Origin of the sequence: Nocardioides panacis (genome assembly GCF_019039255.1) — a bacterium.
Lineage (GTDB): Bacteria > Actinomycetota > Actinomycetes > Propionibacteriales > Nocardioidaceae > Nocardioides_B > Nocardioides_B panacis.
Window position 1 is genome coordinate 2878921 of the sequence record NZ_CP077062.1, and the last position, 54723, is coordinate 2933643.

Consider the following 54723-nt stretch of genomic DNA (forward strand, 5'->3'; position numbering starts at 1 on the left):
AGGTCGGCGACCACCTGGTGTTCATGGACGGCGGCGTCATCGTCGAGGAGGGCCGCCCCGCCGACGTGCTGTCCGACCCGCAGCACGAGCGCACCACGTCGTTCCTGTCGAAGGTGCTCTGAGGCCCGCTCAGCGGCGCACGACGCTGGTGCGCGCCGGCTTGTCGTGGAGCGCCTGCCGCCTCCCGTCCCACAGCGGCCAGAGCCCGTCGAGCAGGGCGTAGCAGAAGCCGAGGAGCGGCCCGACGAGCGGCACCAGCGACACGAACGAGCTGCCGTTCTGCCCGACCCACCGGACCAGGACGGTGCCCCAGGGCAGCGGGCCCGGCGCCTCGCGGAGCCGCACCTCGATCCCCACCAGCAGCTTGCCCGGGGTCGCCGAGAACGCCTTGAGGAACCCGACGCCGTAGACGAACCCGACCGCCAGCGCGACCAGCCCGAACAGCGCGATCGGCCCGGCCACCGCGTCGGTGAACGCGCGGGCGTCCGGGGGCGGGGTCCCGGTCCGGGCCGCCTCGAGCGTGAGAGTCATGAACGTGGAGTAGGCCTCCCCCACGCGTCGCACGAAGGGCCAGCCCAGGAGCACGGTGAGCGCGAGGAGCAGCACCCCGTCCAGCAGGTACGCCGCCAGCCGGCGGCCCCACCCGGCCAGCAGCTGACCGTCCGGGGTGACGTAGCGGGAGACGTCCGGCGCCTCCACCTGCAGCTGCCCGACGCCGCCGTGCTGCTGGTGGTGCAGGGCGACCTGCTCGGCGTACGCCTCGGCCCTGCGCATCTGCTCGGCGTGCAGGCGGGCCTGCGACTCCTCCCGCTCCGCGCGCTTCGCCGGACGGGTGCGGGCGGTCCACGCCCGGCCGTCCCACCACCGCATCGTCGTCGGGTAGGCGGGATTGGCGGGAGCGGGGTCGGTGTACCAGCCCTCCGGCATCTCGGTCATGGGGCGGGATCCTAGAGATCTCCGCCGGTCGTGTCCGGGGAACGGCTCAGAGGTTGCCGCGCTTGTCCTGCTCGCGCTCGATCGCCTCGAAGAGCGCCTTGAAGTTGCCCTTGCCGAAGCCGAGCGAGCCGTGCCGCTCGATCAGCTCGAAGAACACCGTCGGCCGGTCGCCGAGCGGCTTGGTGAAGATCTGCAGCAGGTAGCCGTCCTCGTCGCGGTCGACCAGGATCTTGCGCGACTGCAGCTCCTCGATCGGCACCCGCACGTTGCCGATCCGCTCGCGCAGCGCCGGGTCCTCGTAGTAGGAGTCCGGGGTGTCGAGGAACTCCACGCCGTTGGCGCGCAGGGCGTCGACGGTCGCGAGGATGTCGTTGCAGGCCAGCGCGAGGTGCTGGGCGCCCGGGCCGCGGTAGAACTCGAGGTACTCGTCGATCTGCGACTTGCGCGCGGCGATCGCCGGCTCGTTGAGGGGGAACTTCACCCGGTGGTTGCCGTTGGCGACGACCTTGCTCATCAGCGCCGAGTAGTCGGTGGCGATGTCGTCGCCGATGAACTCCGCCATGTTCACGAAGCCCATCACCTCGTTGTAGAACGAGACCCACTGCTCCATCCTGCCGAGCTCGACGTTGCCGACGATGTGGTCGAGGGCCTGGAACAGCCGCTTCGGCTCGCCCTCGCGCTTGACCCACCGGCTCTCGGCTGCGACGTAGCCCGGGAGGTAGGGCCCGTCGTACCGGCTGCGGTCGACCAGCGTGTGCCGGGTCTCGCCGTACGTCGCGATGGCGGCGATCCGGATCGTGCCGTGCTCGTCGGTGATGTCCTCGGGCTCGCGGACCACGCTCGCGCCGGCCTTCCGGGCCTGGGCGACGCAGCGGTCCACGTCGGGGACCTCCAGCGCGATGTCCACGACACCGTCGCCGTGCACGCGGTGGTGCTCGACGAGCGGGCTGTCCGGGTCGACGGCGCCGTTGATCACGAACCGGATCGAGCCGGAGCGCAGCACGAAGGACTTGTGGTCGCGGTTGCCGTTCTCCGGGCCGGAGTAGGCCTCGAGGTGCATGCCCCACGCGGACTGGTAGTAGTGCGCGGTCTGGGTCGCGTTGCCGACGACGAACACGATCGAGTCCCAGCCGGTGACCGGGAAGACGTCGCGCTCCTCGTCGTACTCCACCAGCCCGACCAGCTGCTGGAGCTGCTCCAGGGTCAGGTCGGCCTTGAGCTCGTCGGGGGTCAGCGCGTGCGTCAGGGAGTCGGTCATGCCCGCAGCCTGCCCGCGGCGAACGGTTTGTGCAACAGTGCAACGAAACACTGTGCAACCTGCCCACTCGGAGGAGTGATCGTGGACGATCTGGACGCCACCCTGCTGCATCTGCTGGCGGACGAGCCACGCATCGGGGTGCTCGAGGCGTCCCGGCGGCTCGGCGTCGCCCGGGGCACCGTGCAGGCCCGGCTCGACAAGCTCGCCGCCGCCGGGGTGATCGAGGGCTGGGGTCCCGAGCTGGACCCGGAGGCGCTGGGCTACCCGGTCACCGCCTTCCTGACCCTGGAGATCCGGCAGGGGGCCGGCCACGTGTCGGTGGCCCGGCACCTGGCCCGGATCCCCGAGGTGCTCGAGGCGGTCACGATCACCGGCGCCGGGGACATGTGGGCGCGGGTGGTGGCCCGCTCCAACACCGACCTCCAGCGGGTGATCGACGCGGTGCTCTCCGACGCCGGCATCGTCCGCTCGTCGACGGTGATCGCGCTGGCCACCCAGATCCCCTACCGAGTCCTGCCGTTGATGGACGCCAGTGTCGCGGGTCCCGGGGACGGGTAGTCTCGCCCGCGTGAGACTCGTGGCAGGCGTGGACTGCTCCACCCAGAACACCAAGGTCGTGGTGTGCGACGCCGACACCGGCGAGGTCGTGCGCGAGGGCAGAGCCCCGCACCCCGACGTCACCGAGGTCGACGCCCGCGTGTGGTGGCAGGCCTGGGAGGAGGCCTCGGCCGGCCTCCTGGACGGCGTCGAGGCGGTCTCCGTCGGCGGTCAGCAGCACGGCATGGTGCTGGTCGACGAGGCCGGCACCCCGGTGCGCGAGGCGCTGCTGTGGAACGACAACCGGTCGGCCCCGCAGGCGGCGACGCTGATCGAGGAGCTCGGCGGCCCGCAGGTCTGGGCCGACACCACCGGTGTCGTGCCGGTCGCCAGCTTCACCGTCACCAAGCTCCGCTGGGTGGCCGACCACGAGCCCGACGTCGCCGCCCGCGCGCAGGGCGTGCTGCTCCCCCACGACTGGATCACCCACCAGCTGCGCGGCGGTGCGGGCGAGCCGACCACCGACCGCGGCGACGCGTCCGGCACCGGCTACTGGTCCGCCGCCGAGGGGACCTACCGTCCCGACCTGCTCCGCACCGCCTTCGGCCGCGAGCTCGCGGTCCCCCCGGGTGGCCGGACCGCGCGAGGCGGTCGGCGAGACGCCCACCGGCCTCGTGCTGGCGCCCGGCACCGGCGACAACATGGGCGCCGCGCTCGGCCTCGAGCTCGAGCCCGGCGACGTGGTCGTCTCGCTCGGCACCAGCGGCACCGTGTTCGCGGTCGCCGAGCGGCCCGCCGCCGACCCGAGCGGCATCGTCGCCGGGTTCGCCGACGCGACCGGCCGGTTCCTGCCGCTGGTGTGCACCCTGAACGCCGCCCGGGTGATCGGGGCGGCGCTGACGATGGCCGGCGCCGAGCTGGCCGACCTCGACCGGCTCGCGCTCTCGGTCGACGACACCGCCGGCCTGGTGCTGCTGCCCTTCCTCGACGGCGAGCGCACCCCGGCGCTGCCGGACGCCACCGGGATGCTGCACGGACTGACCCGCGCCAACGCGACGCCGGCCCACCTGGTCCGCGCGTCGGTGGAGGGCATGCTCTGCGGGCTGGCCGACGCCGTCGCGCCCCTGGAGGCCTCCGGCGTCACCCCCCGGCGCATCGTGCTGATCGGCGGGGCGGCCCGCTCGGCCGCCGTGCAACGGATCGCCGCCGGGCTGTTCGCGCTCCCGGTCGCCGTACCGGTGCCCGCGGAGTACGTCGCCCTCGGTGCCGCCCGCCAGGCCGCGTGGACGCTCTCGCAGGACGAGACGGCGCCGCGCTGGAAGCGGGAGGAGACCGTCGTGCAGCCCGACCCGGCCTCCGCGGGCTACTACCGCCGGGTGCGGGAGTCCTACTCCGCCGTGCTCGCCGGCGCGCAGCCCCTGCTCACCCGCTGAGCCGGGTCAGGACAGCCGGGCGGAGACCTGCGCCGCGGCCGCGACCACCAGGGGTCCGACCACCGGGCCGTCGAGCTCGCCCAGTGACACGATGCCGACCGACGCCTCGAGCCCCTCGACGCCGAGCACCGGGGCTGCGACGCCGCGCGCGCCGGGCTGGATCTCCCCCACCGTCTCCACGTACGTCGCTGCGCCACCCTCCCCGCGGCCGAGCAGGATCGCCCGACCGGCGGCCCCCTGGTCCAGGGCGTGACGCGCGCCGACCCGGTAGGCCACGTGGTAGTCGGTCCAGCTGGGCTCGACGACCGCGATCGCCAGCGCCTCGCCCCCGTCCGCGACCGTGAGGTGCGCGGTGCAGCCGACCTCCTCGGCCAGCGACCGGAGCACCGGGCCGGCCAGCTCGCGCAGCACCGGCTGCAGCCCCCGGGCCAGCGCCAGGACGCCGAGCCCGACGTGCAGCCGCCCGCTCGCGTCGCGCCGGGCCAGGCCGTGCTGCTCGAGGGTGGCGACCAGCCGGTAGACCACGGTGCGGTTCACGCCGATCTCGGCGGCCAGCGCGGTGATGCTCATGCCACCGGGCGTGGCCGCCAGCGTCCGCAGGGCGCGCAGTCCGCGGTCCAGGGTCTGGGAGGTCTCCGCCGCCATGCGCCCGAACCTATCGGACGCGGTCAGCTGCTCTTGCGCTTGGCGGCCCAGTCCCGGATCCGGTCGATCCGGCCCTGCAGCTGGGCGGCGGTCGCCACGGCGGCGGCCGGCCCGCCGCAGTCCTTGCGCAGCGCCGCGTGCGTGACCCCGTGCGGCTGGCCGGTGCGGTGGTTCCACGCCGCGACCAGGCCGTTCAGCTCGCGCCGCAGGGTGGCGAGCTGCTCGTGGGTCGAGACGTCGCGGACCACGTCCTCGGGCGTGGAGCGGGTCCGGCGCTGCAGCTTGGCGCGCTCGCTCTGCCGGGAGTGCAGCAGGTCGCGGACCTGGTCGGCCTCGAGCAGGCCCGGGATGCCGAGGAAGTCCATCTCCTCGTCGGAGCCGACGTGCACCTCGCCCTCGTGCCCGAACTCGCCGCCGTCGTAGAGCACCCGGTCGAACCGTGCCTCGGAGCCCATCGCCTCGAACGTGCCGAGCTCGTCGTCGCTGGCGCCCTCGGCGGCGTTGGCCTGGGCGAGCAGCTCGTCCTCGGCGGCGAAGATGTCGCCCTCGTCGTTGACCTTGCGCTTGAGCACGTGGTCGCGCTGGACCTCCATCTCGGAGGCGAAGCCGAGCAGGTTCGGGACCGAGGGCAGGAACACCGACGCGGTCTCGCCGCGCCGCCGGGCCCGCACGAACCGGCCGACGGCCTGGGCGAAGAACAGCGGGGTGGACGTCCGGGTGGCGTAGACCCCCACGGCCAGCCGGGGTACGTCGACGCCCTCGGACACCATCCGCACCGCAACCATCCACCGGTCGTCGCCCTCGGCGTAGGCGGCGATCCGCTTCGAGGCGGCCTTCTCGTCCGACAGCACGACGGTCGGCCGTTCGCCGGTGATCGTCTTGAGCAGCGCGGCGTAGGCCCGGGCGGAGTCCTGGTCGGAGGCGATCACCATCGCCCCGGCGTCGGGCACGTGGCGCCGTACCTCGGTGAGCCGCTTGTCCGCGGCGGCGAGCACCGAGGGCATCCACGCCCCGGTCGGGTCGAGCGCGGTGCGCAGCGCCTGCGAGGTGAGGTCCTTGGTGAGCGGTTCGCCGAGCCGCGCCGAGATCTCGTCGCCGGCGCGGGTGCGCCACTGCATCTCGCCGCTGTAGGCCATGAACAGCACCGGGCGGACCACGTGGTCGGCGAGCGCCTGGGCGTAGCCGTAGGTGTAGTCCGCGACACTGCGCCCGACGCCGTCGGGGTCCGGGGTGTAGGACACGAACGGGATCGGGTTGATGTCGGAGCGGAACGGCGTGCCGGTCAGCGCGAGGCGGCGCTGGGCCGGCTCGAAGGCCTCGCGCACCGCGTCGCCCCACGACATCGCGTCGCCGGCGTGGTGCACCTCGTCGAGGATCACCAGCGTCTTGAACCGCTCCGTGCGGATCCGGTGCGCGAGCGGGTTGACCGCGACGCCCGCGTAGGTCACCGCGACCCCGACGTAGTCCTGGCTGGTCCGGCCCTTCTTGCCGGAGTACGTCGGGTCGATCGGGATGCCGGCGCGCGCGGCGGCCTCGGCCCACTGGGTCTTGAGGTGCTCGGTCGGGGCCACGACGGTCACCCGGTCGACGACCCGGCGCGAGAGCAGCTCGGCGGCCACGGTGAGCGCGAAGGTGGTCTTGCCGGCGCCCGGGGTGGCGACCGCCAGGAAGTCCTTGGGGTTCGCGGTGAAGTACGACTCGAGCGCGGCGGTCTGCCAGGCCCGCAGCTTGGTGGCCGTGCCCCAGGCGGCGCGGTCGGGGTAGGCCGGGGGGAGCTCCTTGGGCGGAGCGGGAACGAGGCCGGGGAGTTCGGAGTCAGTCACGTCTCTCGCGGAGGGGGTGCGTGGGTCAGCAGGGCGGAGGCGGAGCGGTTACTCCTCGTCGTCCTTCCGGAGGTTCTCCCACGCGTCCTTGCACTCCGGGCAGACCGGGTACTTCTCCGGGTCCCGGCTCGGCACCCACGTCTTGCCGCACAGCGCGACGACGGGCGTGCCCATCACCATCGCCTCGGTGAGCTTGTCCTTCTCGACGTAGTGCGAGAAGCGCTCGTGGTCACCGTCGTCGGTCGGCAGGGTCCGACGATCCTCGATCGTCTCGGCTCCGGGGCTCATCTGGGTGCTCACGGTGACCGAGTCTAACGTCAGTTCAAGGTCGGGTCGGCGGGTTGGGTGGACACCCAGGCCAGCTCGCCCGGCTGCCGGCGCAGCACCCGCATCCACAGACCGGCCGGGTCGGTGCCGAACAGGTCCTCGGCCAGGGACGGCACGACGTACCAGGACCCCTCGGCGATCTCCTCCCGGAGCTGCTCGTCCCCCCCCACCCGGCGTACCCGGCGAACACCCGCATCCCGGTCAGGGCCGGCGCGACGATCTCGGTGGGCGTGTCGAGGTCCACGATCCCCACGTCGTCGTACAGCCGGCGGAAGCCCACCGGCTCGACGTTCGGGTCGACGCCGTAGGTCATCGAGGCGCCGACCGCGAGCGCCGAGTCGGTGCTGACCGGGCCGCCCTGGAACAGCACGTCGGGGGTGCGCACCACGTCGTCCCAGCCGGGCAGCACGTCGCTGACCAGCACCGTCGAGGGCCGGTTCAGGACCACCCCGAGCGCGCCGTTGTCGTCGAGGTCGAGGACCAGGACGACCGTGTGCTCGAAGTTGGGGTCCAGCAGGGCCGGGGTGGCGACCAGCAGGTCGCCGACGCGCAGGCGCGCAGCCCTGTGGTCAGGCATGCGCCGAGGCGGCGCTCTTGTGCGCCTCCGCGGCCGTGCGTACGGCGGTCGCGACCGCCGTGTGCACGTCGGCGTGGAACACGCTCGGGATGATGTAGTTCGCGTTCAGCTCGTCGGCCGTCACGGCCCCGGCGATCGCCTCCGCCGCGGCGACCAGCAGGGTGTCGTCGATCTGGTTCGCCGAGGCGTCCAGCAGCCCGCGGAACACGCCCGGGAAGGCCAGCACGTTGTTGATCTGGTTCGGGTAGTCGGAGCGGCCGGTGGCCACCACCGCTGCGTGCCGGCGGGCCACCCCCGGGTCGATCTCGGGCACCGGGTTGGCGAGCGCGAAGACGATCGACCCCTCGGCCATCCGGGCCACGTCGTCGCCGTCGATGACGTTCGGCGCGGACACCCCGATGAACACGTCGGCGTCCACGATGGCGTCGTGCATCGTGCCGGTGAGGCCCTTCTTGTTGGTCGCCTCCGCCAGGGCGAACAGCGACTCGTGCAGACCGGGACGCTCGCGGTAGACCACGCCCTCCACGTCGGCGACCACCACGTCCTGGGCGCCGGCCTCGAGGAGCAGGCGCAGGATCGCCGTGCCGGCGGCACCCGCCCCCGACATCACGATGCGCACCGCGGACAGCTGCTTGCCGACCACCCGCAGGGCGTTGGTCAGCGCGGCCAGCACCACGATCGCGGTGCCGTGCTGGTCGTCGTGGAACACCGGGATGTCGAGGATCTCGCGCAGCCGCGCCTCGATCTCGAAACAGCGCGGCGCGGAGATGTCCTCGAGGTTGATGCCGGCGAAGCCCGGGGACACCGCGCGGACGATCTCCACGATCAGGTCGGGGTCCTGGGTGTCCAGGCACAGCGGCCAGGCGTCGATGCCGGCGAACCGCTTGAACAGGGCGGCCTTGCCCTCCATGACCGGCAGCGCCGCGGCGGGCCCGATGTTGCCCAGGCCGAGCACCGCGGAGCCGTCGGTGACGACCGCGACCGAGTTGCGCTTGACGGTCAGCCGGCGGGCGTCCTCGGGGTTGGCGACGATCGCCTCGCAGACGCGCGCCACCCCGGGCGTGTAGACCATCGAGAGGTCGTCCCGGTTGCGGATGGGGTGCTTGGAGGCCATCTCGATGGTGCCGCCGAGGTGCATCAGGAAGGTCCGGTCGGAGACCTTGTGCACCGCGACGCCCTCGATCGAGCGCAGCGCGTCGACGATCCGGTCCGCGTGGGCGGTGTCGGACGCGGCGCAGGTGACGTCGATGCGGAGCTTGTCGTGGCCCGAGGCGGTGACGTCGAGGGCGGTGACGATCCCCCCGGCCTCCTCGACGCAGCTGGTCAGCATGCTGATCGCCGAGCCGCCGGCAGGCAGCTCGAGGCGGACGGTGATCGAGTAGGAGATGCTCGGTTGACCGGAGCGCGATTCGGTAGCCACGCACGACATCGTGCCACGTCCGGTCAGGCTGCCTGGTGCACCGTCGTCCGTGCCCGCTCCTCGAGCCGCTCCCCGACGCGTACGGCGGCCACGTCGGCGCCGTACGCCAGGCCGGCCAGCACCGCGAGCATCGCGGCCTCCTTGCGGTGCGCCCGCTCGAGCGTCTCGCCGACCTCGGGGCTCGCCGGTGCGGCCCGCTGCTCGTCGAGGACCCGGCGGACTCCCGCGAGCCCGGTGGCGGCGTCGCGCCAGCCGGAGACCACCGCGGACTCCAGGTCGTCGGGCTGGTCCTGGAGGGCGCGCTCGATGCTGCCGGCCAGGCGGGTGTGCCAGCGCAGCTGGAGGGCGGCGACCAGGTGGTGGGCGTCGCCGAAGGCCTCGGTGACGCCGGGCAGCTCCGTCGGGAGCACCCCGTCGCGGCGGGCCTCGGCCTCGGCCACGACGTCGCGGAGAACGTCTCCGCGGTGGTGGAAAGCATCCCAGGTCATGGACTGCTCCTTTCTCACATACCGTTGGTACGTACTCAGAGTACGTTTACATACTCTCGGTATGCAAGCGGGCGTCGGACCGGGCAGGCCCCCCTATGCTCGGGGGATGACCGCGAAGGCCGCGCTGCGCAAGGTGTCCGGCACCTCCCGCCGCCAGGAGTACTCCGCCTCCACCCGCCGCGCCCTGGTGGAGGTGGCCACCGACCTGTTCACCGACCGCGGCTACGCCGGGACCAGCCTCGACGAGATCGTCGCGGGCGCGCGGGTCACCAAGGGTGCGCTCTACCACCACTTCAGCGGCAAGCAGGCGCTGTTCGAGTCCGTGTTCGAGAAGGTCGAGGAGCGGGCCGCCAAGGACATCCAGCACGCCGTCCGCGGGCACCGCGACCCGTGGGAGAAGGCGCTGGGCGGGCTGCGGGCGTTCCTCGAGGTGCTCCAGGAGCCCCGCTACCGGCGCATCGTGATCGCCGACGGCCCCGCGGTCCTGGGCTACGAGAAGTACCGCGAGCAGGAGGAGCGCACGACCTTCGGGATCGTCCAGGAGATCGTCTCCGCGGTCCTCGCGACCTACGAGCTCGAGGCGAGCATGGTCGAGACGTTCAGCCGGGTGTTCTTCGGCGCGATGTCGGCGGCCGGTGCGGCGGTGTCGACCGCCGAGGACCCGCGCCGGGCGAGCGAGGAGGTGGAGGCCGCGATCGCCTACATCCTGGCCGGCCTGCGGGCGATGGCCGAGTCCGGCGCCCCGATCCCCCGGCCCGCCGACCTCGCCCCCGTCGCGCCGCGGCACGACGACGGGGACGAGCCGGGCGAGGTGTCCTGAGGCCGGCTACCCGGCTACCCGGCTACCCGGCTGCCCGGCTACTTGGTGATGGTGACGTTGCCGCCGCTCTGCGGCACGAGCTCCACCCAGGTGTGCCCGGCCGGGACCGGCAGCTTGCCGGCCCTGGTGCTCAACGAGACCGTCGAGTCCAGCGACTTCTTCCAGGTGCCGCGCACGACCCGGCCGCCGTGGAAGAGCATCGCGCTCCCGCTGCCGGTGAACTTCGTCTCCGGCACCGGGTTGCCCGCCGGGTCCTTGTAGCCCGCGTCGCCCACCCGCACCCGCAGCACCAGGACGTTGTCGGGCCGGAACTGGTCGCCGGAGGCGGCGAAGCTGTTCTGGTTGGTGTACTTCCCGCCGGCGAACGTCCAGTTCGTGGTGTGGCCGCCGGAGAACGTCGCGGCCAGGCCCTTGGCGGGCTGCCCCTTGGGCAGGTCCTTCGCCGAGCCGAACGGCAGGTAGCTGTCGACCCGGTCCTTGGCCTTCACCTGGTGGCTGAGCTTCTTGAGGTCCATGAACAGGTTGTACGGCGCCGAGCGGCTCGTGTCGCGGCTGTAGCCGGTCGCGCCCTCGGTGAACGACGTGATCCCGGCGTCCTTGATGCGACGCACCGTCGGGGGCGCCCCGCCGCTGGCGACCAGGACCGCCTTGGCGGGCTTCACGATGCCGATGTCGGTGGCGCGCATCGAGCGGACCGGGCCCACCCGGTTCGGGACGTGCTTGTAGAAGAACACCGCCAGGCGCGTGCTGCCGCCCTCGACGAGCTCCTCGGTGATCAGGTCCGCCCGGCCCAGGCCCTGCTGCGGGCTGCTGCTCGCGGTGTTGTCGATCTTCACGATCATCACCGGGTGGCGCGGGGTCTTCCCCTTCGCCGGCTCGCCGGTCAGCGGCCACTCGCCGGCCACGGTCAGGCCCTGCGCGGTCTCCTGCGCGTCGGGCGTGCCGTTGCCGTTCGCGTCCGCGGTGGAGTCCTTGTTGCAGCCGGACAGCGCCAGCGCGGCGGTCAGCCCGAGGGCCACCAGGACGGGTCCGCGACGCCGGCGGGCGCGCGAATCATGAGTGAATGCATCGATGCGGGGGGAATTGCCAACCATGCGAACCAGTGTGGCGCAGGGAGAGGCCGTCCCGGTCGACCACCCCTCCCCGCGCGCGTGTCGCGACCGGTCAGATCTTGGCGCCGCCGTCGACGTACAGCGTCTGGCCGGTGATGAACGACGCCTCGTCGCTGCACAGGAACGCGGCGGTGGCCGCGATGTCGGCCGGCTGCCCGACCCGGCGCACGGGGGTGGCCGCGGCGGCCGCCTCGCGGTAGGCCTCCGGCTCCATGCCGACCCGGCGCGCGGTGGCGTCGGTCATGTCGGTGACGATGAAGCCGGGGGCGATCGCGTTGACGTTCACGCCGAACGGGCCGAGCTCGATGGCCAGCGTACGGGTGAAGCCCTGCAGGCCCATCTTGGCGGCCGAGTAGTTCGCCTGGCCGCGGTTGCCGAGGGCGGAGACCGAGGAGAGGTTCAGGATCTTCCCGTACTTCGCCTTCACCATGTGCTTCTGCACCTCGCGGCTCATCAGGAAGCTGCCCTTGAGGTGCACGCCCATGACGGCGTCCCAGTCCTCCTCGGTCATCTTGAAGAGCAGGTTGTCGCGGGTGACGCCGGCGTTGTTGACCAGCACGTCGACCTGGCCGAGCTGCTCGACGACCGAGGCGACGGCCGCCTCGACCGACGCGGCGTCGGAGACGTTGCAGGCCACGCCGATCGCCTGCGCGGCGCCCAGGCCGGCGGCGGTCGCGGCGGCGGACTCCTGGTCCAGGTCGAGGACGGCGACGGCCGCCCCCTCGTCGGCGAACCGCCGGGCGGTGGCGGCCCCGATCCCGCGGGCGGCTCCGGTGACGACTGCGACACGGCCTTCGTAGCGGCTCATCGGGCTTGTCTCCTCCTGGGTTCGATGCGGCACACGGACGGTTTGTGCCGGTGCCGCGCCCACTCTAAAGTGCGGTGCAGGGGGTCGAACGGGCGGATGCCGGGATGGCGGCTCCCGGAAAGTAGGATCCTCGAGTGAGAACAGGTGGCTTCCGTTTCGCCGTCGTCCTGTCCCTGGCCCTGGCGGCCGCGGCGGTCGCGGTGGCCCTGACGTACCACCTCCCGCTGCGGGACCCCGACGGCGTGGCCGTGCCCACCTACGTCCGGCTCCCGATCATCCTGCTGCTGGCCTTCCTCACCGACGTGGTGCCGCGCGCCCTGTGGCGCGGCCGCTCGCTGGCGCGGCTGCCCCGCACCCTGGTCGCCGTGGTGCGCGAGCGCTGGCCCTGGGAGCACGTGCGGTTCGCGCTGGTCGGCCTCGGGGCGTGGTACCTCACCTACGCCGCGTTCCGGAACCTCAAGAGCTTCGTGCCGTTCGTGAACCGCAACCTGTGGGACAGCACGCTGGCCCACCTGGACCGGATCCTGTTCCTCGGCCACGACCCCGCGACGCTGCTGCACAGCCTGTTCGGGGTCGGCGCCGCCGCCGAGGTGTTCTCCTTCGTGTACGTCGCGTGGATCGTGTTCGTGCCGTTCTCGCTGGTCGTCGCGCTCGTCTGGTCGCGCGACCGGACCGGCGGGTCGTGGTACGTCACGGCGGTGGCGGTCGACTGGGTGCTCGGCGTGGCGACGTACTTCCTGGTGCCGACGCTCGGCCCGGTCTACGCCCAGTCCCAGGACTTCGTCGCGCTGCCGCACACCTACGTCAGCACGCTCCAGGACGCGATGATCCAGGACCGCTACACCGTGCTCTACGACCCGTTCGCGACCCACGCCGTGCAGACGATCGCGGCGTTCGCCTCCCTGCACGTCGGGATCATGGTCACCGTCTGCCTGATGGCCGAGCTGCTGCACATGAAGCGCTGGGTCCGGGTGGCGATGTGGGTGTTCCTCGCGGTGACGGTCCTCGCCACGGTCTACCTCGGCTGGCACTACTTCGTGGACACCGTCGGGGGCGCGGTGCTCGGCGCGGCCGGCGTCTGGATCGCCGCGCTCGGCACCGGCAACCACGAGCGCGGACGTCCGCGGCTCAAGGTCCGCGAGCCCGAGCCGGCCCACGAGCGTCAGCCGGTCTCCGCCCAGCCCAGGTAGGCGTACCCCCACGCCCGGGGGCGGGTGGCGTAGAACGTGCTCAGCTCCCCGACCCGGAAGCCGGCGCCGGCCACCAGCGCGGCGATCGGCCGGTCGAGGTGGCAGCCGGCGAAGACCCGGCCCTGCCACGGGTCCAGACGGTGCTGCCAGCGGGCGACGTCCGGCTCCGGGGACAGGCCGTGCTCGAGGAAGGCCAGCCGGCCCCCGGGACGCAGCACCCGGCGGATCTCGGCGAGCGCCGCCTGCACGTCGGGGATGGTGCAGAGCGTGAACGTGCTCAGCGCGCTGTCGTGGGACCCGTCGGCCAGGGTCAGCCGCTGGCCGTCCAGCCCCGCCCGTCGTACGTCGACCGGGCTCGCGTCCAGCCGGGCGGACGCCGCCCGCCACGCCACGTCGGAGGGCTCGACGGCGGACGCCGACGTCACCGCGGCCGGGTAGTGGGCGAGGTTGAGCCCGGAGCCGAAGCCCACCTCGAGCACCCGGCCGTGCAGCCCGGCGCAGACCCGGGCCCGGAGCTCGTCCACCTCGGCGTTCTGCAGCATCCGGTCGACGAGCCGGGGCACGACGTGCTCGCCCCACCAGCGCACGGGTCAGTCCTCCCCGTCGAGCGCGGCCCGCAGCCGGGCGGCGTACCCGGCCTGCTCGTCGGCGTCGGCGTACTTCGTGCGGGGCCAGAAGAAGCCGCGCAGCCCGTCGCCCTTGGTGCGCGGCACCACGTGCAGGTGCAGGTGCGCGACGCTCTGGCTGACGGTGTTGTTCATCGCCACGAACGAGCCCTGTGCGCCGAGGCCGGTCAGCATCGCGGCGGCGAGACGCTGGCCCCCCTCGAGGAACGGGTCGCGCAGCGCGGCGGGCAGGTCGGGCAGCGTGACGACGTGCGCGCGCGGCACCAGCAGCGTGTGGCCCTTGAACACGGGTCGGAGATCGAGAAAGCCGACCACGTGCTCGGTCTCGAGCACGAGGTCGGCCTCGATGTCCCCTGCGACGATGCCGCAGAACAGGCAGTCCGCCATGGCGGACAGGTCAGGCGTGCGAGCGGTTCTTGCCGGACATGCCCTCGGCGACGCCGATCAGCAGGACGGCGGCCACGATCGCGATGATCGCGCCGAGGACGTTGAGCTCGGTGATGCTGCCGGTGCCGAGCGCGCTGGCGATGATGCCGCCGATCAGGGAGCCGACGACGCCGAGGACGAGGGTCATGAGGAGGCTGAGGTTCTGCTTGCCGGGCTTGATGAGCCGCGCGACCGCGCCGACGACGAGCCCGAACACGAGGAAGCCGATGAGGGCCATGGTTACCGCCTTGGGTGGAGAGGATGGGCCACCTCGAGACTACCCAGAGCCAAGGGTGGCAATCCCCCCGAAACGGTCAGGCGACCAGCTCGAAGTCCGCCGCACGCAGCGGGAACCGCCCCGAGACCGGCTCGGCGATCCGCGCCACCCGGCCCCCGAGCCGTCCGGCGGCGAGGCTGTGCAGCGTGCGGCGCGGCGGCAGCCGGAACGCCATGATCGTGGACTGCATCAGCAGGCAGGTCAGGCTGCACGCGGCGAGCGCGTGGTCGCCGACGAGGACGCCGTACGAGAGCCACAGGAGCAGGCCCGTCCAGGCCAGCACGGTGGACCACGGGTCGAGGCCGCCGAGCGGCGCGCGGGACAGCGCGAGCCGGGTCTGCGGCCACATCCGCAGCGAGCTGACCAGGGTGCCGACCAGGGCGAGCGCGAGGGAGCTGAACACGTCCACCACGACGACCGCGAGCAGGCCGGCCGCGACGACCGCGCCGGCCGCGGCCCAGCACCGGTGGAACCCGCCGCCGGCGCGCAGCACCGCGACGGCGAGCGCGACGAGCAGGACGAGGGCCAGGAAGTTGTTGACCAGCTGCACGGCGTCGGCCACCGCGACGGCGTACACGCACCACATCGCGAAGGTGGCCAGGCTGAGCAGCAGCGAGGTCCAGGACAGGCCCTCGACGGAGCGGCTGCGGAAGGCGCGGAGCACCTGGGGGACGGTGGAGGACACGGCGAAGAGCGACGCGACGGCGCCGAGCAGGAGAGGCACGGGAGGACACATTCGGGCGAGGTGCGGACGGGGACGGTGCGACGTCGGTCCGCCGTCCTGCAGTGACACGTGACCTGGTGCGAGAGAATCCTAGACAGTCCGGGCATACCTGCTCAGACGACTCCGCGAACCGCCGCTGAGACGCTCGTCACCCCGGGAGGACCGTTGACCCACAGCCCCTTCGGGCGGGTGCTCGCCACCGGTCTGTCCGTCCTGCTGGCGTGCACCGCGTCGGTCGTGGCGCGCTCGCTGCCGGACGCCGCGGCGCCCCGCGGCACCTCCGCCCGGTCCCTCGTCGTGGGTCGCGACGTGAGCTGGCCGAACTGCCCGAGGGGCCTGGGCATCCCGTCGCGGCCGAGCCAGGGCAAGCCGATGCCGCCGCCGTCGGCCCGCTTCGTGGTCATCGGTCTGACCAACGGGCCGGCGTTCCACCCGAACCCCTGCCTGGCCGCGCAGGTCGACTACGCCCGGTCCCGGCACCTGTGGGCCGCGGCGTACGCCGTGCTGACCTTCCCGACCCCCGGCCAGCTCCGCAGGTACGGCGGTCCGCGCGCCGCCGGTCGCGCGCAGGCCCGGCAGAACGTGGCCGCGATGCGGGCGGTCGGCCTGCCGTCACCGATCGTCTGGGTGGACGTCGAGCCGGTCAGCCCGCCGGCGCCCTGGTCGCCGCGGCCGCGGGCCAACCGGGCGGTGCTCCGCGGCGCGCTCGCGACCTACCGGCGCGCCGGCCTGCGGGTCGGGTTCTACTCCACCCCGTCGATGTGGCGCGGCATCCTCGGGCCGGTCCGCCCCGGGCTCCCCGAGTGGCGCACCGCCGGGCTCGCCACCCGGACCGCGGCGCTGGCCCGCTGCGCCGGCCGCGACTCGTTCCAGGGCGGCCGGGCGGTGCTCACCCAGTGGTACTCCCTGCGCGAGGACTTCGACGTGCTCTGCCCCGGCCGGCCTGCCGAGCAGGTGCTCGCGGCGTACTTCACCCGGCTGTGACGACCCGCAGCGGCGCCCCGTCGCGCCAGGCGGCGATGTCCTCGACGGCGTCGCCGTAGAACAGCCGGTAGCCGCCGTCGGTGACGTATCCCGTGTGCGGCGTGAGCACCGTGTGCGGCGCGGACCGGAGCGGGTGGTCGTGCGGCAGCGGCTCGACGTCGTACACGTCGAGGCCGGCGCCCGCGATCTCGCCGGCGTGCAGCGCGGCGAGCAGCGCCGCCTCGTCGACGAGCGGCCCCCGCGAGGTGTTCACCAGGAAGGCGGTACGTCGCATCGCCGCCAGCTCGCGCTCCCCGACCAGTCCCCGGGTCCGGTCGCTGAGCCGCAGGTGCAGCGACACCACGTCGGAGCGGGCCAGCAGCTCGTCCTTGGCCACCGGCGTCACGCCGTGCGCGCGGGCGACCTCCGGGTCGAGGTTCTGGCTCCAGGCCAGCACCTCCATCTCGAAGGCGTTCGCGACCCGGGCCACCCGCTGGCCGAGCCGGCCCAGCCCGAGCAGGCCGAGCGTGGTGCCCGCGAGGTCGGTGCCGACGGTGTGCTGCCACTCCCCCGCCCGCAGCCCGGCGTCGGACTCCGGGACCTGGCGGAGCAGCGCGAGGATCAGCGCCCAGGTCAGCTCGGCGGCCGGACCGGGAAGGCTCCGGGTGCCGCAGACGGTGACCCCTAGCCGGGTCGCGGCGGCCACGTCGATGGACGCGTTGGACGCACCGGTCGTGACCAGCAGCCGCAGGTCCGGGAGCCGCTCCAGCAGCGCGGCGCCGAACGGCGTCCTCTCCCGCATCGCGACCACCACGTCGGCGCCGGCGAGCACCTCGACGAGGGGGTCGCCGAGCAGGTGCTCGTGGACGTAGGCCACCTCGCAGCCGAGCTCGTCCCACGCCGCGAACCGGGACGCGCAGCGCTGGTAGTCGTCGAGCACCACGACCCTCATGCGACGACCTCCAGGTCGAGCCAGCGGGCGAGGTCGGCGATCTCGCGGTCGACGGCGGCCGTCATGGCCGCGGTGAACGTGACGTCCTGGTGGACCGCGGCCACCCGCAGCACCCCGTCGGCACGGTCCGCCTTGGCGTCGAGCTTCCCGACCAGTCGGTCGCCGTACAGGATCGGGAGCGCGTAGTAGCCCCAGCGGCGCTGCTCGACGGGCTTGTACATCTCCAGCACGTAGTCGAACTCGAACACCTGGTTCATCCTCCTGCGGTCGGCGAGCAGCCGGTCGAACGGGGAGAGCAGCGCCGCCCGGCCGTGGAACGGCTGCCCGAGCCGGGCCGGGTCGACCCGCCACTCGCCGCGCACGCCCTCGACGACGGCCGGCTCGCCGGCCTCGGCCACGTGCACCGGCTCGAACGGCGCGGTCGGTCCGGTGGGACGGGCGATCCCGAGCGACTCGAGGCGGCGCCGGGCCCGCAGCCGCCGCGCCTCGTCCGCCGGGGGGCACCGGGTCGTCGGGGTAGACCCTCGACGCGAGGTCCCACAGCCGGTCACGGCCGGTGCCGCCGGCGGCCGCGACCTCCCCGCGTTGCACCAGCTTGTCGAGCATCATCGTGACGTTGCGGTGGTCGTTCCAGCCGCTGGAGGACCAGGGCAGCACCAGGTGTCCGGGAGCTCGCGGATGGGCAGGGGGCCGTCGGCCCGCAGCCGCTCGAGGATGTCGCGCCGGCAGTCGTTGTTGGCCGCCACCCAGTCCCGGACCTCCTCCTGCCACGGCAGCAGCTCGCCGACGCCGGGCCAGTCGGCCATCCGGGCCCGGTGCAGCGCGATGTCCTCGGCGACCCGCAGCGACCCGCGCAGCTCGATCAGCCGCTGCTCGTCGAGGGCGTCCCACAGCTCCCGGGCCGAGAACCCGGACCCGATCCGGCTCCAGAGCACCAGCTCGGCGCTCGGCGCGACGGCGCTGGTCGGCTCGAGCTGCAGCAGCGCGAGGCGCCGTACGGTGTCGACGACGTCGGTGGGCCGGGGGCGCGCGAGCAGCTGTGCCTGGACGGCGATCCGCCGGGCGTCGGTGCGGCTCAGCTGGTGGGCACGGGCCATGGCGCGAGCCTAGAGGGCTGCCTCATCCACCGCGGGTGAGGCGAGCGAACCCACGGACGCGCAGCGTTGCGAGCACCCACCCGTCCCCCGAACAAGGAGACCTCATGAGCTCACAAACCGCCCCCGAGTCGACCCTCGGCGGCATCGCCCAGGGCGACGCACCCGTCCTCGAGAGCCTCATCTCGATGAACCTGGACTCGCTGGAGAACTCCAACCTGGACCCCAGGACCTACTTCCTGGTGCGCCTGGCCGCCCTGGTCGCGATGGACGCGGCGCCGGTGTCGTACGTCATGAACCTGGGCCTGGCCGCGGAGGTGGGCGTCAGCGCCGAGGAGGTGCAGGGCACGCTGATCGCGATCGCCCCGATGGTCGGCAGTGCCCGGGTGGCCTCGGCGGCCGGCGCGATCCTGCGCGGCGCGTTCGGGGTCGCGGAGGCGGGGCTCCCCCAGCAGCGCAACGCCTGAGCGTCAGGCGATCCGCCGGACCTCGCGCTGCCGCGGGATGAACGCCCGCGGCGCGGGCAGCGGGGTCCGGCGGGTCCGCAGCACCTGGGCGGCCACCTCGCGGGCGACGCGGGGCAGGTCCGCGTCCGCGCACCCGGCCGATCGCTGCCCGTGCACGGCACGCGCGTAGCAGCGCAGCACCGATCCGGCGGGGTGGCTGTCGAGCTCGGCGACCAGGCTCATCGCCTCGCTCATCAGCTCTCTGCGGAGCAGGACTACCTCGTTCATGGGACCTCCACGTGCCGACGACGTCGGGTGACGCCCAGCACACCCCGGCGCGCGCGGCGCGCCCTAGGGTCCAAAGTCCCGGAAACTTTACCGAAACGGACTAGCCGGGGTGGTTCGTCAGCTGCCGGAGCGCTGCACGGGCACCTTGGTGACCTCGGCGCGCGCGTCCCCGACCGGCACCCGCACCTCGAGCACGCCGTTCTCGTACGTCGCGGCGATCGACGAGCGGTCGCTGCCCGGCGGGAGCCGCAGCGACCGGCTGAAGGAGCCGTAGCGGAACTCGCTGTGGTTCTTGTCGCGCTCCTCCTCCTGACGCCTGCCGGAGATGGTCAGGACGTCGCCGGACACCCCCACCTCGACGTCCTTGTCCGGGTCGATCCCCGGCATCTCGGCCCGCAGCACGTAGGTGCCGTCCTCCTCGTAGTCCTCGACCCGGATGGTGTGGGACAGCCCCTGGAAGCCCAGGGCAGGACCCGACTCGATCCAGTCGAGCATGTCGCCCCACGTGTTGCTGGTCCGTCGTGCGAGTGTCGCCATCGTGCTCTCCTCCTGTGCCGAGTGCTGCTGCAGCTCCGATACGACGATGCTTCTCACCGGTGCACGGCCTCGACAGGGGCGAAGGTCCCGCGCTAGCTCGCCGGCCCCGCGGCCAGCCCGGCGAGGAAGTCCTCGGTGAACCGGGTGACCGCGTCCCACTCGGTGTAGACGTAGTCACGGGAGACGTCGGTGCCCAGGCCACCCGGCTTGCCACCGGCGATCCGCTTCATCAGCCGGCGCTTGAGGAAGCCGTACTGGGTGTAGAGCAGCGCCCCGCTGAACATCGCCACCGTGGCCGGGCGCCAGCCGGTCTCCTGCTCGAACGCCTCGACGTAGCGCTCCGCCTCCTGCTCGTCGCCGTGGGCGGCCAGGCTGACCGAGAAGAACGCCGAGGGGACCCGCTCGAGGGTCTGGCGGTGCTGCCGCACGTAGTCGCGCACGTGCTTGTCGTGGTGGCCCAGGTGGATGGAGGAGCCGACGACCACGCCGTCGTACCCGTCCGGGCCGCCGAGCCTCGGGCCCTTGACGTCGACCACGTCCGCCTCGTGGCCGTGGGCCCGCACGACGTCGGCGACGTGCGCCGCGATCCGGGCGGTCTGGCCCTCGCTCGTCGCGTAGGGAATGCAGATCCTGGACATGGTGGCTCTCCTCCGGATCCGCAGGCTGTCACCCGGGGACGGGCCGCAGCCAGGGACGAAGGTCACGGGACGCGACCCGTCGAGCTCACGCCAGCCTGGGCGAACCCGCCTGCGTGGTTGCCACACAAGGGCCGGCGGGCGCGCTGGACGATCTCCATCGATCTACGAGGGGCCGGATCCGGGGCCTGTTCCAGCATCCGATTCACCCAGGAATGAATGCTATTTAGAACAATTCGATTACTTCCCATATATATCCATTTGGGCGATTCCGCTTTATGGCACATCATTCAACGGGAAATTCGTCGGCGTTTGCTTGCATAACGGTTGAGCAGCTATACAAGAGCGGACGAGGGGATGTGCCTGCTCCACGAGCGGCCCCACGGATCACGAATTTTCCGACACGTGGTCACCCCGCGACCCACCGACCCAAGGACGAACCAGTGGCTGGACGACATGTTGCGCGCAGCACCTTCACCTCTCACATCCGGCGCGCACGTGCACCGCGTTGGCTGATCCCCGTCACCCTTCTTGCGACGGTCGTTGTCAGCGCCTCGACCGGATTGACGACGCCAGACACCGCGGAGGCGAGCGTGCCGCCGAACTTGGTTCTGGATCCGGAGTTCGCCCAGGGGACCAACGCCTGGACGTCCCCGTCCGGGGGTCTTTCTCTGGTCCCGGGCCATAACGGCCACCGCGCCATCCGCGTGACCAACACCTCCGGTGCGGCCATGACACTGGCGCTGAACGATCGAGCCAACACGGTCGCCAGCACCCGAGCGGGCGCGACGTACACCGCGTCCGCGTGGATCAGGACAACCGCCCCGGGGGTCTCGGTGGCCGCCAGAGAGGGCGAGTGGGTGGGGGCGAGGAGCAACGGGTCCAAGCAAGCCGCCGCGTGGCTTTCCGACTCCGGGTGGCACCTCGTCACCGTCAGCTACCGTGCCGTCGGCGACGGTGCCTCCATCGACTTCAACGTCTTGGGCTGGCAGGTACCCAAGGGGCAGGCTATGGACGTCAGCGAGCCCACGTTGACGACGGACGCTTCGGCGCCCGTGACGTCCCCGCCGCCCCCCGTGCCGACGACGACCGGAGCCCCGAGCGGTTACAGGCTCGCGTTCTCCGACGAGTTCAACGGGAGCGTCGTGGACACCAGCAAGTGGCGGGTCCACAACAACTCGTGGGCCAGCAACGAGGAGGCGATGGACACCTCACGCCCGAACAACCTCTTCCAGGCCAACGGCGCCCTGACGCTCCGCGCGCAGCGCGAGGAGTACACCGCCTACGGGACCTCCCGGCACTACACCTCGGCCTCCATGGACACCATCGGCAAGCACTCGTGGAAGTACGGGCGCTTCGAGATGCGCGCCAAGCTGCCGACCACGGTCGGTTCCTGGCCGGCCTTCTGGCTCAGGGACGACCACGGCGAAGGTGAGATCGACGTGATGGAGGCCGTCGGCGGAATGCCGTCCTTCGTCGCCCAGACCCTGCACCAGTCGACCAACGGCGGCAAAGCGCGCCTGACCCACGGCGTGTACTCCTTCAAGGACGGCACGCTGACGTCCGACTGGCACACCTACGGCGTCACGGTGACCCCGACGCTGATCACGTGGGACATCGACGGCGACACGGTCTTCACGGTGAGCTCGGCGACCGCCCCGTGGATGACGTCCACGTTCGACGACACCCTGAACATCCGCATCAACCTGCAGGTGGGAGGCAGCATGCCGGCGTACTTCAAGCTGCCGGTGACCTCAGCATCGAAGTTCCCGGCCGACTACTCGATCGACTACGTCCGGGTGTACCAAAAGGGCTGAACCGGCCGTTCTTCGTAGCCTAGGCCGAGCGGTTCGAAACCCTCAATCGTGACTAGGGTCTCCTTCTGTTCGCACTATTGACAGGTGGGGCAATTCGCAGGCAACCTTGATCGGGTTGGCGTGACATAGTCCGCAATGTCGTAGCGAGGGCCGGGGGGTCCGCAAGGCCGCTGCGCAGCCGGGTGGCACCAACACAGGGGTTCTGACGTTCCCTGGGGGCACGTGACTGTCATTCGGCAGTCCTGCGTCTCCCGTGCGTTCCAGGGCTGACAACGCTTCACCCTGCACCATCACGCTTCGCCGCCCGGGCAGCAGGTCGGGCGTTCTGGTCGGACTTCCGCACATGGGGGAAAAATGCATCTATCGCGCCTTGTCTCGGGGACCTCTGCGCTGGCCGTCGCGGTCGCCGGAGCCACCTTCGTCATCACCAGCCCAGCCGCGCAGGCGCTGCAGTCGGCGGTGCCGTCGAATACCGCGCCGGCCTATCAGACCAACGGCAACGTGTCGACGATCGCCTATTCCAAGGCCTCCGACATCGTCTACATCGGCGGTGACTTCACGAGTGTGCGGCCACCTGGCGCGGCGCCGGGGACCGGCGAGGTGGCGAGGACCCGCCTCGCGGCGTTCAACGCTTCGACCGGCGCCCTGATCACCAGCTTCAACCACAACGTGCCGGCCTCAGTGAAGTCGCTCGCGACCAACCCTGACGGGAGCGTCCTGTACGTCGGTGGCGACTTCACCACCATCGACGGGACCACCCGCAACCGCGTCGCTGCCTTCAACACCGGCACGGGCGCGCTCACGTCCTGGAACCCGAGTGCCAGCAACCGCGTCTCGGCGATCGCCGCCACCGCGTCGACCGTCTACCTCGGTGGCACCTTCGCCCGCGTGGGCGGGGCGGCCGAGCAGCGGGTGGCCGCCGTCACCGCGACGACCGGAGCGGCGCGCACCGACTTCAACGTCAGCGCAGACAACCTTCCCTACCAGATGGCCGTGTCGCCCGACGGATCCCGGTTGTACCTGGCGGGCTCGTTCCTCAGCCTCAACGGAAACACCGACTACCACGCCGTCGGCGCTGTGAACGCGACGACGGGTGCGCTCCTCCCCTTCAGCGCGGGTTCGATCATCCCGCCCAAGTCGCCCGCGTGCATCGTCGAGGCGAGGTCGGTCAAGACCGACGCCGACGGCACCTACTTCGGGGTCGAGGGAACCGGCGGCGGCTGCTTCGACGGCACGTTCGCGGTCAACGACGACGGCAGCCTCAAGTGGCAGAGCCAGTGCCTGGGTGCTACCCAGGCCGTGCAGCCCGTCAAGGGCGACCTCTACACCGGTTCACACTCGCACGACTGTGTCCAGGACCAGCCGGGCGGCGCCAGCGGGCTCAACGACCCGGACGCCTTTCCCGAGGTGGGGTGGTCCAGGGGGATCTCCCGGCACCTGCTCTCGCGCAGCACGACCACGGGCAAGCTGGGCAACTGGTACCCGAACACGAACGGTGGCCCGAACGGTCAGGGACTCGGCCCGCGCTCCATGGCGTCCGACGGAACGCAGCTGTTCGTCGGCGGTGAGTTCACGACCGTGAACGGCCAGGCGCAGCAGGGCTTCGCGCGCTTCTCGCCGTCGACCGGCGACACCGCGGCACCGGCAGCACCGACCGCGCCGACCGCGGTCGCCCGTGGCGGGGGCAGGGTCTCGGTCTTCGTGCAGGCGCCGCTCGACACCGACGACACCGACCTGACCATCTCGCTCTATCGCGATGGTGGCACCACACCGATCGCGACCAAGAACGTGCACGCACTGTTCTGGAGAGACCCGGTCGTCGGTTTCACCGACAACGACCTGGCCGTCGGCAGCAGGCACACCTACCGGGTCGACGCCCGCGAGGTCAACGGTCCCAACGTGGGCCCGAAGTCCGCGGCGAGCAACACGGTCACGGTCGTCTCCTCCGCGCCGTCCTACGCAGCCTCGGTGGCGGCAAGCAACCCGACGTCCTACTGGCGCCTGGGCGACACGCACGCGCCGGCCACCGCGGACTTCTCGGACCAGCTCGAGGGCGGTGTGACGTTCGGCGGCGTGACGTTCAACCAGCCGGGAGTCACCACTGACGGCGACAACGCCATCGTCACCGACGGGTCCAGCGGCATCGTGTCCTCCACGGACGCCATGCCGTCGCCGTCGACCTTCTCGGTCGAGGCCTGGTTCAAGACCACCTCGACGTCCGGTGGCAAGATCATCGGCTTCGGTGACCGTCAGCAGGGTTACGACTTCGGCGGCAACCCGGCGCTCAGCGGCAGCTACGACAAGCAGGTCTACATGACCAACGACGGACGGCTGGTCTTCGGCGTCTACAACGGCGGCGCGGACACCCTGACCACCGGCGGCACCAAGGCCTACAACGACGGCGCCTGGCACCACGTGGTGGGCACACAGGGACCGGGCGGCATGGCGTTGTACGTCGACGGCGCCCGCTCCGGCCGCAACGGGGTCACGACCAACCAGTCCTACCCGGGGTACTGGCGGGTCGGTGGCGACAACCTGAACGGCTGGCCGAACCAGCCGTCGAGCAACTACTTCGCCGGTTCGATCGACGAGGTGGCCACCTACGACCACGCGATCCCGCTGACGGACGTGCAGGCGCACTACTCCGCCTCGGGCCGCACGCTGCCGCCGTCCAACCTGCCAACCGACACCTACGGTCGCACGGTCGCGGGTGACTCGCCCAGCGCCTACTGGCGCCTGGACGAGACGTCCGGCACCACGGCCGCGGACTCCTCGGACAACGGTGACACCGGGACCTACGTCGGCGGCGTGACGCAGGGACGGCCCGGCGCTCTCGGCGGCCAGGGCACGGCCGCGACGTTCGACGGCTCGACGGGCAACGTGACCGAGACCAGTTCGCGGAGCGGTCCGTCGGCCTTCACCGCGGAGCTGTGGTTCAACACGGACACGCAGTCCGGCGGCAAGCTGATCGGCTTCGGCGACGCGTCCACCGGTCTGAGCGGGAGCTACGACAAGCAGGTCTACATGCTCAACGACGGTCGTCTCGTGTTCGGCAACTACAACAACGGCTTCGACACCATCTACTCCTCGAGGAGCTACAACGACGCCGCCTGGCACTACCTCGTCGTCACTCAGGGGCCGAATGGCATGACGATGTACGTCGACAACGCCGCGATCGGCACGCACCCCGCGACGACCAACCAGCGCTACACCGGCTACTGGCGTGCGGGTGGGGACAACCTCGCCTTCTGGCCGGACCAGCCGTCGAGCGCATACCTCGCCGGCACGATGGACGAGGTGGCCCTCTACGACGCTCCTCTGTCGGCGGACCAGATCAATGCCCACTACATCGCAGCCGGCCGGAACGGCCGCGACGTCACCAACCCCGAGACGGCCATCACCTCACCCCACCAGGGTGACGTCGTCACCACCGGGCAGGTGACCGTGTCGGCCACAGCGACGGACAACGTGGGTGTCAGCCAGGTGGACCTGCAGGTCGACGGCACCACGGTAGGCACCGACACCACGGCCCCCTACACGTTCGATTGGACGGCCACGGATGGCGAGCACACCTTGCAGACCGTCGCGCACGACGCGGCCGGCAACACGGGCACCTCATCCGTCGTCCAGGTGACCGGGACGACCCCGGACACCACGGACCCCACCACCTCGATCACCTCCCCGGCCGACGGGGCGACGGTGTCCGGTCCCACGACCGTGACCGCGGACGCAGCCGACAACCGGGGGGTCACCACGGTGCGACTGCAGGTGGACGGCACCACGGTGGACACCTCCACCACTGCCCCGTACACCTTCACCTGGAACGCGAACGATCCCGGGGCGCACACCCTCCGGACCGTCGCTTCCGACGCGGCCGGGAACACCGGCACCTCGGCACCGGTGAACGTCACGGTGCCCGTGCCTGCCGACACCACGCCGCCGACGGCCCCCACCGGGCTGACAGCCACCGCGACCAGCCCGACGACGGTCGACCTCTCGTGGGGCGCGTCGACGGACAACCGTGGGGTCACCGGCTACCAGGTCGTCCGGGGCAGCACGGTGGTGGACACGGTCACCGGCCGGACCTACACCGACACCGGTCTGACAGCTGGCACCAGCTACTCCTACGTGGTCCGGGCGGTCGACGCAGCGGGCAACGTCAGCGGGGACAGCAACACGGCCACGGTGACGACGCCGGACCCGAACGCGGCACTGTTCAGCGACACGTGGTCCGCGGCTGACGGCAGCCCGTGGAAGGCGGGGTGGACGACCGGCCAGGCAAGCGGGACGGTCGACACGCAGGCCGGCCAGGGACGGCTCGCGTTCACCGACGTGGCCAACGCCTACGCGCGGGCGCAGATCACCGGCGCACCGGCGCAGGCGGACACGGAGCTCCTGACGTCGTACCAGTGGAGTGCGACGACCCCGGGCAGCTACCTGAACGTCTACCTCCGCGGGTCCGGTGGCTGGCAGAACGCCTACCGCCCCCGGAGCGGGTACGGGCTCGAGCTGACGTCGAACAGCGGGACGGTCGTCGTCCGGAAGAATGTGGCCTCGACCACCACGAACCTGGCCTCGGTGCCCGGTGGTCAGGCGGTCACGACCGCCAAGCAGTGGCTGCGGATCCGGGTCAGCGGCTCCACGGTCCAGTTCCGGATCTGGCGGGACGGCACCACGGAGCCGACGGCCTGGACGGGTACCTACACCGACACCTCGGTGACCGCTCCGGGACAGGTCTTCGTCTCGCTCGTCCGGGGCGGAACCAACTCCGGCGTCAAGTCGGTGTCCCTGGACGACCTGCGGCTTACCCAGCAGTGACGTGACCACCGATGCGCGCCCGTGGAACCGCACGGGCGCGCATCGGTGCGTCACCTGGTCTCCTGTGCCGTCACACGAGCAGCGGTCGTGGTTCGCCGGGCACCGACGCCACCCAACGCGGACGGTCCGGTGCGGACCACGGTGCGCGGTCGACGCAATCGCGATGGTGTTCGCCGGTCGGCGGGACCAGGTCGTCGAGCTCTCGACCGACGGCGGTGGAGTGGACAGCGGCTGCCACAGCGCCCGGTTGCAGGGCCCGGCGGGCCGGGTGGTCACGGCGGCCCGGCCGGACTTGTGGCGGCTGCCTCGCTCCGGCACCTACCGGGCCGAGGTGGTGCCCTGCTGGGGCTCGAGCCTCGACATCGCCGACCTGACCAGGCGCCGACTGGTTCCCCTGGACCTGAACGCGGCACCGGTGCACTTCCGCTCCGGCAAGGGCGTCACGGACCTGGGTGTCGTCACGGTCCCGCGCACCGGCCGGGTGATGGTCCGCGGCTGGACGGAGGGCGACCCGCAGCACCTGTGGGACTCGGTCAGCTACCCGTCCGGCACCGGCTGTTCACCTACCAGGGCCGGGCCCCCGACCTCGAGGCAGGAACGTCCCTCTCCGACGGCCTGAGCTCCCGTGTGGTCACCCCGGGCCGCTACTTCCTGTATCCCGCGCGGGCCGACCTGCTGGCCGGCGCGTCCACCGTCCTGACGACCGCGGTCACTCCGGAGGGTCCGGCGGTCACGCTCGGCGACGGCGGGGTCCCGGGGCGCGAGCGCGACTTCACGTTCACCGGGACGGCCACGTTCGTCTAACAGGACACCACTGCGTGGGTCGGTGCGCCCGTCGACCGGGCAGCTCTACGGGCCTCGGAGCGCCCGGCTCAGTGGCTGGGACTACGACGAAGGCCGGCTGCTCCACGCCGACGACTGCGTCTGGGTGAGGTGCTGGGTCCGATGCAGTCCGGCGTCCCGTCCCGGTTCACCCTCGACGGCTCCGACCGCTACCTCGTGGCGCCCTACCAGCTTCCGAGCGGCACGATCCACCCGCGGTTCGCGGCCACCGGCTCGACGGTGACCGGGCCGTGGGACGCGATCGCCGGAGCCGAGCACATCCGCTCCGGCGCTCTGGGCCCGGGACAAGCGTCAGGCTGCGACGAGAACTTCTTCTCCTCGGTCGGTGACGAGTCCGCGACCTCTACCTTCACCGACTTCTTCCCGAACCCGGCTCTGGTGGTGCTGCGTCCGGGTGCCGGGGTGATCGGCCGCGTGGACCTGACCCTTGGCCCCTGACGGACTGCCGACGACCCGGAAGCACGAGCCGTCAGCCGCCCGCCGGGGCGAAGAAGCTCACGATCGTCGCGGTGCCGTCCTGATCGACGGCTCGAAAGGCGCCCGCGTCCAGGTCGATGTCGACCTCGCTCGGGTGCGGGACCATGTGACGGAGCACGACGGGGTAGCTCGAGGAGCTCCCGCCCACGGCCACGATCACCACGTCGTCCTTGGGGTCGTACGACGCGTACGCGAACGGCAGGCGCTCGGCCTCCGCCTGGTCGCCGAACGAACGGTCGAGGACCTCGATCGTGACGTCCTGTCCCTCGCGGTCCTTCGTCAGCCGGTCCAAACCCTCCACCCAGCGTTGGCGGTCGGTCGTCGAGGTCTCTGCCATCGGCTCTGATCCTTCCAGACGTCGTTCCGGTGCCCTACCCGAGGCCGAGATCCATCCTCGGTCGCCCGGCGGCTCGACACATCCCACGTATCCGGGATGTCCCGTCGCGCCGCGGGCGCGAGGCTGGGACGACCGAGAACACAGGAGGACCGACGATGGAGCTCTTCGGCGTCGCCCGCTTCGAACGCTTCTTCCGCGCGGCCGCCGGTCTCCACGCCGACAAGGACGACCTGCGCCGCTTCGACGACTTCGTGAACAACAAGATCTACGACCTCCTGCTGCGCGGGCAGGCGAACGCGAAGTCGAACGGCCGCGACGTGATCGAGCCGCAGGACCTGCCGATCACCAAGGGGCTCCAGGAGTCCATCCACGCCTTCGAGGCCATCGATCAGGAGGTGTCGCTGGAGGCGATCCTTGAGCAGCTCACCAGGCGCCCGCCGCTCGATGTGACCTACAGCGACGAGGCCCAGGCGAAGCTCCCGCTGGTCGCGGGCGGGCTGGGCGTCGCCCTCGCGCGGACGTTCCCGATCCTCGAGGAGGGCCTGGTGAACCCGCAGACCGAGCACTGGGACCGCGCCATCCGGATCTTCGACCTCCTGCTCTAGCGAGGACCCTCCGACCTGCTCACCGCTCCAGCCTTCGACGCGTGAGCACCCAGGAACAGCCCGGATTCCCGGGCTCCTCCGGCGGCTTGCGACACGTACAGTGGATCAATGGCCAGAGTCGCTGTTGTCGGAGGCCGCGGGAAGGTGGCACGCCACCTCCATCCCCTGCTGGTCCGGGCCGGCCACACACCGGTCGCGCTTGTCCGCAACGAGGCCTACCGCTCTGAGCTCGAGGAGCTGGGCGCCGAGGTCCGCCTGCTCGACATCGAGAGGTCCACGGCGGAGGACTTCGCGCGCGCCTTCGACGGTTGCCGGGCCGTGGTGTTCGCCGCTGGAGCCGGCCCCGACGGCAAGGTCGAGCGCAAGCGCACGGTCGATCTCGAGGGTTCGCTGAAGTCGATCGAGGGGGCCCAGGGCGCTCGTATCCGGCGGTTCGTCCAGGTCTCTGCGATGGCCGTCGACGACCCGGTTCCCGCAGATGCGACACCGGTATGGCGCGCCTACATCGAGGCGAAGCGCGAGGCGGACGAGGCGCTGCGGTCCAGCGGACTCGACTGGACCATCCTGCGGCCCGGGTGGCTGACCGACGACCCGAGCGGGCGCCGGGTCGCCATCGGGCGAGACGTCCCGGAGGGCGACATCTCGCGCGACGACGTCGCGGCGGTGATCGTCGCCGTCCTGGAGAACGACGGGACGATCAGCAAGCAGTGGGAGGTGGTCCAGGACGGCCTGCCGATCGTGGAGTCGATCGCCCTGGCCATGCTGACCGACGCGGCACCCGGCGCCGCATGGGCCGGGAGGGACTAGTCCCGATAGCAGACCGGCCCGGCGCTGCGACCTCGCCCGGCCCGCTTTGCCTACCTCTTGAACGCCTTCTTGAGGTGGTCGCCGGCCGTCTTGAGCTGCACCAATCGCCGCTCGCGCTTGCCTTCGCTCTCGAGTGGCTTGTCGCGACGAGCGCGACCGGCAAGCTCTTTCGCGTGGCCACCGAGGTTCTGACCCAGGTGCTTGGCCCGGTCACCCATGCCCATCTTTCTCACACCTTTCCCCGTGCGTTGGATGGTCCTGACGATGTGAAAAATACCCTCCTCGCACCAAGCCGCCCGACGGGTTGTGCCGAGCCGTGAGCACGCTTGAGGACACCGCGCCGTGCTTGCCAATATTTCTCGACTCGGCCGCGCAACTCGCCTGGGATGTGCTCCCGGAGACCCCCCATACTGACCACTTGTCGTGTCTGTGACCTGGCCGGGACCGGACAGGCTCGGCTGCCCGAAGGGGCAGAACAGACCGTGGCGCTCAACCGGCAGCTCGGCCGAACACGATAGGTCGCCCCCGGAGAACGGGCCGGCGCCGCAGACATGCACGCGTTCGCAGCCCAGCCGCACCTCAGCCCTACCCGGCGTCCACTCAGCGCTGGGAGCAAGGTCTCGTGCGCCAGTCCAGCGCGACCAAGGGTCCCCGTCACCGGAAAGGTCGGGCAGAACACACCTGGGCGACCGTCCTTCCCTGACCGCAGCCTCCACGTCGGCTCGGCTGCCTCCCACACCTAGTCAGATGCCGTCGCGTGCTGTGGCAGCTGCGGGCGGTTGAACAAGGCATCTACTCGTCGTACGAGCTCTCCTCGCGGAGCTGGTTTGACCAGGTAGTCGTCGGCTGCGGCGGCTGGCCCGAACCGTCCAGCGCTGAGCAAGACGATCAGCATCTTCGCCGTTGCACGGTCCGCACGGAGCCGCCAAAGCACTTCCAATCCGGTGACCTTGGGCATCATCACGTCCAGTACCGCTAGGTCGGGCAAATCCTTGCGAATCAGTTGGAGAGCTTGTTCCCCGTCGGAGGCGCTGAGAACCAGATAACCGGCCCGGGACAACTGTCGTGTGAAGAGATCAAGGAGGTCGGGATCGTCATCAGCGTCTAGACCTGGCAAGCGCAACTCGGAAACCCACACCGCCTCCAGGTAGCTCGACACCTGCGCCACGGGCGTTCCTGGCCGGTAGCGGACCATGGCGACCAGCAGCTGGTCCGGATCCTCAGTCGTCTCCACCTCGACAGCACCGAACATCGCGCTCGACGCCAGCCGGGAACGGAGCTTGGACGCAGCAACGCTGAGTTCCGCGCTGCTTGCTGGCGGCAAGTTGATGAACAATCCGTCCTTGAGTCGCCTGAACTCTCTGTGGTCCACAGTTGTGAGCCTCTCGGAACGACGTTGGATCGGCAACTCTTCTCCATGCGATTCGTCGTCCAGGCTGAAGTCGGGGAACCGCTGCCCTTCCAGGAGGGCCCGGACAACGGCTTGTTTGCTGAAGTAGACCGCCCGACCCCGGACGTCGTCGGAAACGCGGAGTACGGTGCTCGTCGGCTCGCGCAGCAAGCCGGTCAGCTCCCGGACGTCTCGCTCGTGCTGCTTCTTCAACGCTCGAACGCGTGCAGTTGCTCCTCGTAGGTGGCCCAGTGCTCGGGGTGTCGATGACCTTGTGCTGCCTGACGGCCGGCCGTCTCGAATCGCCCTGTCGACGGACCGGACGTCGGCCGCCGACAGTCGCTGTTCGCCGATGGCCGTCGTCGGTGCGGAACTCGTTCATCGTCCTCGAGGAGGGGTGGGCAGTCCCTGGGAGCGGCCCTGGGGCTTCGTAACCCCCTCCGCCCCCATTGAGGGGGCTCCACACGCAACAGAACCGCACCGGCTTGCGTCGGTGCGGTTCTGTCTCAAGAGGAGGTCCGCTCGGGTCCTGCGACCCGTTTTCGCGAACTGGGTGCTCGTATTTCACGAACACCCCTCGGTGGAGCTGGCGGGAATCGAACCCGCGTCCTTCGGCGCCGATCCAGGGCTTCTCCGGGTGCAGTCAGTGGTGTCGTTTTCTCAGCCCCGGCGCTCTCACTGACACGTCGCCGACAGGCTCAGCCGCAGAAAAGTCCCAGGGTGTCCTCGCGGCCCGGACACCCCAGCAAGCCTCCTAGATGAGGCCAGGTTCTAGAGCGGAGGCGCCTCTAGTCTGACCCGTTGCCCCGCCGTCAGGCGGCGAGGGCGAACGAACTGCGCTGTGAATTGGCAGTTATTGGTTTCCAAGGAGCGTTTGCGAGATGACCTTGGATCCTCGACCCGCTTCCCCTGGAACTAACGTCCCAAGTCGAAACCGATCAGCCCCTCTTGAGTTGTGGAACGGTGCTGCCCTGTTGCTGACGAGCAGTCTACCGGTCCAACCGGCAGACCTCTCCCGGTATTCCGCTCAGTCGCCGCGGGGGGCGACCACCACGGGCACCTTGGCGTGGCGTACGACGCGCGAGGAGACCCCGCCCAGCAGCACCCGGCGCACCGGCCCGTAGCTGCGCGAGCCGACCACGAGCAGGTCGTAGTCGTCCAGCGACAGGTCGCCGAGCGCGTCCACGACCGGCCCGTCGAGCACCCGTCCGGAGACGGCCAGCCCGGCCGGCGCGGTCGCCAGCACGGCGTCCAGGCTGGCCTGGTAGCCCTTGCGCTGTTCGGAGGAGAACTGCCGGGACTCCCCCAGGCCGGGCACCACGCGGGTGTCCGGCACGACGGTGAGCACGGTCAGCGAGGCGCCCAGGTGCTGGGCGATCCGGACGGCGTGCGCGAAGGCGACCTGCCCGTCCGGGGTGTCGACGAACGCCACCGCGACGCGCTCCAGCCTCTTCTTCTCGACGTGACCGTAGCCCCAGGGCACGACGACCACCGGGGCCGCCGTACCGTGCAGCAGCCGCTCGGCCGTGCTGCCCGGGAAGGTACGTCGCATCTTCCGGTCGCGCCGGGAGCCGAGCACCAGCAGGGAGCGGTCGTCGCTGTCCGGCTCGACCAGGTCCGAGAGGCCGTGGGCCGCGGAGCCGGCGTCGACGCGGTGGTACTCCGCACCGATCGAGGGGTCCACCAGGCCCTTCGCCTCGTCGATGAGGTCCTGGGCCGCGGACCGCTCGTAGGCCGCCCACTCGGCGTCCACCCGGGCCAGGCCGGCCGGCGCGGCGCCGGGGTGGACCGTGACCACCACCATCGTGTCCCCGCTGGTGACGGCCCACTGGGTGCCGAACGCCAGCGCGTCCCGGCCGGTGGCGCCGCCGTGGTAGCCGACGACCACCCGTCCGCTCATGCGGCGGTCCCGGACTGGTCCCGGTCGCGGGTGCGCAGCCGGGAGTGGCCGTAGCTGTAGAACACGTAGATCAGCAGGCCGACGACCAGCCAGACCACGAACCGGATCCAGGTGGTGCCCGGCAGGTCGGTCATCAGGTAGAGGCAGAGCAGCACGCCGATGATCGGGAACACCGGTACGAACGGGGTGCGGAACGGGCGCTCCATGTCCGGCTTGGTGCGCCGCAGGATGATCACGCCGATGTTGACCAGCACGAACGCGAACAGCGTGCCGATGTTGACCAGCTTGACGATCTCCGAGAGCGGCACGAGCGCCGCCAGGATCGAGATCAGGATGCCGAAGGACAGCGTCAGGCGCGCGGGCGTGCCGTAGCGCGGGTGGATCACCGCGAAGCTCCGCGGCAGCAGACCGTCGCGGCACATCGCGAAGAAGATCCGGGTCTGCCCGTAGAGGATCACCAGGACCACGCTGGTGATCGCGATCAGCGCGCCGAGCGAGAGCAGCGCGGAGGCCCAGCTGAGCCCGGTGCCGGCCTCGAGCGCGGCCGACAGCGGCGCGTCGGAGTTCTTGGAGTCGGTCATCGTGCTGATCGGGGCGACGCCGACCGCGGCGACGGCGACCAGGATGTAGAGCAGCGTGGAGATCACCAGCGACCCGACGATCGCCTTGGGCAGGTCCTTGCCGGGGTTGTTCGACTCCTCGGAGCCGGTCGCCACGGCGTCGAAGCCGATGTAGGCGAAGAAGATCAGGCCGGCCGCGGTGGTGATGCCGCTGGTCCCGTGCGGCGAGAAGTCCTGGAAGTTGTTCGGGTCGAACGAGGTCAGCGCGGCGATGATGAAGAACACCAGGATCGCGATCTTGATGCCGACCATGATCAGGTTCGCCTTGGCGCTCTCCCGGGTGCCCCGGATCAGCAGGAACGTGATGGCCATGACGATGAAGACCGCCGGCAGGTTGAAGACGCCGCCGTCCTCGGGCGAGGTGGAGATCGCGTCGGGGATGCGCACCCCGAACGCGGAGTCGAGGAACGCGTTGACGTTGCCGCCCCAGCCGACCGCGACCGCGGCCACCGAGACGCCGTACTCGAGGATCAGGTCCCAGCCGATGATGAAGGCGACCAGCTCGCCCATCGTGGCGTAGGAGTAGGTGTAGGCGCTGCCGGAGACCGGCACCGCTGCGGCCAGCTCGGCGTAGGACAGCGCCGAGAACAGGCAGGTCACCGCCGCCAGCACGAACGCCAGGATGACCGCGGGTCCGGCCGCCTTCGCGCCCTCGCCGATGACCACGAAGATGCCGGTGCCGATGATCGCACCGACCCCCATCGCGGTCAGTCCGACCGAGCTGATGGAGCGCTGCAGCGAGTGTTCGGAGTCCTCGGTGTCCGAGACCAGGTCGGACGCGTCACGTGTCGACCAGATACCACCAGGCAGGTTCATCGAGACCCTCCCCTTCACGGTTGCGGTTTGGGAGGTCGGTCCCCTTGGTGAGGATCATGCTCTCCACACACGACGGGTGGAAACACCCACACGTGTTAATTCCGCGCGTCGTCCCCGGAGAACAGCCGGTGACCGTTGTCCCAGCAGACCGCGCGCAGCCAGTCCTCGCCGAGCCCCAGCCGCTCCAGGGCGGCGAGCTGGTGGGCGTAGGGATAGGGAATGTTCGGGAAGTCCGAGCCGAGCAGGATCCGGTCCTGCAGGTCGCTCAGCCGGGGCAGCAGGTCCCGCGGGAACGCCGCCATCTCCTCGAAGAAGTCGGTGAACGCCATCGTCGTGTCGAGCCGCACCCGCTCGAAGTCCTCGGCGACCGCGAGGAAGCCGGTGTACTCCGGTGCGCCCATGTGCGCGATCACGGCGGTCAGCGTCGGGTGCCGCTCCATCAGCTTCCGCATCGGGGCGGGGCCGGTGTGGTCGTTGCCCACCGGTCCCCCGCTGGCGTGCACGACGACCGGCGTGCCGGCCTCCGCGAGCGTGCCCCAGGCGTCGTCGATGAGCGGGTCCAGGAGGTCGAAGTCGCCGACCTGGACGTGCACCTTGAACACCTGGGTGCCCGCGGCGACCAGCTCCGCGACGTACGCCCCGGCGCCCGGCTCGGGGTAGAACGTCGCCGAGGACAGGCACTCCGGGGTGCCGGCGGCGAACTGCGCCGACCACTCGTTGAGGTACGCCGCGATGCCCGGCCGGTGCGCGTAGGGCAGCGACGAGAAGTGCCGCACGCCGAGCGCGCGGAGCTGCCCGACCCGCTCGTCGTCGTCGCCGCGGTACTCCAGCGGCCACTCCCGGCCGATCAGCGGGCCGGCCCTGTCGAACTGCTCGCGGACCTTGCGCAGGATCGGCGGCGGCAGGAAGTGCACGTGGACGTCGAAGAGACCCGGGATCCCCAGCGCGGTCCACCAGCCGGGGACGTCGGCGTCGACGACCGGCTCAGCCAACGTTGCGGCCCTTGAGCCGGCGGCCCAGCGCCTGCTCCGCCTCCCGGTTGGCCTGACGCTCCGCCAGCGCGTGCCGCTTGTCATAGGTCTTCTTGCCCTTGGCCAGGGCGATCTCGACCTTGGCGCGGCCGTCCTTGAAGTACAGCGACAGCGGCACGATGGTCAGGCCGCGCTCGGTGACCCGGCGCTCGATCTTGTCGATCTCGGCGCGGTTCAGCAGCAGCTTGCGCTTGCGGCGGGCCGGGTGATTGGTCCAGGTGCCCTGGGTGTACTCCGGGATGTGCACGCCGTGCAGCCACGCCTCGTGGCCGTCGATCTCGACGAACCCGTCGACGAGGGACGCGCGACCGGCCCGCAACGACTTCACCTCGGTGCCCTGGAGGACCATGCCGGCCTCGTAGGTGTCCTCGATGAGGTAGTCGTGGCGCGCCTTCTTGTTCTGCGCGACGAGCTTGTGCCCCTCCTGCTTGACCATGGCCCGATTCTCGCAGGTCCGGGCAAGTCGGTTAGAACCAGTTCATCGGATCGACGGGCGAGCCGTTCTGCAGCACCGTGTAGTGCAGGTGGCAGCCGGTGGACCACCCGGTGGTGCCGACGTACCCGACGATCTGGCCGCGGTCGACGTGCTGGCCGGGGCTCACGATGGCCGGCCCGACCATGTGGTTGGTGATCGTGGCCAGGCCGACGCCGTGGTGGAAGCCGTGATCGATGATCACCCGGTTGCCCCAGGCGGTCTGGAAGTACCTCTCCAGCACCGTGCCGGAGGCGGCCGCCCGGATCGGCGTGCCGCAGGCGGCGCCGAAGTCGACGCCGTCGTGCAGCGAGCGGTAGCCGTAGATCGGGTGGATCCGCCAGCCGAACGGCGAGGTCACCGGTCCGACGACCGGGTAGTCCAGGAAGCCGCTGGAGTGCGTGGGCCCGTTGTCGGACAGGATCGGGCCGCTGGCCTGGCCGGCGCGCCGGGCCGCGGCCGCCGCGCGGGCGCGGGCCTCGTCGGCGCGCTTCTTGAGGATCGCGGCGATCCGGGAGCGCTCCTTCTGCAGGCCGTGCAGGTGCGCCAGGTCGGCCGCCTTGGCCTTGTCGGCCTCCTGCTGGGCGTCCTCGCGCAGCGAGACCAGGCTGGTGACCTGCTGCTCGGCGGACTCGGCCTGCGCCTCGAGGCCCTGCTTGCGCAGGAGGTTCTCGGCCGCGGCCTTGCGCTCCTTGGCCACTTCGACCTTGGCGTCCTCGACCTCCTGCTCCTGCACGGTCAGCAGGGCGCGGGAGGCCTCGAGCCGGTCGAGGGTGACCGACTCCTTGTCCAGGACGTTCTGCACGGAGTTCAGCTGGCCGGTGAGCTCGGCCGGGTCCTGGGAGGTCAGCACCATCGACAGGCCCATCAGGGACGGGTCGCCGGTCTGGTAGTTCTGCACCACGATCTCGCCGAGCGTCTCCTGCTGGTCGGCGATCTTCCTCCGGCCGGCGGCGAGGTCCGCGCGGGCCTGGTCGAGCCGCGCGACCGCGGCGTCCAGCTTGGCCTGCATCTCCTGGTCGAGCACCTGGGCGGCCGCGAGCTCGCCGCGGGTCTGCGCGAGCTGGGCCTGCGCGGCGTCGAGCCGGGCCCTGGCGGCCGACAGCGCGGACGCTGCCCGCCGGGCCTGGGCGCTCGACTCGTCGAGGTCGTCCGAGGCGCCGGCGATCTTGCGCTCGACCTTGTGCTTCTTGTCCTTCAGGTCGTCAGCCGCGGCGAGCGGCACGACGGCGACACCGAGCAGCAGGCTGCCGACGGCCAGAGCCGCAAGAGCGCGCGAACGGGTAGTGCGGGGGAAGTGTCGAACCACCGGTCTGCCTTGATGTGTCGGGGGAAGAGGCGATTCGAAGGTAACGCAGTGAGGTCACACTTTGAGGTATTTCCGGGTCATTACCAGCGTCGGGATCAGCGTCAGTCCCAGACCGATCAGCGCGATCAGTCCGACCGCCTGAGCGCTGTCGCCCCAGTCGATCCAGGCGACGATGTTCGAGGTCGGTCTCAGCGTCTGGTAGATCACCACCCACATGAACAGCATGATCGTGCCGGCGGCCAGCCCCACCCCGATCAGCGCCGCCACCAGGGACTCCATCAGGAACGGCAGCTGGATGTAGAGGCTCGAGGCGCCCACCAGCCGCATGATCCCGATCTCCCGCCGGCGCGCGAACGCGGCGAGCCGGATCGTGTTGCCGACCTGGAGGACGGCCGCGATCATCAGGAACACCGCGACGGAGATCGCCCCGGCGCGCATCACGTTCATCCAGAAGTAGATCGGCTTGAGCACCGAGCGCAGGTCCCGCACCGTGTTGACGCCCTGCAGGCCCTGGACCGCGCTCTTCACGCCCTGGAACTTCTCCGGGTCCTTGAGCTGGACCCAGTAGGCCTCCTGCATGTCGGAGGGCCGGATCGACTGGTAGACGCGCCGCTCGGTGTCGTTGTCCGAGATGTAGGCGGCCTTCCACTTGTCGTAGGCCTGCTGCTTGCTCTCCAGCCGCACCGAGGAGACCTCGCTGTTGGTGCTGAGCACCTTCTGGATCTGCTCCTTCTGCGCGTCGGTGACCTCACCGTTGACGCAGTTGGCGGTCGCGGAGTTCTGGTTGCACAGGAAGACCGTGATCTGGAGCTTGCTGCCCCAGTAGTCCTCGGCCTTGTGTGCCTGGGCGTTCAGCAGCAGCCCCATGCCCACCAGGGTGAGCGACACGAAGATCGTGACGATCACCGCGATGGTCATGGAGACGTTGCGCTTGAGCCCGTTGCCGAGCTCGGAGAAGACGTAGGTGAGCTGCATGAAGTATCAGGGTCCGTATCGTCGCTCAGTGCTGGTAGCCGTAGACGCCGCGCGACTGGTCGCGGACGACGGTGCCGTTGGACAGTTCGATGACGCGCTTGCGCATCTGGTCGACGATGCCTGCGTCGTGGGTGGCCATCAGGACCGTGGTACCCGTCCGGTTGATCCGGTCGAGGAGCTTCATGATGCCGACGGACGTGTTGGGGTCGAGGTTGCCGGTGGGCTCGTCGGCGATCAGGATCATCGGCCGGTTGACGAACGCCCGGGCGATCGCGACGCGCTGCTGCTCGCCGCCGGAGAGCTCGTCGGGCATCCGCCCGCCCTTGCCCTCCAGCCCGACCAGCTCGAGCGTCTCCGGCACCACCTTGTTGATCAGGGTCCGGGGCTTGCCGATGACCTGCAGGGCGAACGCGACGTTCTCGGTCACGGTCTTGTTCGGCAGCAGCCGGAAGTCCTGGAAGACCGTGCCGATCTGGCGGCGCAGCCCGGGGACCTTCCAGCCGGCGAGGCGGTTGATCTCCTTGCCCGCGACGTAGACCTTGCCGTGCGAGGGGCGGGCCTCGCGCAGCACCAGCCGCAGGAAGGTCGACTTGCCGGAGCCGGACGCGCCGACCAGGAAGACGAACTCCCCCTTCTCCACCTCGACGTTGATGTCGTCGAGCGCAGGGCGGTTGAGGCCGCCGTACTGCTTGGTCACACTCTCGAATCGGATCACGGGGGGATTTCCTTGGCCGCGCTGGGGGACAGAGACGAGCACGCGGAGCCACCCCCGTCCGTCACGAGGAGCAGCCGCGTCCGGCCAACTCAGGAGTCTAGGCGACGATCAGGGACCAACCGAATCATCCGGACGCGTCGGTGTTTCGGCCCGTCGCATAGGTTGGACGCCATGTCCGGGAGCAGCAACGAGGGTCCGAGCCCCCGCGCGCGGGCCCGCAGGAGTCGCTCGGTCCGGCGCTGGAGCCTGGCCGTGGCCGCCCTGCTGGTGACCGGGGTGGTGGTCTGGGGCGGGCTGTCCGGTCGCGACGTCGCACCGACCGCGGACCGGTCCCCCTCCGCGACGCCGACCCCGACCCCGCTGAGCAGCGTCGACCTGAGCGACCTGCCGATCGAGCGCGGGCCGTTCTGCGACCGGCTCGAGCAGGCGGACGTCGAGAGGGCGCTCGGCGGACCGGTGAGCGGCACGAAGCACTACGACAGCGGCGACCGGGTCGCCCTGGCGTCCGGCCTGCGGGACGTGTCCCACGAGTTCGACTGCACGTACGACGCCGCGCTCGGGTCGCAGGCCCGGGTGTGGGTGTTCGCCGAGCCGGTGACCGCGACCGTGGCCCGCACGCTGGTGCGCGAGGCCCGGGCCGAGAAGGGCTGCTCGGTGCTGCCCGACGCCCCGACGTACGGCACCCCGGCGGTCGCGACGCTGTGCCGGACCACCGGTCCGGCGAGCCGCGTGGTCACCCTGCGCGGGCTGTTCGGCGACGCGTGGACGACCTGCCGGCTGAGCACCCCGGGGCCCTCGGGCGCCACCCGGACCGTGGAGCGTGCCGAGCAGTGGTGCGTGCGGGTCGCCACCACGCTCGGCGCCCGCCCCTGAGGGTCAGACGTCGGCGGGGGTGTCCGCGCCGCGACGCCAGCGGATGCCGGCCTCGAGGAACGGGTCGATCTCGCCGTCGAACACGGCCTGCGGGTTGCCGGTCTCGTACTCCGTGCGGAGGTCCTTGACCAGCTGGTAGGGGTGCAGCACGTAGTTGCGCATCTGGTCGCCCCACGAGCCCTGCACGTCGCCGCGCAGCTCGTCGAGGTGGGCGCGCTCCTCGGCCTTCTTCAGGGCGAGCAGCTTGGCCTTGAGGATGATCATCGCGCTGGCCTTGTTCTGCAGCTGGCTCTTCTCGTTCTGGCAGGACACCACGGTGCCGGTGGGGATGTGCGTGAGGCGTACGGCGGAGTCGGTGGTGTTCACCGACTGGCCGCCGGGGCCCGACGAGCGGTAGACGTCGACGCGGATCTCCTCGTCGGGGATGTCGATCTCGTCGGTCTGCTCGAGCAGCGGCACCACCTCGACGGCGGCGAACGAGGTCTGCCGGCGGCCCTGGTTGTCGAACGGGCTGATCCGGACCAGCCGGTGGGTGCCGGCCTCGACCGAGAGCGTGCCGTAGGCGTAGGGCGCGTGGATCGCGAAGGTCGCCGACTTGAGGCCGGCCTCCTCGGCGTAGGAGGTGTCGAACACCTCGACGGGGTACTTGTTGCGCTCCGACCAGCGGGTGTACATCCGCATCAGCATCTCCGCGAAGTCGGCGGCGTCCACCCCGCCGGCGCCCGAGCGGATCGTGATCAGCGCGTCGCGGACGTCGTACTCGCCGGACAGGAGGGTGCGCACCTCGAGGGCCTCGACGGCCTTGTGGATCTTGCGCAGGTCGGCCTCGGCCTCCTTCATGGTGTCCGCGTCGCTCTCCTCCTGGGCGAGCTCGAGGAGCACGCTCAGGTCGTCGAGGCGGTCCTGGAGATTGGTGAACCGGTCCAGGTCACCCTGGAGCAGCGAGAGCCGGCCGGTGACGCGCGTGGCGTTGGCCTGGTCGTCCCACAGGTCGGGTGCGGCGACCTCCTCACCGAGGGCTGCGATCTCGGCGCGGATCGCGTCGAGGTCCAGCACCTGCTCGATGGTGTGCATCGTCGCCTGGAGCTGCTTGATCTGGGTCTCGAAATCTGGGCCTGCCACAACAGTCCACCCTACGCGACCGCGGGACCGGGCCACGCATGCGTGCCACCGCGGACGGGTACCCCGCGCCGTACGACGAGGAGAGGAGCACCCGATGCCGCAGCAGGGGTGGAGCAGGAAGCGCGAGCGCCAGTACGAGCACATCAAGCAGGGCCTCGAGGACCGCGGCCGCAGCGAGGACACCGCGGAGGAGATCGCGGCCCGCACGGTGAACAAGGAGCGGGCCCGGGCCGGCGAGTCCGAGCAGGCCAGCCGGACCTCGACCGAGGACCTCTCCTCCGGGCGGCGCGGAGGCCTGCGGTCGCACCGCGGAGCCGGCGGCCGCACCAAGGCCCAGCTCTACGCGGAGGCCCGCAGCCGGGGCGTCGAGGGCCGCTCGAAGATGTCGAAGTCCGAGCTGGAGAAGGCGCTCGAGGACTAGCCTGCGGGAGATGAGCGACCTCGACGAGTCCGAGTCCGCGCGGCTGACCCGCAACCTCAACGAGCTGCTGCAGGAGCTGCGGGTCACCCAGACCGGCGTGCAGATCCTCACCGGGTTCCTGCTCACGCTGCCGTTCACGAACCGGTTCGGCGACCTGGACGGCACCCAGCGGCTCGCCTACCTGGCGGTGCTCTGCGGCTCGGTCGTGGCGACCGGTCTGATCATCGCGCCGGTGGCGTTCCACCGGGTGCTCTTCCGGCGCGGCGAGCGGCCGTGGCTGGTGTCCGCCGCGAACTGGGCCGCCCGGGCCGGGCTGGCCTCGCTGGCGCTGACGACGTCGGGGATGGTGTGGCTGGTCTTCGACCTGGTGACGAACAGGGCCACCGCCACGGTGGCGGGGACCCTGTCGTTGGTGTTCTTCGGGGTGCTATGGGTGGCGCTGCCGCTCACGTCAGCTCGGCGCGCAGGTCCTTCAGGATCCGGGACAGCAGCCGACTGACCTGCATCTGGGTGACGCCGATGTCGCCGGCGATCTGCTCCTGGGTCCAGCCCTCGAAGAACCGCAGCTCGAGGATCCGGCGGTCGCGGGGCGCGAGCTTGCGGACGGCCGGCCCGAGCATCACCCGGGCCTCGGCGCTGCCGAAGTCCAGGTCCTCGTGGGGCATCAGGTCGCCCAGGGTCGCGGCGCCGTCCTCCCCCACCGGTACGTCGAGCGAGGCGGGCGTGAACGCGCCGTCGGCGGCCAGCGCCTCGATGACCTGCTCGACGTCGATCCCGCAGTGCTGGGCGACCTCGCTGGGCCGCGGCGAGCGGCCGAGCTTCTGGGTGAGCTCGGCGGAGACCTTGGCGATCTGGCCCTGGAGCTCCTGGACCCGGCGCGGCGGGCGGACGGCCCAGCCGAAGTCCCGGAAGTAGCGCTTGACCTCGCCGCTCACGGTCGGCACCGCGTAGGACAGGAAGTCCCGCTCGTGCTTGGGGTCGAAGCCGTTCACGGCCTTCACCAGGCCGACGTACGCCGCCTGGACGAGGTCGTCCTCGGCGAGGCCGCGCTGGCGGTAGCGGTGGGCGATGGCGCGCGCGACGCCCATGTTCAAGACGACGACCTCGGCGCGCAGGGCGGCCTTCTCGCGCTCGTCGTCGGTGCGGTGCAGCTCCTCGAGCAACCGGGCGGTGGTGATGCCACGGTCGGGCTCGGGGTAGGCCTGGGTGGCCGGCCGGGTGCGTTGCGCCGGTGCTGCGGGGGTGAGATTCGGGGTGGTCGTCATGAGCAGGGCCTTACTTCCGTACGTTCACGGTGTAGGGGCGTCTGCTTGACCACTACGAACTGCTCCACCGAGTCAAGCACTCGGCGGGGGCCGGCACAACAGGCGCCCCTGCAGTTCGTCCGTTCTGGGTGGGTTGCGCGAAGCGGCGAGACACCGTTCGCGAGCCGCTGACCTGCACCGATGCCCTCGGGGGGCCGAACTGGACGATCCGTTTACTTTTCTTCGGCAGCGGGTCGCTCCGGGGGTGGTTTCAGTCGCTGACCACGACGAAAGAGGCGGCGGTCCCGGAGATCGTCGGCCGGCGCTCCCAGCCCGGCGGGGTGATCGGCAGGTCCAGCGGCGCGGAGACGTGCACGACGACCCGGTCGGTCCCGGTCTCGACGCGGCAGACCAGCCCCGGGTAGCGACGGGCGGCGCCGGTGCCCCGCAGGTAGGCCGCGACGTACGCACGGGCGGCCTCGGCGTCGATCTCCGCCCGCTCCCCCAGTCCGCCCTCGTAGACCTGCCGCCCCTGGACGCCGTCGGCGGCGGCCAGCGCGGCGCCGTCGGCGAGCGAGTCGAGCCCGCTGCGGCGGAGGTAGGCCGCGGAGGCGTCGACGACCACCCCGACCATCATGATCGCGACCACGGCGAGGCCCACGATCATGATCGAGGCGGTGCCGCGCTCGGCCCTCACGACCGGTCCTCGCGGAAGGTGCCGTAGGGCACGGACTGCTCCGCCTCGACCCGCACGCTCGGGGTGTCGCCGCCCAGCGCGGACGGCATCAGCGGCAGCGCGACCTGGACCGCCATCCGGACCCGGACCACCGACCCCGGCGACAGGCAGTCGCGCGGATCGGGGTCGCAGGACACCGCCAGCTGCCCGTCCCGCAGCTCCAGCCCCTGGTCGCGCAGCGCGACGGCCGCCGCGGCCCGGGCGCGGGCGGCGCCCTCGGCCTCCGACGGCGCCAGCGTGTAGGCCCGACCCGCGGCCCGGGTGGCGGCGTCGACGGCGTACGCCGAGCGCTGCACCTCGAACACCGCGAGGACGACGTACACCAGCGGGACCAGCAGCAGGATGGACAGCCAGGTCACCTCGACCAGGGCGGTGCCGCGCTGGTCGCGGCGGGTCACGGGGCGGTCTCCTCGACGGCGTGGCCGGTGACGTCGAGCCGGATCCCGGGCCCCCAGATGCCCAGCGGCGGGACCTCCGCGGTGACCTCGACCTCGACACCCGGCGCGCCCCGGACCGCCGCCTCGCGCGCGGTGACCCCGCGGGCGTACCGGGCCGCGAGCGCGCCGGCGATCTGCTGCCGGGTGCGGTCGGCGCCCGCCTCGACCGGCCGGTCGACGGTCGCGGCGTACCGCGCGCCCTCCGAGGCCGCCGCGGTCAGGGTGTTGCGGACGTGCAGGACCAGCGCCAGCTGGAAGATGCCGAGGAACAGCGGCACGACCACCACCAGGACCAGCACGAAGTCGACCACCGCCGCGCCCCGCTCGGTGCGCCGGCGCGCGTCGCCCATCGCTCAGCCGCGCACGGACGCCAGCGCGTCGCGCAGCATCTGGCTCAGCTGCGGCCCGGCGATCGCCCACAGCGCCGCCACGAGGCCGGCGGTCATCACCGTGATCAGCACCCAGCCGGGTACGTCGCCGCGCTCGTCCCTGGCCCGTGACCGGACCCGCGCGGTGAGCGGGAGGAGCAGCAGCATCAGCTGTGTCATGGGGGTTCCTATCTGTGAGTGGGTCTCAGGGGGGTCACCAGGTGCAGCCCGACGACGCCGGGCCAGAACGCGAAGACGACCGTCACCGGGAGGACCAGGAACACGACCGGGACCATCATCAGGACCTCCTTGCGGGCGCCCGACTCGATCAGCGCCCGACGGCCGGCCTCGCGGACGTCGGCGGCCTGGGCGTGCAGCACCCCGGACAGCGGGGTGCCCCGCTCGATGGCCACGGCCATGCCCTCCGCGAACCGGGCGACCACCGGCAGCCCGGACCGGCGGGCCAGCGCGTCGAGCGCGGCGCTGACCGGGGTGCCGGTGCGGATGTCGGCGAGCACGCCGGCGAGGTCGGTCGAGAGCTCGCCGCGGGAGCGCGTGACGACCCGGTCGAGTGCGGAGACCGGCCCCTCCCCGGCCCCGACGGCCAGTGCGAGCAGCTCGGCGATGGTCGGGAACTCGGCCAGCACCCGCCGTTCGCGCTCGACGACCTGGGCGGTGAGCCGGTTCTCCCGCAGCAGCACGCCGGCCACGAAGCCCACCGCGCAGAGCACCAGCAGCGGCACGGTCCGCCCCGGCGAGCGCAGCGCGACCAGCACCGAGACCGCGGCGGTGCCGCCGAAGGCGACCAGCCCCCACAGCACCTGCTCCACCCGGAAGTCGTGCACGCTCATCGCCAGGTTGGCGCGCTCGAGCCGGCGGCGGATCGAGGCGTTCCCGCCGAGCACCCGCTCCAGGGTCTCGGCGGCCGAGCCGAGCGACGGCCCGAGCAGCATGCGGAACGCCCCGGTCGGCGCGGCGCCCGGCACCAGCGGCCGGTCGGCCTGCGGCAGGTCGCGGACGTAGGGCAGCACGCGCAGCTCCAGCCGCGGGCGCCGCAGGGCCTGCAGCCGGGCCACCACCAGGAGCAGGCCGAGCCCGGCGCCCCCACCGCTGAGCGCACCCCAGGCCGCCGGGCTCACGACAGCACCCGCTGCTCGGTCGGCAGCCGCCCGATCCGCACCATCGCGCGGTAGGCGACCAGGCAGAGCCCGCCGCCGACGGCCAGCACCAGCACCCCCGCGGGCGACGCGTAGCGGACGATCACCTCGTGCTGGAAGCAGAGCATCAGCAGCACCAGCCACGGTGCGGCGACCGCGAGCCGCGCGCCGTTGACCGTCCAGGCCTGCCGAGACTCGAGCTCCGAGCGGGTGCGGGCGTCCTCGCGCAGGAACCCCGACAGGTTGCGCAGCAGGCTGCCGAGCTCCCCGCCGCCGACCTCGCGGGCGATCCGCAGGCCCTCCACGACCCGGTCGCCGACCGGGTCGGCCAGCCGCACCTTGAGCCGGTCGAGGCTGTCCCCGAACCGGCCGGTGACCTGGTAGTCGGCGCCGAACGCCAGGAACGGCTCGCGGAGCGGCTCGGGCCCGCGGTACCCCAGGGCGGTGAGCGCCTCGGGCAGCGACATCCCGGCCCGCACCGCGGACGCGAGGTTGTCGACCGCCTCGGGCCACACCTCGGCGAGCTCGCGCTGCCGGCGCCGGGCCCGGCCGGTCACCGTCGCGAGCGGGAGGTAGCCGGCCATCAGCCCGAACGCCACGGCCACCGTCGCGGTGCGCGAGACGACCTGGACCGCGACGAACACCAGGACGGCCCCGATCGCGCAGACCGACCACACGCCGCCGACCGTCGTACTCGGGAGGCCGGCACGGTCGAGCAGGTCGCGGGTGCGGCCCACCCGGTCCGGCCGCGAGGTGGACGGCGCCGGTGTCGTGAGTGCCAGCCAGACGAGCACCAGGCCGACGCCGACCCCCAGCCCGAGCACCGCGCCCACGGTCAGGCACCCCCGTTGAGCAGCGCGCGTACGTCGATCCCGAGCCGTTCGTAGCGCTCCGGCCGGGGCGGCAGACCCTGGGTGCGGACCAGCCGCTGCTGCTCGCGCACGAACAGCGGCTCGGTCTCGATCACGTCGTTCTCGACCCGGCCGGGGACCCCGACGACCTCCTCCACCCGGCGTACCCCGTCGGGGCCGATGCCCAGGTGCACGACGAGGTCGACCGAGGAGGCGACGGTGGGCACCACGAAGCGCGCGGAGATGTTCTCGCCGGCGAGCAGCGGCAGGGTGCACAGCTTGACGAGTGCCTCGCGGGCGCTGTTGGCGTGCAGCGAGGCCATGCCGGGCAGGCCGGCGTTCAGCGCCAGCAGCAGGTCGAGGCATTCCTCGGCCCGCACCTCGCCGACGATCACCCGGGACGGGCGCATCCGCAGGCTCTCCTTGACCAGGTCGCGCAGCCGGATCTCGCCGGTGCCCTCGAGGCCCTGCTGCCGGGTCTGCATCGCCACCCAGTCCGGGTGGCTGAACCGCAGCTCGAAGACCTCCTCGACCGACACCACCCGGTCGTGGCCCGGGATGCTGGCCGCCAAGCAGTTGAGCATCGTGGTCTTGCCCGCCTGCGTGGAGCCGGCGACCACGACGTTCAGCCCGGCCCGCACCGAGGCGTCCAGGAACGAGGCGGCCTGCTCGGTGAGGCTGCCCAGCGCGACCAGGTCGTGCAGCCGCGCGGCGCGGACCACGAACTTGCGGATGTTGACCGCCGAGAAGCCGCGGGAGATGCCCTCCAGCACGACGTGCAGCCGGTGCCCCTCGGGCAGCATCGCGTCCACGAACGGCTGGCTCAGGTCGATGCGCCGGCCACTGGACTTGAGCATCCGCTCGACGAGCTCCTGGACCTGCGCGGAGGTGAGGATCGTCGAGGTCAGCTCGTGCCGGCCGGCGCGGGCCACGAACACCCGCGACGGGTCGTTGATCCAGACCTCCTCGACCGTGGGGTCGTCGAGGTAGCGCTGCAGCGCGCCGAACCCGGAGACCCGGGACACCAGCTCCTCGACGACCGCGTCCTGGTCACCGACCGGCAGCACCGCCCCGGTCAGGCTGCGGTGGTCGTGGTCGGCGACCACCCGCTCGGCCAGCCGCCGTACGACGCCGGCGTCGCGCTGCGGGTCCACCGCCTCGGCCCGGACGGCGGCGCGCAGCGCGGCGTCGAGCGTCTCCAGCAGCTCCCCGTGCGCGTCGGCGTAGGCCAGGCTCATGACTCCCCCCGAGTCCGAGTGCGACCGTGCGACGCACCCCCGTCGGTCCGTTTCGGGAGTATCGCAACGCGATCGTCCCGGCTGGAAGGGGTGCGTCCGGATCTGTGGACAACCTGCGACGGCTGCGAACGGGTGTGGCCCGTGAGGCGTCAGCGGGCCCCGGTGAGGCCCTCGTTCGACGAGCCGGACAGCCGTTGCGCCAGCCAGATCGGCACGATCGAGGCGACGATCAGCACCGCCGCGACCACGTTGACCACCGGCGCCTGGTTCGGCCGGAACAGGTTGTTGAAGATCCACAGCGGCAGCGTCTCCTCGCGGGCTCCCGCGGTGAACGTGGTCACGATGATCTCGTCGAAGGACAGCGCGAACGCCAGCAGCCCGCCGGCCAGCAGCGCCGACCGCAGCAGCGGGAACGTCACCAGCCGGAAGGTCGTGAACGAGCCCGCGCCGAGGTCCATCGAGGCCTCCTCCAGGCTGCCGCCGAGCCGGCGCAGCCGGGCCTGCACGTTGTTGAAGACCGTGACGATGCAGAACGTCGCGTGCGCGACCACGATCGTCAGGAACCCGAGCTCCAGCCCGAACACGGTCCGGAAGACGTTGTTCAGCGCGATGCCGGTGACGATGCCGGGCAGCGCGATCGGCAGCAGGATCAGCAGGGACACGCTGTTGCGCCCGAAGAACCGCTGCCGCTGCAGGGCCATCGCGGCCATCGTGCCGAGCAGCAGCGAGATCGCCGTGGCCTGCAGCGCCACCTCGACACTGACCAGCAGCGCGGCCCGCGCCCCCTCGGACTGGGCGGCGGCCTTCCACCAGCGCAGGGTCAGCTGCTGCGGCGGCCAGGCGAAGGACTTGTTGGCGTTGAACGAGTTCAGCACCACCAGCGCCAGCGGTGTGTAGACGAACACCAGCGCCAGCGTGGTGATCGCCAGCAGCAGGCGGCGCAGCCCGCGCGACAGGGTCACAGGTTCTCCAGCGCACCGGTGCGTCGTACGGCGGTCAGGTAGATGACCATCACGACCACCGGGATGGTCGCGACCGCCGCCGCGAACGGCAGGTTGTTGGCGGCACCGACGTTGTCGTAGACCACGTTGCCGAGCATCTGGTTGGCGCCGCCGACGATCCGCACCGCGATGTAGTCGCCCAGCGTCAGCGAGAACGTGAACAGCGAGCCGGCCACGATCGCGGGGAAGACCACCGGCAGCACCACCCGGCGCAGCGTCGTGGTGCTGCGCGCGCCGAGGTCGGCGGACGCCTCCAGCAGCGACCCGGGCAGCCGCTCCAGGCCGGCGAAGATCGGCAGGATCATGTACGGCAGCCACAGGTAGGCCAGCGTGATGATCACCGCGGTCAGCCCGTAGCCCGGGGTGTCCAGGCCGAACGGAGCCGCCACCCAGGACACCAGTCCCCCGGTGCCGAGCATCCCGCGCCAGGCGTAGGCCTTGACGAGGTACGACGCCCACAGCGGCATCACCACCGCGACCAGCAGCAGCCGCTGCGCGCGCGGCGAGGCGACCTTGGCCATGAACAGCGCCACCGGGAACGCGATCAGCGCGTCCAGCAGCGTCACCAGCACCGCGATGCCGAGCGTGCGCACGGTGATCGTGCGGTAGACGTCGATCGTGAACAGGTTCCGGAAGTTGTCCAGCGTCCAGGTCCGCTCGACGTCGCCGGTGAAGCTGTTCTGCCCCCAGAACGCGGTCACGAACAACGCCGCCAGCGCCCCGAGGTAGGCCACGCCCAGCCACAGCATCGGTGGCGTGAGCAGCAGCCCGACCCGGAGCCCGGGACGGCGGTGCAGCAGGCCGGAGACCGCCATGGTCAGCCCTTGATCTCCGTCCAGGCCTGGGTCCACTGGCCGTAGTCGGTGCAGGTGGCGTCCTTGCGGCCGTCGAGGCACTGCTTGATCGGCGTGGTCCAGTACCAGATCTTGTCGGCGTAGGCCTTGTCGGCGGCGTGGTAGGTCGCGCAGAACGACTTGTCGGTGGTGAGGTCGCAGGCCTTGGCGTTGGCCGGTGCCTCACCGAAGTACTCCGCGGACTGGGCGTTCGCGGAGGGGCCGGCGATGTAGTCCATCCACGCGTAGGCGCAGTTGGAGTTCTTCGACTTCGAGCTGACCATCCAGGTGTCGGACCAGCCGGTCGAGCCCTTGCTCGGGAACAGCACCCCGACCGGCACCTTGTCGGCCTCCACCAGGTTCGCGATGAACTGCCAGGTGGTGCCGATCAGCGTGTCCCCGCTGGTGAACGCCTGCTGCTCCTTGAGGTAGTCCGACCAGTACTCCGAGATCTGCGGACGCTGCTGCTTGAGCACCGCGACGGCCGCGTCGAGCTGCTTCTGATCGAGCGCGTAGGGGTTCTTGATCCCGAGGTCGGGCTGGGTGTTCATCAGGTGCAGCGCCGCGTCGGCGATGTAGATCGGCGAGTCGTAGGCGGTGATCTTGCCGGCGTACGGCGGGTTCTTCTCGAACACCGCGTCCCACCCGGTCGGCGCCGGCTTCACCTTGTCCTTGCGCCACATCAGCAGGTTCGCGCCCCAGCCCTGCGGGACGCCGTACATCTGCCCGTTGACGGAGTTCCACGCCCGGTCCTTGAGGAACGGCTGGATGTCGGGGTAGCTCTTCAGCAGCGCGGTGTTGACCGGCGCGGCGTCCCCCGAGGCGATCAGCCGCAGCGACGCGTCCCCGGAGGCCGACACCACGTCGTACTGGCCGGTCTTCATCAGGGTCAGCGCCTCGTCGGAGGTGCCGAAGTACTTCACGTTCGCCTGGCAGCCGGTCTTCTTCTCGAACGGGGTGACCCAGTCCACCGACTTGTCGTTGCTGCCGTCCTCGGCGTACCCGGGCCAGGCCAGGATGTTGACCTGCCCCTCCATGGCACCCAGGGACTTCTTCATGGGTACGTCGGGCGCGGTGAACGTCCCGGCGCCGGCACTCGTGCCGCCACCACCACCTCCACCGCCACCGGACGTCGTGCCGCACGCCGCCAAGCCCGCGGCGAGCACGACCGCCGACGCGATCGCTGTGATCTTCTTCATGAGGTCTCCTCGGTGAGCTGGTCCACCTCTGCCGCGGTGGACGGTCTGGTCGACGCGCTGGTCGACGGACTGGGGGGCCCGAGAGAGACGACGTGGAGGCGCCGCCAGCACAGCGTCACCGGCTCGCCCCGACGGTCGAGGAGCCGGGTCGGTGAGGTCTCCAGGTTCTGCTGGAGGACGGTGAGCGTGCCGCCCGCGTCGAGGTCGACGACGGAGTGGGTGGCCGCGCCGAGGTACACCACCTCGCGGACCACGCCCCGCGCGGTGCACACGTCGTCGCCCGTGGGCGCCGGGTCGCCGGGCGGCAGCAGGGTGATCTTCTCGGGCCGGATGCTGACCGGGCCCGGGTCGCCGAGCAGCTGCTCCGCGACCGGCCCCTCCAGCAGGTTGGAGGTGCCCACGAACCCGGCCACGAACGGGGTGGCCGGCTGCTCGTAGAGCTCGACCGGGGTCGCGACCTGCTCGATGCGACCGTCCCGGAACACCGCGATCCGGTCGCTCATCGTCAGCGCCTCCTCCTGGTCGTGGGTGACGAACACGAAGGTGATCCCGACCTCGCGCTGCATCTCCTTCAGCTCGATCTGCATCTCGCGGCGCAGCTTGAGGTCGAGGGCGCCGAGCGGCTCGTCGAGGAGCAGCACCTTGGGGCGGTTGACCAGCGCCCGGGCGAGCGCCACCCGCTGCCGCTGGCCGCCGGAGAGCTCGTGCGGCCGGCGGTCGCCGAAGCCGCCGAGCCGGACCGTCGCGAGCGCCTGCTCGGTGCGGGTGCGGCGCTGGTCCCGGGGCACCTTCTTGACCCGCAGCCCGTAGGCGACGTTGTCCTGCACGCTCATGTGCGGGAACAGCGCGTAGTCCTGGAAGACCGTGTTGACGTCGCGCGCGAAGGGCGGCTGCGACGTGACGTCCTGGTCGCCGAGCAGGATCCGGCCCTCCGTGGGCGTCTCGAAGCCGGCCACCATCCGCAGCACGGTGGTCTTGCCGGAGCCGGACGGGCCGAGCATGGAGAAGAACTCCCCGTCCGCGATGTCCAGGTCGATCCCGTCCACGGCGGCGACCGCGCCGAAGGACTTGCGGAGCCCGCGCAGCGAGATTGCCACCGACATGGCCGCAGTATGGCAGCGGTGCGGCAACCGATCCCATGCCCCAGACCGCTCATTTCTGCGGTTTTCCTTGGTGCCCGGTCGTGCCGGGCAGCGTTTCCGCAGCCGGGACCGTGACGGACCGGCCCGTAACCCCCGGGCGGCCGGCTCGTTGGTGCTGACGAGCGGGTTTCGTCCCCGCCGGACCGGGAAACCTACCCGGAGCGGGCAGCACCGCCCCGTCGAATCTCCGCCGTCTCTCGGGAGCGGCGGGTTTCGTCTGTCCGGACCGGCTCAGGACCGGCCGAGCAGGTCCCCGAAGATGTCCCCGTGCTCCTCGACGCGGGCCAGCACGTCGTCCATCTCGAGCTGGCCGAGCCCCTCCTCCGCGCCGTCCTCGACCTCCTCCCAGGTGCGCGGGGTGGCGACGTACGGACGGTCGCGGCCGCGCAGGGAGTACGGCGAGATGGTGGTCTTGGCGCCGGTGTTCTGGCTCCAGTCCAGGAACACCTTGCCGCCGCGCAGCGACTTGGTCATCTTCCAGACCACCAGCCGCGGGTGCTCGCCGGTGAGCTCCTGGGCGATCTCCTGCGCCTGGTCGCGCACCTCCTCGGCGTCCAGGGCGCCGGGCAGCGCGGCGTACAGGTGCAGGCCCTTGCTGCCCGAGGTGACCGGTGCCGCGGACAGGCCGCGCTCGGCGAGCTTGTCGCGGACCAGCAGCGCCACCTCGCAGCACTCCCGCAGGCCGGCCGGATGGCCCGGGTCCAGGTCGATCACCAGCCGGTCCGGGTGCCGCGGCCTCCCGTCCTTCCCGACCGTCCACTGGTGCACGTGCAGCTCCAGGGAGGCCAGGTTGGCGAAGTAGGTCAGGTCGGCCAGTCCGTCGATGACCGGGTAGCTGATCGTGTCGCCGCCGCCGCGGGAGCCGGTGGACGGCACGGTCACCGAGTGCAGCCACTTCGGCGCCCCGGACGGCAGGTTCTTCTCGAAGAACTGCATGTCGCCGGTGCCGTGCGGCCAGCGGATCCGGGTCACCGCGCGGTGCGCGAGGTGCGGCAGCAGCACCCCGGAGACCCGCGCGTAGTAGTTGAGCACCTCGCCCTTGGTGGTGCCGGTGGTCGGGTACATCACCTTGCCCAGGTTGCTGATCTTCAGCGTCCGGCCGTCCACGTCGACGAGCACCTCGTCGGTCTGCTCAGCCATCCCGGTCCTCCAGGTCCACCGGCGAGAGGTCGGTGCGGACGCCGCGGTAGGCCGGCTGCCGCAGCCGCTTGGCCGGGGTCATCCCGAGCGCGGCGACGTCGACGACGACCTCGGGCCGGACCCAGACGGTGCCGGCCGCGTCCACGGCGGGTACGTCGTCCGCGAACGGTGACGCGTCGGCGAGCAGCGGCCCGAGGACCTCGAGCAGCCGCTGGCCCTGCTTGCCGGCGATGCCGCTACCGACCCGGCCCCGGTAGACCAGCCCCGCCCCGGTGGGCTCCCCCACCAGCACCGCGCCGATCCGCGAGGTGCTGTCGGTCTCGTGGCGCCAGCCCCCGACGACGTACGAGCCGATCGCCCGGTGCGGGAACTTCAGCCAGTCCGGCGAGCGGCGTCCGGGGTGGTAGAGCGAGGACCGCCTCTTGGAGACGATGCCCTCGAGGCGCTGCTCCTCGGTGGCCTGCAGCAGCATCGCGCCGTCGTCGTACGCCGCCGGCACCTGCCAGTGCACGTCGGCCAGCCCGAGGCCCTCGAGCAGCTCCCGGCGCTCGCTCAGGGGACGGCCGGTGAGGTCCTCGCCGTCGAGGCGGAGCAGGTCGAAGACCAGCAGGGTGACCGGGTTGGACTCGGCCAGCAGGGCCGCCCGGCGGGCGTTGCCGACGTGGATCCGGTCGGCCAGCGCCCCGAAGGTCGGCACGCCGTCGAGGAACGCGACCACCTCGCCGTCGAGCAGCACGTCGCGGCCGAGACCGGCCAGGCCGTGCAGCTCGGGGAAGGACACCCGGACGTCCTTCTCGTTGCGCGAGCGGACGTGCAGCTCGCCCGGCCGGTCGGGGTCGTCGTCGGTCGGGTGCACGTCGACCAGGACACGCATGCCGTCCCACTTCACCTCGTGCAGCCACTCGGGCCCGGCGGGCACGTGGGTCCCCTTGGTGGCGAGCATCGGGCGCATGCCTCCCATCCTTGCCCATCGGTGCGACATGATGGTGCCGAGACGACGACGTACTCGCGACTGAAGGAGCAGCCCATGCGTGCCATCTGGAAAGGCGCGGTGTCCTTCGGACTGGTGAGCGTGCCGGTCAAGCTCTACGCCGCGACCGAGAGCCACGACATCTCCTTCCGGCAGGTGCACGCCAAGGACGGCGGACGGATCAAGTACCAGCGGGTCTGCAGCATCGACGGCGAGGAGGTCGCCTACGCCGACATCGCCAAGGGCTACGAGACCGAGGACGGCCAGATGGTCGTGCTCGACGACGACGACTTCGCCGAGCTGCCGGCCAGCAGCAGCCGCGAGATCTCCGTCGAGAAGTTCGTGCCGACCGGGCAGATCGACCCCCTGTGGCTGGAGAAGTCCTACTACCTCGAGCCCGACAAGACCGCCGCGAAGCCCTACGCGCTGCTGCGCGAGGCGCTCAAGGAGGCCGACCGGGTCGCCGTGGTGACCGTCTCGATCCGCACCCGGATGACCACAGCGGTGCTGCGGGTCCGCGACGACGTGATCGTGATGCAGACGATGCTGTGGCCCGACGAGGTCCGCAAGCCGGACTTCGCGGGGCTCGACGCGACCGAGCACGCCGCGACCGCCAACGAGCTCAAGATGGCCAAGCTGCTCGTGGAGACCCTGGCCGGCGACTACGACGCCTCGGAGTTCGACGACGACTACGCCAAGGCCGTCGAGGCGCTGGTG

Annotated in this window: 63 protein-coding genes, 1 other RNA gene and 2 pseudogenes (2 of these 66 cut by a window edge); 19 read left to right on the forward strand and 47 right to left on the reverse strand. The window is 71.4% G+C overall.

Annotation, left to right across the window (positions count from 1 at the left end; genetic code table 11):
• Positions 1-122 carry the 3' portion of an amino acid ABC transporter ATP-binding protein gene (locus tag KRR39_RS14055; RefSeq protein WP_216937774.1) on the forward strand. It extends 634 nt beyond the left edge of the window, so only the last 122 of its 756 coding nucleotides appear in the window; its start codon lies beyond the left edge, outside the window; it ends in the stop codon at positions 120-122.
• A gap of 7 nt (positions 123-129) precedes the next feature.
• On the opposite strand, the gene KRR39_RS14060 is transcribed toward KRR39_RS14055, so the two are convergent.
• Positions 130-936, reverse strand: coding sequence for an RDD family protein (locus KRR39_RS14060; protein ID WP_216937776.1), 807 nt, complete (start codon positions 934-936; stop codon positions 130-132).
• A gap of 46 nt (positions 937-982) precedes the next feature.
• Positions 983-2194, reverse strand: coding sequence for a 4-hydroxyphenylpyruvate dioxygenase (gene hppD / locus KRR39_RS14065; RefSeq protein WP_216937777.1), 1212 nt, complete (start codon positions 2192-2194; stop codon positions 983-985).
• An 81-nt stretch (positions 2195-2275) separates the two neighbouring features.
• Here hppD and KRR39_RS25650 point away from each other — a divergent pair, with 81 nt between their 5' ends.
• The 3 genes and pseudogenes from KRR39_RS25650 (at position 2276) to KRR39_RS26160 (ending at position 4164) form a co-directional block, all read left to right on the forward strand.
• A complete protein-coding gene (locus KRR39_RS25650) occupies positions 2276-2752 on the forward strand; it encodes an Lrp/AsnC family transcriptional regulator (RefSeq protein WP_216937778.1) in 477 nt (158 codons plus the stop codon).
• A gap of 61 nt (positions 2753-2813) precedes the next feature.
• Positions 2814-3266: pseudogene (locus KRR39_RS26155) on the forward strand (FGGY family carbohydrate kinase); the annotation flags it as partial.
• A 94-nt stretch (positions 3267-3360) separates the two neighbouring features.
• On the forward strand, positions 3361-4164 hold the full coding sequence (locus KRR39_RS26160; RefSeq protein WP_254185140.1) for an FGGY-family carbohydrate kinase: 804 nt from the start codon (positions 3361-3363) through the stop codon (positions 4162-4164).
• A 6-nt stretch (positions 4165-4170) separates the two neighbouring features.
• Here the strand turns inward: KRR39_RS26160 and KRR39_RS14080 are convergent, their stop codons facing one another.
• The 7 genes and pseudogenes from KRR39_RS14080 to KRR39_RS14105 all read right to left on the reverse strand — a co-directional run bounded on the left by KRR39_RS14080 (position 4171) and on the right by KRR39_RS14105 (position 9444).
• A complete protein-coding gene (locus KRR39_RS14080; RefSeq protein WP_216937779.1) occupies positions 4171-4809 on the reverse strand; it encodes an IclR family transcriptional regulator in 639 nt (212 codons plus the stop codon).
• 23 nt (positions 4810-4832) lie between these two features.
• Positions 4833-6632 (reverse strand): DEAD/DEAH box helicase, encoded by a 1800-nt coding sequence (locus KRR39_RS14085; RefSeq protein WP_216937780.1) that lies wholly within the window; start codon positions 6630-6632, stop codon positions 4833-4835.
• Positions 6633-6680: 48 nt separating this feature from the next.
• Positions 6681-6932: a DUF3039 domain-containing protein gene (locus KRR39_RS14090; protein WP_216937781.1), complete on the reverse strand. Its 252-nt coding sequence runs from the start codon at positions 6930-6932 to the stop codon at positions 6681-6683.
• 17 nt (positions 6933-6949) lie between these two features.
• Positions 6950-7129 (reverse strand): YqgE/AlgH family protein, encoded by a 180-nt coding sequence (locus KRR39_RS26640; RefSeq protein ID WP_496113266.1) that lies wholly within the window; start codon positions 7127-7129, stop codon positions 6950-6952.
• Between the two features lie 53 nt (positions 7130-7182).
• A pseudogene (locus KRR39_RS26645) lies at positions 7183-7536 on the reverse strand (YqgE/AlgH family protein); the annotation flags it as partial.
• Positions 7529-8956 (reverse strand): NAD-dependent malic enzyme, encoded by a 1428-nt coding sequence (locus tag KRR39_RS14100; protein WP_254185141.1) that lies wholly within the window; start codon positions 8954-8956, stop codon positions 7529-7531. The pseudogene KRR39_RS26645 and the gene KRR39_RS14100, both read right to left, overlap by 8 nt.
• Before the next feature lie 23 nt (positions 8957-8979).
• Positions 8980-9444, reverse strand: coding sequence for a hypothetical protein (locus KRR39_RS14105; protein WP_216937784.1), 465 nt, complete (start codon positions 9442-9444; stop codon positions 8980-8982).
• A gap of 106 nt (positions 9445-9550) precedes the next feature.
• Here KRR39_RS14105 and KRR39_RS14110 point away from each other — a divergent pair, with 106 nt between their 5' ends.
• Positions 9551-10264 carry a TetR/AcrR family transcriptional regulator gene (locus tag KRR39_RS14110; protein ID WP_216937786.1) on the forward strand — a complete coding sequence of 238 codons (714 nt, stop codon included), beginning with the start codon at positions 9551-9553 and terminating at the stop codon, positions 10262-10264.
• Positions 10265-10302: 38 nt separating this feature from the next.
• Here KRR39_RS14110 and KRR39_RS14115 read toward each other — a convergent pair whose 3' ends face one another.
• Together KRR39_RS14115 and fabG are read right to left on the reverse strand one after the other, a co-directional pair.
• Complete coding sequence (locus KRR39_RS14115) at positions 10303-11283, reverse strand: DUF3048 domain-containing protein (RefSeq protein WP_216937795.1); 981 nt, start codon at positions 11281-11283, stop codon at positions 10303-10305.
• Positions 11284-11428: 145 nt separating this feature from the next.
• Positions 11429-12184 (reverse strand): 3-oxoacyl-ACP reductase FabG, encoded by a 756-nt coding sequence (fabG, locus tag KRR39_RS14120; RefSeq protein WP_216937796.1) that lies wholly within the window; start codon positions 12182-12184, stop codon positions 11429-11431.
• 134 nt (positions 12185-12318) lie between these two features.
• Between fabG and KRR39_RS14125 the strand changes: the two genes are divergently transcribed.
• Positions 12319-13374, forward strand: coding sequence for a phosphatase PAP2 family protein (locus tag KRR39_RS14125; protein ID WP_216937797.1), 1056 nt, complete (start codon positions 12319-12321; stop codon positions 13372-13374).
• On the opposite strand, the gene KRR39_RS14130 is transcribed toward KRR39_RS14125, so the two are convergent.
• The 4 genes from KRR39_RS14130 to KRR39_RS14145 form a co-directional block, all read right to left on the reverse strand.
• Positions 13347-13961, reverse strand: a complete 615-nt coding sequence (locus KRR39_RS14130; protein ID WP_216937798.1) for a class I SAM-dependent methyltransferase — start codon at positions 13959-13961, stop codon at positions 13347-13349. The genes KRR39_RS14125 and KRR39_RS14130 overlap by 28 nt on opposite strands.
• A gap of 3 nt (positions 13962-13964) precedes the next feature.
• A complete protein-coding gene (locus KRR39_RS14135) occupies positions 13965-14387 on the reverse strand; it encodes an HIT family protein (protein WP_216937799.1) in 423 nt (140 codons plus the stop codon).
• A 10-nt stretch (positions 14388-14397) separates the two neighbouring features.
• Positions 14398-14664, reverse strand: a complete 267-nt coding sequence (locus KRR39_RS14140) for a GlsB/YeaQ/YmgE family stress response membrane protein (RefSeq protein ID WP_216937800.1) — start codon at positions 14662-14664, stop codon at positions 14398-14400.
• Between the two features lie 76 nt (positions 14665-14740).
• Entirely contained in the window at positions 14741-15427 is a 687-nt protein-coding gene (locus tag KRR39_RS14145) for a PQ-loop domain-containing transporter (RefSeq protein ID WP_216937801.1), read from the reverse strand.
• Between the two features lie 165 nt (positions 15428-15592).
• Here KRR39_RS14145 and KRR39_RS14150 point away from each other — a divergent pair, with 165 nt between their 5' ends.
• On the forward strand, positions 15593-16411 hold the full coding sequence (locus KRR39_RS14150; RefSeq protein ID WP_216937802.1) for a glycoside hydrolase family 25 domain-containing protein: 819 nt from the start codon (positions 15593-15595) through the stop codon (positions 16409-16411).
• Here the strand turns inward: KRR39_RS14150 and KRR39_RS14155 are convergent.
• The 3 genes from KRR39_RS14155 to KRR39_RS24915 are packed head-to-tail and all read right to left on the reverse strand — an operon-like array spanning position 16398 to position 18439.
• Positions 16398-17342, reverse strand: a complete 945-nt coding sequence (locus tag KRR39_RS14155) for a D-2-hydroxyacid dehydrogenase family protein (RefSeq protein ID WP_216937803.1) — start codon at positions 17340-17342, stop codon at positions 16398-16400. The two genes, KRR39_RS14150 and KRR39_RS14155, sit on opposite strands and share 14 nt — an antisense overlap.
• Positions 17339-17893 carry a DNA glycosylase AlkZ-like family protein gene (locus tag KRR39_RS24910; protein ID WP_254185142.1) on the reverse strand — a complete coding sequence of 185 codons (555 nt, stop codon included), beginning with the start codon at positions 17891-17893 and terminating at the stop codon, positions 17339-17341. Before KRR39_RS24910 ends, KRR39_RS14155 begins: the two co-directional genes overlap by 4 nt.
• Before the next feature lie 54 nt (positions 17894-17947).
• Complete coding sequence (locus tag KRR39_RS24915) at positions 17948-18439, reverse strand: winged helix DNA-binding domain-containing protein (protein WP_254185143.1); 492 nt, start codon at positions 18437-18439, stop codon at positions 17948-17950.
• Positions 18440-18543: 104 nt separating this feature from the next.
• Here KRR39_RS24915 and KRR39_RS14165 point away from each other — a divergent pair, with 104 nt between their 5' ends.
• Positions 18544-18903: a carboxymuconolactone decarboxylase family protein gene (locus KRR39_RS14165; protein WP_216937804.1), complete on the forward strand. Its 360-nt coding sequence runs from the start codon at positions 18544-18546 to the stop codon at positions 18901-18903.
• Between the two features lie 3 nt (positions 18904-18906).
• Here the strand turns inward: KRR39_RS14165 and KRR39_RS14170 are convergent, their stop codons facing one another.
• The 3 genes from KRR39_RS14170 to KRR39_RS14180 all read right to left on the reverse strand — a co-directional run bounded on the left by KRR39_RS14170 (position 18907) and on the right by KRR39_RS14180 (position 20345).
• The gene (locus KRR39_RS14170; RefSeq protein ID WP_216937805.1) at positions 18907-19170 is read right to left on the reverse strand and encodes a hypothetical protein; all 264 of its coding nucleotides are present in this window, start codon (positions 19168-19170) and stop codon (positions 18907-18909) included.
• A gap of 117 nt (positions 19171-19287) precedes the next feature.
• Positions 19288-19707 (reverse strand): Hsp20/alpha crystallin family protein, encoded by a 420-nt coding sequence (locus KRR39_RS14175; RefSeq protein ID WP_216937806.1) that lies wholly within the window; start codon positions 19705-19707, stop codon positions 19288-19290.
• Positions 19708-19799: 92 nt separating this feature from the next.
• Positions 19800-20345, reverse strand: coding sequence for a flavodoxin domain-containing protein (locus tag KRR39_RS14180; protein ID WP_216937808.1), 546 nt, complete (start codon positions 20343-20345; stop codon positions 19800-19802).
• 440 nt (positions 20346-20785) lie between these two features.
• Here KRR39_RS14180 and KRR39_RS14185 point away from each other — a divergent pair, with 440 nt between their 5' ends.
• From KRR39_RS14185 to KRR39_RS14205, 5 genes are all read left to right on the forward strand, one after another.
• Entirely contained in the window at positions 20786-22159 is a 1374-nt protein-coding gene (locus KRR39_RS14185) for a glycoside hydrolase family 16 protein (RefSeq protein ID WP_216937810.1), read from the forward strand.
• A gap of 354 nt (positions 22160-22513) precedes the next feature.
• Entirely contained in the window at positions 22514-26977 is a 4464-nt protein-coding gene (locus tag KRR39_RS14190) for an Ig-like domain-containing protein (RefSeq protein ID WP_216937813.1), read from the forward strand.
• 163 nt (positions 26978-27140) lie between these two features.
• Complete coding sequence (locus tag KRR39_RS14195) at positions 27141-27596, forward strand: hypothetical protein (protein WP_216937814.1); 456 nt, start codon at positions 27141-27143, stop codon at positions 27594-27596.
• Positions 27597-27604: 8 nt separating this feature from the next.
• Entirely contained in the window at positions 27605-27781 is a 177-nt protein-coding gene (locus KRR39_RS14200; RefSeq protein ID WP_216937817.1) for a hypothetical protein, read from the forward strand.
• A 141-nt stretch (positions 27782-27922) separates the two neighbouring features.
• A complete protein-coding gene (locus tag KRR39_RS14205; protein WP_216937818.1) occupies positions 27923-28258 on the forward strand; it encodes a hypothetical protein in 336 nt (111 codons plus the stop codon).
• Between the two features lie 31 nt (positions 28259-28289).
• Here KRR39_RS14205 and KRR39_RS14210 read toward each other — a convergent pair whose 3' ends face one another.
• Positions 28290-28634, reverse strand: coding sequence for a DUF5335 family protein (locus KRR39_RS14210; protein ID WP_216937820.1), 345 nt, complete (start codon positions 28632-28634; stop codon positions 28290-28292).
• A 155-nt stretch (positions 28635-28789) separates the two neighbouring features.
• On the opposite strand from KRR39_RS14210, the gene KRR39_RS14215 reads away from it, so the two are divergent.
• Positions 28790-29239, forward strand: a complete 450-nt coding sequence (locus KRR39_RS14215; protein WP_216937822.1) for a DUF1931 family protein — start codon at positions 28790-28792, stop codon at positions 29237-29239.
• A 108-nt stretch (positions 29240-29347) separates the two neighbouring features.
• On the forward strand, positions 29348-30046 hold the full coding sequence (locus KRR39_RS14220) for an SDR family oxidoreductase (protein ID WP_216937824.1): 699 nt from the start codon (positions 29348-29350) through the stop codon (positions 30044-30046).
• Positions 30047-30096: 50 nt separating this feature from the next.
• On the opposite strand, the gene KRR39_RS14225 is transcribed toward KRR39_RS14220, so the two are convergent.
• The 10 genes from KRR39_RS14225 to ftsE all read right to left on the reverse strand — a co-directional run bounded on the left by KRR39_RS14225 (position 30097) and on the right by ftsE (position 39274).
• Positions 30097-30264: a CsbD family protein gene (locus tag KRR39_RS14225; RefSeq protein WP_216937826.1), complete on the reverse strand. Its 168-nt coding sequence runs from the start codon at positions 30262-30264 to the stop codon at positions 30097-30099.
• Positions 30265-30785: 521 nt separating this feature from the next.
• The gene (locus KRR39_RS14230; RefSeq protein WP_216937827.1) at positions 30786-31649 is read right to left on the reverse strand and encodes a response regulator; all 864 of its coding nucleotides are present in this window, start codon (positions 31647-31649) and stop codon (positions 30786-30788) included.
• A gap of 365 nt (positions 31650-32014) precedes the next feature.
• Positions 32015-32382: a transfer-messenger RNA gene (gene ssrA / locus KRR39_RS14235) on the reverse strand.
• An 81-nt stretch (positions 32383-32463) separates the two neighbouring features.
• A complete protein-coding gene (locus KRR39_RS14240; protein ID WP_216937829.1) occupies positions 32464-33336 on the reverse strand; it encodes a universal stress protein in 873 nt (290 codons plus the stop codon).
• Positions 33333-34772 carry an amino acid permease gene (locus KRR39_RS14245; RefSeq protein ID WP_216937831.1) on the reverse strand — a complete coding sequence of 480 codons (1440 nt, stop codon included), beginning with the start codon at positions 34770-34772 and terminating at the stop codon, positions 33333-33335. Before KRR39_RS14245 ends, KRR39_RS14240 begins: the two co-directional genes overlap by 4 nt.
• Positions 34773-34867: 95 nt before the next feature.
• The gene (locus KRR39_RS14250) at positions 34868-35764 is read right to left on the reverse strand and encodes an amidohydrolase family protein (protein WP_254185145.1); all 897 of its coding nucleotides are present in this window, start codon (positions 35762-35764) and stop codon (positions 34868-34870) included.
• Entirely contained in the window at positions 35757-36239 is a 483-nt protein-coding gene (smpB, locus tag KRR39_RS14255) for an SsrA-binding protein SmpB (RefSeq protein WP_216937835.1), read from the reverse strand. Before smpB ends, KRR39_RS14250 begins: the two co-directional genes overlap by 8 nt.
• Before the next feature lie 31 nt (positions 36240-36270).
• Positions 36271-37584 (reverse strand): M23 family metallopeptidase, encoded by a 1314-nt coding sequence (locus KRR39_RS14260; RefSeq protein ID WP_216937837.1) that lies wholly within the window; start codon positions 37582-37584, stop codon positions 36271-36273.
• A 54-nt stretch (positions 37585-37638) separates the two neighbouring features.
• On the reverse strand, positions 37639-38559 hold the full coding sequence (gene ftsX, locus KRR39_RS14265; protein WP_216937839.1) for a permease-like cell division protein FtsX: 921 nt from the start codon (positions 38557-38559) through the stop codon (positions 37639-37641).
• A 25-nt stretch (positions 38560-38584) separates the two neighbouring features.
• Positions 38585-39274, reverse strand: a complete 690-nt coding sequence (gene ftsE / locus KRR39_RS14270) for a cell division ATP-binding protein FtsE (protein WP_216937841.1) — start codon at positions 39272-39274, stop codon at positions 38585-38587.
• Positions 39275-39445: 171 nt separating this feature from the next.
• Between ftsE and KRR39_RS14275 the strand changes: the two genes are divergently transcribed.
• Entirely contained in the window at positions 39446-40147 is a 702-nt protein-coding gene (locus KRR39_RS14275) for a hypothetical protein (RefSeq protein ID WP_216937843.1), read from the forward strand.
• Positions 40148-40150: 3 nt separating this feature from the next.
• Here the strand turns inward: KRR39_RS14275 and prfB are convergent, their stop codons facing one another.
• Entirely contained in the window at positions 40151-41269 is a 1119-nt protein-coding gene (gene prfB, locus KRR39_RS14280; protein ID WP_216937845.1) for a peptide chain release factor 2, read from the reverse strand.
• A gap of 94 nt (positions 41270-41363) precedes the next feature.
• Here prfB and KRR39_RS14285 point away from each other — a divergent pair, with 94 nt between their 5' ends.
• Both KRR39_RS14285 and KRR39_RS14290 read left to right on the forward strand, forming a co-directional pair.
• Positions 41364-41690 (forward strand): plasmid stabilization protein, encoded by a 327-nt coding sequence (locus KRR39_RS14285; protein WP_216937847.1) that lies wholly within the window; start codon positions 41364-41366, stop codon positions 41688-41690.
• A 10-nt stretch (positions 41691-41700) separates the two neighbouring features.
• A complete protein-coding gene (locus KRR39_RS14290) occupies positions 41701-42189 on the forward strand; it encodes a DUF6328 family protein (protein ID WP_216937849.1) in 489 nt (162 codons plus the stop codon).
• Here the strand turns inward: KRR39_RS14290 and KRR39_RS14295 are convergent.
• The 14 genes from KRR39_RS14295 to KRR39_RS14360 all read right to left on the reverse strand — a co-directional run bounded on the left by KRR39_RS14295 (position 42137) and on the right by KRR39_RS14360 (position 53988).
• Positions 42137-42955: a SigB/SigF/SigG family RNA polymerase sigma factor gene (locus KRR39_RS14295; protein ID WP_216937851.1), complete on the reverse strand. Its 819-nt coding sequence runs from the start codon at positions 42953-42955 to the stop codon at positions 42137-42139. The two genes, KRR39_RS14290 and KRR39_RS14295, sit on opposite strands and share 53 nt — an antisense overlap.
• Before the next feature lie 250 nt (positions 42956-43205).
• Complete coding sequence (locus KRR39_RS14300) at positions 43206-43631, reverse strand: pilus assembly protein TadG-related protein (RefSeq protein WP_254185146.1); 426 nt, start codon at positions 43629-43631, stop codon at positions 43206-43208.
• Positions 43628-44068 carry a hypothetical protein gene (locus tag KRR39_RS14305; RefSeq protein WP_216937853.1) on the reverse strand — a complete coding sequence of 147 codons (441 nt, stop codon included), beginning with the start codon at positions 44066-44068 and terminating at the stop codon, positions 43628-43630. Before KRR39_RS14305 ends, KRR39_RS14300 begins: the two co-directional genes overlap by 4 nt.
• Complete coding sequence (locus KRR39_RS14310; protein ID WP_216937855.1) at positions 44065-44457, reverse strand: TadE/TadG family type IV pilus assembly protein; 393 nt, start codon at positions 44455-44457, stop codon at positions 44065-44067. Before KRR39_RS14310 ends, KRR39_RS14305 begins: the two co-directional genes overlap by 4 nt.
• A gap of 3 nt (positions 44458-44460) precedes the next feature.
• A complete protein-coding gene (locus KRR39_RS14315; protein WP_254185147.1) occupies positions 44461-44655 on the reverse strand; it encodes a hypothetical protein in 195 nt (64 codons plus the stop codon).
• 8 nt (positions 44656-44663) lie between these two features.
• On the reverse strand, positions 44664-45614 hold the full coding sequence (locus KRR39_RS14320) for a type II secretion system F family protein (protein ID WP_216937857.1): 951 nt from the start codon (positions 45612-45614) through the stop codon (positions 44664-44666).
• A complete protein-coding gene (locus KRR39_RS14325) occupies positions 45611-46465 on the reverse strand; it encodes a type II secretion system F family protein (protein ID WP_216937859.1) in 855 nt (284 codons plus the stop codon). The genes KRR39_RS14320 and KRR39_RS14325 overlap by 4 nt, the downstream gene beginning before the upstream one ends.
• A 2-nt stretch (positions 46466-46467) precedes the next feature.
• Entirely contained in the window at positions 46468-47721 is a 1254-nt protein-coding gene (locus KRR39_RS14330) for a TadA family conjugal transfer-associated ATPase (protein WP_216937861.1), read from the reverse strand.
• A gap of 149 nt (positions 47722-47870) precedes the next feature.
• Positions 47871-48683 (reverse strand): ABC transporter permease, encoded by an 813-nt coding sequence (locus tag KRR39_RS14335; RefSeq protein WP_216937864.1) that lies wholly within the window; start codon positions 48681-48683, stop codon positions 47871-47873.
• On the reverse strand, positions 48680-49537 hold the full coding sequence (locus tag KRR39_RS14340; protein ID WP_216937866.1) for an ABC transporter permease: 858 nt from the start codon (positions 49535-49537) through the stop codon (positions 48680-48682). Before KRR39_RS14340 ends, KRR39_RS14335 begins: the two co-directional genes overlap by 4 nt.
• 2 nt (positions 49538-49539) lie before the next feature.
• Positions 49540-50754, reverse strand: a complete 1215-nt coding sequence (locus KRR39_RS14345) for an ABC transporter substrate-binding protein (protein WP_216937868.1) — start codon at positions 50752-50754, stop codon at positions 49540-49542.
• Positions 50751-51857: an ABC transporter ATP-binding protein gene (locus KRR39_RS14350; protein ID WP_216937870.1), complete on the reverse strand. Its 1107-nt coding sequence runs from the start codon at positions 51855-51857 to the stop codon at positions 50751-50753. The genes KRR39_RS14345 and KRR39_RS14350 overlap by 4 nt, the downstream gene beginning before the upstream one ends.
• Before the next feature lie 270 nt (positions 51858-52127).
• On the reverse strand, positions 52128-53036 hold the full coding sequence (ligD, locus tag KRR39_RS14355; protein ID WP_216937872.1) for a non-homologous end-joining DNA ligase: 909 nt from the start codon (positions 53034-53036) through the stop codon (positions 52128-52130).
• The gene (locus KRR39_RS14360; protein ID WP_254185148.1) at positions 53029-53988 is read right to left on the reverse strand and encodes an ATP-dependent DNA ligase; all 960 of its coding nucleotides are present in this window, start codon (positions 53986-53988) and stop codon (positions 53029-53031) included. Before KRR39_RS14360 ends, ligD begins: the two co-directional genes overlap by 8 nt.
• A gap of 75 nt (positions 53989-54063) precedes the next feature.
• Between KRR39_RS14360 and ku the strand changes: the two genes are divergently transcribed.
• Positions 54064-54723, forward strand: the 5' portion of a protein-coding gene (gene ku, locus KRR39_RS14365) for a non-homologous end joining protein Ku (RefSeq protein WP_216937876.1). The gene runs 276 nt beyond the window's last position; 660 of the gene's 936 nt are visible here — the first part of the coding sequence; the start codon lies at positions 54064-54066; its stop codon lies beyond the right edge, outside the window.

Bases quoted from the DNA above. Each gene is read 5' to 3' on its own strand.
- KRR39_RS14060 (WP_216937776.1), bottom strand. From the start codon at position 936: ATGACCGAGATGCCGGAGGGCTGGTACACCGACCCCGCTCCCGCCAAT.
- hppD (WP_216937777.1), bottom strand. From the start codon at position 2,194: ATGACCGACTCCCTGACGCACGCGCTGACCCCCGACGAGCTCAAGGCC.
- KRR39_RS14080 (WP_216937779.1), bottom strand. From the start codon at position 4,809: ATGGCGGCGGAGACCTCCCAGACCCTGGACCGCGGACTGCGCGCCCTG.
- KRR39_RS14105 (WP_216937784.1), bottom strand. From the start codon at position 9,444: ATGACCTGGGATGCTTTCCACCACCGCGGAGACGTTCTCCGCGACGTC.
- KRR39_RS14110 (WP_216937786.1), top strand. From the start codon at position 9,551: ATGACCGCGAAGGCCGCGCTGCGCAAGGTGTCCGGCACCTCCCGCCGC.
- fabG (WP_216937796.1), bottom strand. From the start codon at position 12,184: ATGAGCCGCTACGAAGGCCGTGTCGCAGTCGTCACCGGAGCCGCCCGC.
- KRR39_RS14135 (WP_216937799.1), bottom strand. From the start codon at position 14,387: ATGGCGGACTGCCTGTTCTGCGGCATCGTCGCAGGGGACATCGAGGCC.
- KRR39_RS14140 (WP_216937800.1), bottom strand. From the start codon at position 14,664: ATGGCCCTCATCGGCTTCCTCGTGTTCGGGCTCGTCGTCGGCGCGGTC.
- KRR39_RS14155 (WP_216937803.1), bottom strand. From the start codon at position 17,342: ATGAGGGTCGTGGTGCTCGACGACTACCAGCGCTGCGCGTCCCGGTTC.
- KRR39_RS24915 (WP_254185143.1), bottom strand. From the start codon at position 18,439: ATGGCCCGTGCCCACCAGCTGAGCCGCACCGACGCCCGGCGGATCGCC.
- KRR39_RS14165 (WP_216937804.1), top strand. From the start codon at position 18,544: ATGAGCTCACAAACCGCCCCCGAGTCGACCCTCGGCGGCATCGCCCAG.
- KRR39_RS14170 (WP_216937805.1), bottom strand. From the start codon at position 19,170: ATGAACGAGGTAGTCCTGCTCCGCAGAGAGCTGATGAGCGAGGCGATG.
- KRR39_RS14175 (WP_216937806.1), bottom strand. From the start codon at position 19,707: ATGGCGACACTCGCACGACGGACCAGCAACACGTGGGGCGACATGCTC.
- KRR39_RS14180 (WP_216937808.1), bottom strand. From the start codon at position 20,345: ATGTCCAGGATCTGCATTCCCTACGCGACGAGCGAGGGCCAGACCGCC.
- KRR39_RS14190 (WP_216937813.1), top strand. From the start codon at position 22,514: ATGCATCTATCGCGCCTTGTCTCGGGGACCTCTGCGCTGGCCGTCGCG.
- KRR39_RS14195 (WP_216937814.1), top strand. From the start codon at position 27,141: ATGGTGTTCGCCGGTCGGCGGGACCAGGTCGTCGAGCTCTCGACCGAC.
- KRR39_RS14205 (WP_216937818.1), top strand. From the start codon at position 27,923: ATGCAGTCCGGCGTCCCGTCCCGGTTCACCCTCGACGGCTCCGACCGC.
- KRR39_RS14210 (WP_216937820.1), bottom strand. From the start codon at position 28,634: ATGGCAGAGACCTCGACGACCGACCGCCAACGCTGGGTGGAGGGTTTG.
- KRR39_RS14215 (WP_216937822.1), top strand. From the start codon at position 28,790: ATGGAGCTCTTCGGCGTCGCCCGCTTCGAACGCTTCTTCCGCGCGGCC.
- KRR39_RS14220 (WP_216937824.1), top strand. From the start codon at position 29,348: ATGGCCAGAGTCGCTGTTGTCGGAGGCCGCGGGAAGGTGGCACGCCAC.
- KRR39_RS14225 (WP_216937826.1), bottom strand. From the start codon at position 30,264: ATGGGTGACCGGGCCAAGCACCTGGGTCAGAACCTCGGTGGCCACGCG.
- KRR39_RS14240 (WP_216937829.1), bottom strand. From the start codon at position 33,336: ATGAGCGGACGGGTGGTCGTCGGCTACCACGGCGGCGCCACCGGCCGG.
- KRR39_RS14245 (WP_216937831.1), bottom strand. From the start codon at position 34,772: ATGAACCTGCCTGGTGGTATCTGGTCGACACGTGACGCGTCCGACCTG.
- smpB (WP_216937835.1), bottom strand. From the start codon at position 36,239: ATGGTCAAGCAGGAGGGGCACAAGCTCGTCGCGCAGAACAAGAAGGCG.
- ftsX (WP_216937839.1), bottom strand. From the start codon at position 38,559: ATGCAGCTCACCTACGTCTTCTCCGAGCTCGGCAACGGGCTCAAGCGC.
- KRR39_RS14275 (WP_216937843.1), top strand. From the start codon at position 39,446: ATGTCCGGGAGCAGCAACGAGGGTCCGAGCCCCCGCGCGCGGGCCCGC.
- KRR39_RS14285 (WP_216937847.1), top strand. From the start codon at position 41,364: ATGCCGCAGCAGGGGTGGAGCAGGAAGCGCGAGCGCCAGTACGAGCAC.
- KRR39_RS14290 (WP_216937849.1), top strand. From the start codon at position 41,701: ATGAGCGACCTCGACGAGTCCGAGTCCGCGCGGCTGACCCGCAACCTC.
- KRR39_RS14295 (WP_216937851.1), bottom strand. From the start codon at position 42,955: ATGACGACCACCCCGAATCTCACCCCCGCAGCACCGGCGCAACGCACC.
- KRR39_RS14310 (WP_216937855.1), bottom strand. From the start codon at position 44,457: ATGGGCGACGCGCGCCGGCGCACCGAGCGGGGCGCGGCGGTGGTCGAC.
- KRR39_RS14315 (WP_254185147.1), bottom strand. From the start codon at position 44,655: ATGACACAGCTGATGCTGCTGCTCCTCCCGCTCACCGCGCGGGTCCGG.
- KRR39_RS14330 (WP_216937861.1), bottom strand. From the start codon at position 47,721: ATGAGCCTGGCCTACGCCGACGCGCACGGGGAGCTGCTGGAGACGCTC.
- KRR39_RS14340 (WP_216937866.1), bottom strand. From the start codon at position 49,537: ATGGCGGTCTCCGGCCTGCTGCACCGCCGTCCCGGGCTCCGGGTCGGG.
- KRR39_RS14345 (WP_216937868.1), bottom strand. From the start codon at position 50,754: ATGAAGAAGATCACAGCGATCGCGTCGGCGGTCGTGCTCGCCGCGGGC.
- KRR39_RS14350 (WP_216937870.1), bottom strand. From the start codon at position 51,857: ATGTCGGTGGCAATCTCGCTGCGCGGGCTCCGCAAGTCCTTCGGCGCG.
- ligD (WP_216937872.1), bottom strand. From the start codon at position 53,036: ATGGCTGAGCAGACCGACGAGGTGCTCGTCGACGTGGACGGCCGGACG.
- KRR39_RS14360 (WP_254185148.1), bottom strand. From the start codon at position 53,988: ATGCGCCCGATGCTCGCCACCAAGGGGACCCACGTGCCCGCCGGGCCC.